Origin of the sequence: Vibrio sp. 10N.261.54.E10 (genome assembly GCF_002877735.2) — a bacterium.
GTDB classification, from domain to species: domain Bacteria; phylum Pseudomonadota; class Gammaproteobacteria; order Enterobacterales; family Vibrionaceae; genus Vibrio; species Vibrio crassostreae_C.
Map to the genome: position 1 here is coordinate 1,555,673 of NZ_MCXE02000001.1, position 57,671 is coordinate 1,613,343.

Annotated in this window: 36 protein-coding genes and 1 pseudogene (2 of these 37 running past the window's edge); 18 read left to right on the top strand and 19 right to left on the bottom strand. The window is 43.4% G+C overall.

Annotated features, from left to right (window positions below; translation table 11 throughout):
* The 3 genes from tnaA to BCU07_RS06905 all read right to left on the bottom strand — a co-directional run.
* Positions 1 to 57, bottom strand: partial view of a tryptophanase gene (tnaA, locus tag BCU07_RS06895; RefSeq protein WP_102428446.1) — the 5' portion only. 1,416 nt of this gene lie to the left of the window's left edge; only the first 57 of its 1,473 coding nucleotides appear in the window; it begins with the start codon at positions 55 to 57; its stop codon lies off the left edge, out of view.
* Between the two features lie 773 nt (positions 58 to 830).
* On the bottom strand, positions 831 to 2,507 hold the full coding sequence (locus tag BCU07_RS06900) for a GTPase family protein (RefSeq protein WP_102428445.1): 1,677 nt from the start codon (positions 2,505 to 2,507) through the stop codon (positions 831 to 833).
* Positions 2,494 to 3,591, bottom strand: a complete 1,098-nt coding sequence (locus tag BCU07_RS06905; protein ID WP_102428444.1) for a YcjF family protein — start codon at positions 3,589 to 3,591, stop codon at positions 2,494 to 2,496. Before BCU07_RS06905 ends, BCU07_RS06900 begins: the two co-directional genes overlap by 14 nt.
* Before the next feature lie 239 nt (positions 3,592 to 3,830).
* On the opposite strand from BCU07_RS06905, the gene BCU07_RS06910 reads away from it, so the two are divergent.
* Positions 3,831 to 4,343 carry a peptide-methionine (S)-S-oxide reductase gene (locus BCU07_RS06910; protein ID WP_017063632.1) on the top strand — a complete coding sequence of 171 codons (513 nt, stop codon included), beginning with the start codon at positions 3,831 to 3,833 and terminating at the stop codon, positions 4,341 to 4,343.
* A 166-nt stretch (positions 4,344 to 4,509) separates the two neighbouring features.
* Here the strand turns inward: BCU07_RS06910 and BCU07_RS06915 are convergent, their stop codons facing one another.
* Positions 4,510 to 6,126, bottom strand: coding sequence for a polysaccharide lyase 6 family protein (locus BCU07_RS06915; RefSeq protein WP_102428443.1), 1,617 nt, complete (start codon positions 6,124 to 6,126; stop codon positions 4,510 to 4,512).
* An 85-nt stretch (positions 6,127 to 6,211) separates the two neighbouring features.
* On the bottom strand, positions 6,212 to 7,984 hold the full coding sequence (locus tag BCU07_RS06920; protein WP_017063630.1) for a sodium:solute symporter family transporter: 1,773 nt from the start codon (positions 7,982 to 7,984) through the stop codon (positions 6,212 to 6,214).
* A gap of 509 nt (positions 7,985 to 8,493) precedes the next feature.
* Here BCU07_RS06920 and BCU07_RS06925 point away from each other — a divergent pair.
* The 3 genes from BCU07_RS06925 (at position 8,494) to BCU07_RS06935 (ending at position 12,063) form a co-directional block, all read left to right on the top strand.
* Positions 8,494 to 9,105 (top strand): toxin-antitoxin system YwqK family antitoxin, encoded by a 612-nt coding sequence (locus tag BCU07_RS06925; protein ID WP_017061462.1) that lies wholly within the window; start codon positions 8,494 to 8,496, stop codon positions 9,103 to 9,105.
* Positions 9,106 to 10,052: 947 nt separating this feature from the next.
* The gene (locus tag BCU07_RS06930; protein WP_102428442.1) at positions 10,053 to 11,312 is read left to right on the top strand and encodes an alginate lyase family protein; all 1,260 of its coding nucleotides are present in this window, start codon (positions 10,053 to 10,055) and stop codon (positions 11,310 to 11,312) included.
* Positions 11,313 to 11,388: 76 nt separating this feature from the next.
* Complete coding sequence (locus tag BCU07_RS06935) at positions 11,389 to 12,063, top strand: oligogalacturonate-specific porin KdgM family protein (protein ID WP_102428441.1); 675 nt, start codon at positions 11,389 to 11,391, stop codon at positions 12,061 to 12,063.
* A gap of 134 nt (positions 12,064 to 12,197) precedes the next feature.
* Here the strand turns inward: BCU07_RS06935 and BCU07_RS06940 are convergent, their stop codons facing one another.
* The 3 genes from BCU07_RS06940 to BCU07_RS06950 all read right to left on the bottom strand — a co-directional run bounded on the left by BCU07_RS06940 (position 12,198) and on the right by BCU07_RS06950 (position 15,772).
* Positions 12,198 to 12,914 carry a 3'-5' exonuclease gene (locus tag BCU07_RS06940; protein WP_017063627.1) on the bottom strand — a complete coding sequence of 239 codons (717 nt, stop codon included), beginning with the start codon at positions 12,912 to 12,914 and terminating at the stop codon, positions 12,198 to 12,200.
* Positions 12,914 to 14,776, bottom strand: a complete 1,863-nt coding sequence (locus BCU07_RS06945) for a DUF294 nucleotidyltransferase-like domain-containing protein (RefSeq protein WP_102428440.1) — start codon at positions 14,774 to 14,776, stop codon at positions 12,914 to 12,916. Before BCU07_RS06945 ends, BCU07_RS06940 begins: the two co-directional genes overlap by 1 nt.
* A 276-nt stretch (positions 14,777 to 15,052) precedes the next feature.
* Entirely contained in the window at positions 15,053 to 15,772 is a 720-nt protein-coding gene (locus BCU07_RS06950) for a FadR/GntR family transcriptional regulator (RefSeq protein WP_010438385.1), read from the bottom strand.
* Positions 15,773 to 16,114: 342 nt separating this feature from the next.
* Between BCU07_RS06950 and BCU07_RS06955 the strand changes: the two genes are divergently transcribed.
* From BCU07_RS06955 to BCU07_RS06965, 3 genes are all read left to right on the top strand, one after another.
* Positions 16,115 to 16,891, top strand: coding sequence for an SDR family NAD(P)-dependent oxidoreductase (locus BCU07_RS06955; protein ID WP_065584137.1), 777 nt, complete (start codon positions 16,115 to 16,117; stop codon positions 16,889 to 16,891).
* Between the two features lie 174 nt (positions 16,892 to 17,065).
* Positions 17,066 to 17,788 carry a FadR/GntR family transcriptional regulator gene (locus tag BCU07_RS06960; RefSeq protein ID WP_102428439.1) on the top strand — a complete coding sequence of 241 codons (723 nt, stop codon included), beginning with the start codon at positions 17,066 to 17,068 and terminating at the stop codon, positions 17,786 to 17,788.
* Positions 17,789 to 17,936: 148 nt separating this feature from the next.
* Entirely contained in the window at positions 17,937 to 19,304 is a 1,368-nt protein-coding gene (locus BCU07_RS06965; protein ID WP_081322222.1) for an MATE family efflux transporter, read from the top strand.
* Between the two features lie 258 nt (positions 19,305 to 19,562).
* Here the strand turns inward: BCU07_RS06965 and BCU07_RS06970 are convergent, their stop codons facing one another.
* Entirely contained in the window at positions 19,563 to 20,600 is a 1,038-nt protein-coding gene (locus tag BCU07_RS06970) for a polysaccharide lyase family 7 protein (protein ID WP_102428438.1), read from the bottom strand.
* Positions 20,601 to 21,138: 538 nt separating this feature from the next.
* Here BCU07_RS06970 and BCU07_RS06975 point away from each other — a divergent pair.
* Complete coding sequence (locus BCU07_RS06975; RefSeq protein WP_017061471.1) at positions 21,139 to 21,999, top strand: oligogalacturonate-specific porin KdgM family protein; 861 nt, start codon at positions 21,139 to 21,141, stop codon at positions 21,997 to 21,999.
* A gap of 192 nt (positions 22,000 to 22,191) precedes the next feature.
* Entirely contained in the window at positions 22,192 to 23,448 is a 1,257-nt protein-coding gene (locus tag BCU07_RS06980) for a hypothetical protein (RefSeq protein ID WP_102428437.1), read from the top strand.
* Between the two features lie 953 nt (positions 23,449 to 24,401).
* Here BCU07_RS06980 and BCU07_RS06985 read toward each other — a convergent pair.
* From BCU07_RS06985 to BCU07_RS07010, 6 genes and pseudogenes are all read right to left on the bottom strand, one after another.
* The gene (locus BCU07_RS06985; RefSeq protein WP_102428436.1) at positions 24,402 to 25,967 is read right to left on the bottom strand and encodes a polysaccharide lyase family 7 protein; all 1,566 of its coding nucleotides are present in this window, start codon (positions 25,965 to 25,967) and stop codon (positions 24,402 to 24,404) included.
* Between the two features lie 431 nt (positions 25,968 to 26,398).
* Positions 26,399 to 28,142, bottom strand: a pseudogene (locus tag BCU07_RS06990) (polysaccharide lyase family 7 protein).
* 237 nt (positions 28,143 to 28,379) lie between these two features.
* Positions 28,380 to 30,251 carry a methyl-accepting chemotaxis protein gene (locus tag BCU07_RS06995; protein ID WP_102428434.1) on the bottom strand — a complete coding sequence of 624 codons (1,872 nt, stop codon included), beginning with the start codon at positions 30,249 to 30,251 and terminating at the stop codon, positions 28,380 to 28,382.
* Between the two features lie 1,096 nt (positions 30,252 to 31,347).
* Positions 31,348 to 32,229: an NAD(P)-dependent oxidoreductase gene (locus BCU07_RS07000; RefSeq protein WP_004733521.1), complete on the bottom strand. Its 882-nt coding sequence runs from the start codon at positions 32,227 to 32,229 to the stop codon at positions 31,348 to 31,350.
* 541 nt (positions 32,230 to 32,770) lie between these two features.
* A complete protein-coding gene (locus BCU07_RS07005) occupies positions 32,771 to 34,849 on the bottom strand; it encodes a DUF4962 domain-containing protein (RefSeq protein WP_102394655.1) in 2,079 nt (692 codons plus the stop codon).
* Between the two features lie 218 nt (positions 34,850 to 35,067).
* Positions 35,068 to 36,846 carry a sodium:solute symporter family transporter gene (locus BCU07_RS07010; RefSeq protein ID WP_102332117.1) on the bottom strand — a complete coding sequence of 593 codons (1,779 nt, stop codon included), beginning with the start codon at positions 36,844 to 36,846 and terminating at the stop codon, positions 35,068 to 35,070.
* Between the two features lie 1,140 nt (positions 36,847 to 37,986).
* Here BCU07_RS07010 and BCU07_RS07015 point away from each other — a divergent pair.
* From BCU07_RS07015 to BCU07_RS07030, 4 genes are all read left to right on the top strand, one after another.
* Complete coding sequence (locus tag BCU07_RS07015; protein WP_016785024.1) at positions 37,987 to 38,457, top strand: hypothetical protein; 471 nt, start codon at positions 37,987 to 37,989, stop codon at positions 38,455 to 38,457.
* Positions 38,458 to 38,482: 25 nt separating this feature from the next.
* Positions 38,483 to 39,409, top strand: coding sequence for a tripartite tricarboxylate transporter substrate binding protein (locus BCU07_RS07020; protein WP_010438355.1), 927 nt, complete (start codon positions 38,483 to 38,485; stop codon positions 39,407 to 39,409).
* Between the two features lie 88 nt (positions 39,410 to 39,497).
* Positions 39,498 to 39,959, top strand: coding sequence for a tripartite tricarboxylate transporter TctB family protein (locus BCU07_RS07025; RefSeq protein ID WP_010438352.1), 462 nt, complete (start codon positions 39,498 to 39,500; stop codon positions 39,957 to 39,959).
* Between the two features lie 8 nt (positions 39,960 to 39,967).
* Positions 39,968 to 41,470 carry a tripartite tricarboxylate transporter permease gene (locus BCU07_RS07030; protein ID WP_102428433.1) on the top strand — a complete coding sequence of 501 codons (1,503 nt, stop codon included), beginning with the start codon at positions 39,968 to 39,970 and terminating at the stop codon, positions 41,468 to 41,470.
* Between the two features lie 210 nt (positions 41,471 to 41,680).
* Here the strand turns inward: BCU07_RS07030 and BCU07_RS07035 are convergent, their stop codons facing one another.
* From BCU07_RS07035 to BCU07_RS07045, 3 genes are all read right to left on the bottom strand, one after another.
* Entirely contained in the window at positions 41,681 to 42,397 is a 717-nt protein-coding gene (locus BCU07_RS07035; protein WP_010438348.1) for a FadR/GntR family transcriptional regulator, read from the bottom strand.
* Between the two features lie 525 nt (positions 42,398 to 42,922).
* Complete coding sequence (locus BCU07_RS07040) at positions 42,923 to 45,091, bottom strand: heparinase II/III domain-containing protein (RefSeq protein WP_102428432.1); 2,169 nt, start codon at positions 45,089 to 45,091, stop codon at positions 42,923 to 42,925.
* Positions 45,092 to 45,093: 2 nt separating this feature from the next.
* Positions 45,094 to 47,268, bottom strand: coding sequence for a heparinase II/III domain-containing protein (locus tag BCU07_RS07045; RefSeq protein ID WP_102428431.1), 2,175 nt, complete (start codon positions 47,266 to 47,268; stop codon positions 45,094 to 45,096).
* Positions 47,269 to 47,601: 333 nt separating this feature from the next.
* On the opposite strand from BCU07_RS07045, the gene BCU07_RS07050 reads away from it, so the two are divergent.
* The 5 genes from BCU07_RS07050 (at position 47,602) to BCU07_RS07070 (ending at position 53,284) form a co-directional block, all read left to right on the top strand.
* The gene (locus tag BCU07_RS07050) at positions 47,602 to 47,937 is read left to right on the top strand and encodes a cupin domain-containing protein (protein WP_009846518.1); all 336 of its coding nucleotides are present in this window, start codon (positions 47,602 to 47,604) and stop codon (positions 47,935 to 47,937) included.
* Between the two features lie 34 nt (positions 47,938 to 47,971).
* Positions 47,972 to 48,904: a sugar kinase gene (locus BCU07_RS07055; RefSeq protein ID WP_017061485.1), complete on the top strand. Its 933-nt coding sequence runs from the start codon at positions 47,972 to 47,974 to the stop codon at positions 48,902 to 48,904.
* A gap of 73 nt (positions 48,905 to 48,977) precedes the next feature.
* Entirely contained in the window at positions 48,978 to 49,604 is a 627-nt protein-coding gene (locus BCU07_RS07060) for a bifunctional 4-hydroxy-2-oxoglutarate aldolase/2-dehydro-3-deoxy-phosphogluconate aldolase (RefSeq protein WP_017069898.1), read from the top strand.
* A gap of 861 nt (positions 49,605 to 50,465) precedes the next feature.
* Positions 50,466 to 52,232 (top strand): sodium:solute symporter family protein, encoded by a 1,767-nt coding sequence (locus BCU07_RS07065; protein ID WP_102428430.1) that lies wholly within the window; start codon positions 50,466 to 50,468, stop codon positions 52,230 to 52,232.
* 287 nt (positions 52,233 to 52,519) lie between these two features.
* On the top strand, positions 52,520 to 53,284 hold the full coding sequence (locus BCU07_RS07070; RefSeq protein WP_017067326.1) for a transporter substrate-binding domain-containing protein: 765 nt from the start codon (positions 52,520 to 52,522) through the stop codon (positions 53,282 to 53,284).
* 75 nt (positions 53,285 to 53,359) lie between these two features.
* On the opposite strand, the gene BCU07_RS07075 is transcribed toward BCU07_RS07070, so the two are convergent.
* On the bottom strand, positions 53,360 to 57,671 hold the 3' end of the coding sequence (locus BCU07_RS07075; protein WP_413286085.1) for a retention module-containing protein. The gene runs 11,537 nt beyond the window's last position; 4,312 of the gene's 15,849 nt are visible here — the last part of the coding sequence; its start codon lies off the right edge, out of view — the gene reads right to left on this strand; its stop codon occupies positions 53,360 to 53,362.

The following is a 57,671-nucleotide window of genomic DNA, read 5'->3' on the forward strand; positions in this document are numbered from 1 at the left end:
TACTGGCTCTACAACACGAATACGAAACGGTTCTGGTAGATGTTTGAAGTTTTCCATAATAATACCTTTCAATACATTCCGATCAGGTCGAAATGTATTTTCTTTAGATGTCACGAGTCCTCACTATTAAATTAATAGTTCCGTATAAAGATACACAGAAAATTAACAGTGAAAATTAACAGTGAAAATAAACAAATTAAATAATGACTTATTAATCAAACCTAAACAGAGGCTAAGATAATTAGCGAGAACGACAAAAAACGAATACCCTACACGGAATAATAAGTGCGACATTCATACGTTCAAAGGTTATCAAAGCTGCTGATAGGTAAACAAAGCTCGCTGCTTTGCTGGCGCGTGACGCCTAGAGGGTACTACTCTGAAGAAAGGTGGAACGAGAGTTGGTGATCTAAGGTATACCAAGCTAACAAGGTTAGCCAAGTTGTTGATTGCCATTTCAGATACATGTTCACAATATATCCCTACGTTGAAATCAAGATGATCCGAAGTTTAAATATAGTGCAATTGTTTTATAAATACAGCTTAAAAAAGTATAAATGTGATCAATATTTAGAATGATGATTAAATACGATAGCGTGTTATATAAAATGTGAATCACAGCTGTTTATATACTATTAAACTAGTTCAGAGAGAACCTTAATAATATCAAATCCCTTTTGAAATCAACACTTCTCTAATAAGGGGCGAAGATAGCTGTTTTCTAAAAAATCCATCATCTAATAAAGCCAAGATCCAAAACTCGCCGATCTAGAAAAGATAAATTCTGATGAGGCTCAAACCTCACCAGAACCGTATTCGCAGTGAATGACTTACTTCTTCTTCACGGCTTGCTTGATGGCCATTTCAGCCAGTTTTGGTGTCGCCGCTTTCAATGCGCTGGGTGCCACCTTCTTACCCACTTTGACTGCTTTATTCAGTTGGCCTTTAACCGACGAGCCTCTTTTCATGGCTTCTAAACGTTGGCGGTTTCTCTGAACGTTATTTGCGTCAGCGATACGCTCTATCAACGTCTGCCTTAAAGTATCTAAACCAAACTGTACCTTTTCTGGCGCAATCGCCAGCGGTAACACGATATCGGTTTGCAGCAATATATGATGGTATTCGAGCGCTTGAGCAATGATCTTCGCTTTGGTCGATGTTGGATTCTCTAAGTCATACGGTGGCTGCCAATCGTCTACAGGCTTTAATCTGTCTACCTGATTCACAACCGACACCACAATCGGTTTCTTGCGTGAGATGTTGTTAGGATCGTCATAGAAAGCATCAAATCTATCTTTCAATTGCTTATCCAAATCACGTGCAGACTGATTGGCTTTAAGCACCCATAGCACCACATCCGCTTGGGTCATCTCTTTCAGCATTAAGGCTTCGGTTTTAGGATTGCCATCAAGCCCCTGAAGATCAACAACGCGAACATCATTGTCGTCGACAAATGCGTTGTATACGGTTGAAGTGTCGGTTGATGGCAGTACATCGACCTCGGCAACCAACTCTTGCTTAAGCGCATTGATAAGTGAAGATTTACCAGAACTGGTTTGCCCCACCAGCACGATTCGCACAGGCTCTAATTCAGGAGCAAACCGTTGTTCGTCGAGTTCAGAAACATCGGACGCTTTCAATGCTTCATCTTCAATGCTGAAACGTCCGCTATAGAGATCAATCGCCACCGCCGCAACTTCATCTAATAAGGCTTGTTTGGCGGCGTATTGCATGTCATCAACCACACCTCTTGTCATTGAAGATGTCGCTTGCTCTCTCCCTAAATCAGAAACAACTTTTAACGGGTTCAAATAGAGGTTTTTGAGGTGATTCCCCCAAATAGCGGCCTTAACGATCTTCTGCCCTAGCTCACCGTATTTATCGTAGGCTTCATAGCCCGCCTTAATGTAAGAAACCTTGAGATACTCAATGCCCGGTATATGCTCTCGCACTACCAGTTTGTAGCGTCGGCTTACCTCTTCGAACAGCTTTAGCCCTTCAGGAATCGAGAAATCGAGCGATTTCTTATCAAACTTTTTCGCAACAAATTCAAGTACCTCTAAACCGGTTTGGTCTAGGTTACCCCACTCTATGTCGACCATTAATTGTTGGCGTACATGGTGTTTTGAATCATTCCAGATCGACAGTTCTTTTTGAGACCAATCAGCCGAAGCCTTAACCAATGCATCGTTGATATCAGCTTTTTTATGCTGTGATTCAGCTTCAGCAGTATCCTCGCCAAGGCCGCCACTCTCTTTATTCGAGAAAGACTCTTTATTTGAAGAGCGGCTTGAAGAACGGCTAGAAATGAATAAAGGAATGGTGAACACCAAGGTACTCACGGCAATGGCAATCGACATTTCGAGTAGATAACCGTATTTGATCGCCAAGAAGACACCAAAACCCATCATGATAATGCTTGGGAAGATCGCCGAAATCAGGGCAATGCCCCAGCGTCCGCTCGATAGCACCGCCAGTAATCGAAATAGGTTTCTAATTTTCTTCATAACCCGACGCCGCCTTTCCTTTTTTCAGAGATTCTTTGTAGATCTTCTGCATCTCTTGTTCAGACACTTCTTCACCTTTGTTCTTATGATAGAAGTAAAAACAAGCCGCGCGACCTAAACCATAAGAGGTGCCGAAACTCATTGCCGCTGCAGCCACCGCACCTACCGTTTGACCATAAACTGGAATCAGCTTTATCAACTGTCGAGTGCCCAGCTTCATTCCGTATTGCAAAGTAAAGCTGCTTCCCAGAGTGCCTATCAACTCACTAAAGACTCTCTTATTCCATTCGACCCCATATTGATTGGCCAAGCTGTGAAGCATTTTGGCTTGAATCGCAGGTACCGACACCAAACCAACACCCGGAATCAGGTCACTCGCTGCGGCACTTCCTGCATACCAAAGCACTTCGTTTTCTACTTGATCAAAGTTGGCTTCTTCTTGCGTGGAATGTTCTTTGTCTTGCACCATCATGCCTATAACAGGAAGTATGCTGGTCAAGCGATCTAACAAGAATTCGAGGTTATAGACATCACCATTATCGGTTTCAAAATCGACCGCTACCGATTCAAACTCTTTACCCCAAGCCTTCTCTACTTGGTTGGTGTTGAACTGAATTTGCCTTGCTCGATCTGGTTCACTGGAAGACAACACCGCCGTATGAACCAGCAACAAGTGTTTAATCTTCTTCTGTTTCTTAATCTGTTTTAGAGCCGTAAGCACAGCGGATTGTTCAGGTTCGTCGGCTTTCATTACAACGACTAACGCATTACCTGCCTGACCAATCTCTTCCAAATCCTCTTTCGCATCGTAATTCGCTTCGCTGAGTCCTCTGGTATCAAGAAACCTCATCACGGGTTTGTCTTGCGGAAACTCATACGACATCGCCGTCATGGTACAAGGCGCAAAACCATTGCCCACTTCTACAGAAGAGTCGCCCGTGACCGCTTGAATAAACGATGACTTGCCCGCCCCCGTTTTGCCCAACAGCCACAATGTAGGAAGATGCTTGCGCTGATATTCATGAGCCTGAGTCAAGTCTGGGTTCTTGCTCGGATTAATGAAGTCTTTTATTTGATCAAACATGTTTAGAGTAACGCTCACTTGATGTTGAGATTCGAGTTGATGACAAAGCAATACTGACTTATATAATCACAAATCATATTAAACTTATGTTTGTTCAGTCGCACAGGTTTACAATGCCTAAACGCTTGTTTTTATTTGCGCGCTCATTTTTATAGACGCTTTTTTATACGTACGGGTATCATCGTATTGATTCGGGTACCTAACGAACATCAACAAACACAGAGAGCTCAAAGAGAAGTATGGAACAAATTTATTTAGCTGGCGGCTGCTTGTGGGGTGTACAAGAATTTATTAAGTACGTTCCTGGTGTTATCAGCACAGAAGCAGGCCGTGCTAATGGAAGCGCCCAGCCAACAGAGAACAAAACGACACAAAGCGACGGCACACAAAGCGATTACAATGGCTACGCGGAGTGCGTACAAATTGAATTTGATCCAAACATCACGTCAGTCACGATTTTGATGGAACACTTGTTTGAGATTATCGACCCTTACAGCTTGAATAAACAAGGTGTCGATGTCGGAGAGAAATACCGCACAGGTGTATACAGCACTAATGCAGAACACTTAACCGAAGCTAAGCACTATATTTCTTCAAGAGATGATGCCGACCGTATCGCTGTTGAGGTGTTGCCGTTGACCAATTATGTTGCCAGCGACGACATCCACCAGCATCACTTAAGTCACTTCCCTGAAGATCACCACTTATGTCATATCCCTTGGGATCTACTGCATAAGTATAAATCACAGTAGTCTCGACGTAAGATTGAGATGATCACGACCTAAGATCGATAAAGCCTCAACAGACATTATCTGTTGAGGCTTTTTAAGTGTTATGGTCAGGACAGCTATCGTGAATTGATTTGGTAGCTCAAGCCATTAACCTTTAGCCATTAGCCATTAGCCATTAACTAATAAATTACTTAGTCGTATTCTCAAGCACGTAGTCTGGACCCGCTGTTTCAGCTGTCACAACCGCAAGTTTAGACACGTCTGCGCCTTCACCTTGGTAAGCGTTAATGCCATTTTCTACAACGACTTTTGGTAGCTCAACCGAGTAGCCTTCGATCAGTTCAGAATCCGTTACTTGACCTACGTAAGTTTCGTCTGTGTAGGTTGCGCCAACTAATGGGAAGTCTTGCGTTGCACGGACACTTACAAATTCAGGTGACTGCGAGTTATCAACCACATTGTGTTTAAACGCCACATCAACACCCGCATAAATGCCTTCCACTTCTGCGTTGTTGAACAGGCTTACACGGTGACTTTGGTTGCCGTAAACAATGCCCCACTCAGTATCAACTAAAGAGTTATTCTCGATCGTGATGTTTTTCGGTGTCCACTGCTTATTAAGCTCTTTGCCTTTCACCGATTGATCTAGCTGCTCACCATTCGCTACGTCGATGATGCCCGTGTTAATAACAATGCCGCCACGTAGGTCAGCGTTGCCTTCAATCACACCATCACGACCACGAGTGTTGGCAATGTAGTTATTGCGAATCACATGATCTTCATCGTAGATACGAATGCCGCCCGTTAGGCGCTTTCCATTGCCAAGAATCATGTTGTTCTCAACTGTGTTGCCTTTACCGTGGCGCAGTGAAATAAGAGCTGCACTTTGGAAGATCGTGTTGCCTGAGATCGTGTTGTCGCCCGACTTAATCGAGATAAGCTCACGCTCACCATCCATATCGATCATTAGGTTGTTCACGAACTTAGAACTTGAATCCCACTGTGAAGATTTAGAATCACCAATACGGATCGCTTCCCAGCTGTTGCCGTTGTAACGAATCGCTTCTTTGATGTCGAATTCGTTGAACTGGTTAGGCTTTTGATCCATGAAGATGTTATTTGCGATCAGGTGGTTGTCAGCTGTGTCATCTTTTTGTACACCAATCAAAGTGCCGCGTTTTTGCTTACCTTCGAAACGGTTGTTGATGACTTTGCCGTCTTTACCCCATAGAGATACCCAAAGGTACTTTGGATACTCAGAACGACGCTCGTCTGGCTCGTACGTGTAATCGTGGTTGAAGTAGTAGAATGTTGAGTTTTGAAGCGTATTGCCATTACCCATCATACGAACTGCACCAAAGCGTTCTTTAGGGCCGCCTTCAGTAAATACCAAGCCATCAAGCGTGATGTCATCGCCTTTCAGTTCAAACTGAATCAACCCCGTGATCCACGCAGAACCTGCTTGCTCGGCCTTGATAGTGATGTCATTCGCCGTGATCGTCACTTGACCTAAGTTCGCGTATTTACCGGCAGGGATAACCACTTCGTCGCCATCTTTTAGGTTTTCAAATTGTGCTTTAAGCTCAGCCACTTGCTCTTCCGAAGCAACGGCTAAAGTGTCGCCATCTACCTCTGTTAAGCGGTCACTGCTCAATAGGTAACTACGGTCAATTTCGCTAACAGCAGGCGTAGCTTGTTCAGCGACACTGACTACGGGTGCTGTTTTTTCTTGTGTTGTACAGCCTGTTGCAAAAGCGAGTGTGAACGCGCTAATAATGCTTACCGATAATAGTTTTTTGTTCATCGTACATCTCACATTAAAGTTTGGATTATAAAAATGACGACCACCCGTTCAGGTGGCCGTGATGTTATTTAGGATGCGTATTAAATTAGCCTTCGGCTGGAGTCACTTCGTCTTGTTGCTCGACTTTGTCATCGACTGCTTTAACAAGTAACAGACCAACAGAGAACACAATCAAGCCACACAGAACGAATACCATGCGTCCCCACATTGGGTTTGGCAGTACGAACATAGTCATTACGCCCACACCCGCTACCGCGATAAGTGAACCCAACATACGACGTTGCTTGTTATCCAGTTTCTTCTGTTCATTACTTTCAGCAACTAGTGGCGTCGCTAGGTTGTTGAAGAACTTGTCTACGTCTTTCTCACGGTGCTCAGCAAGAGGCTTGTAGAACAGTGTTGAAAGAATAAAGAAGCCAGCAGTAAATATGATGTGCCCGATAAGGCCGATAGCCACTTTCAGGTCAGCCCACTCACGGCCAGTTAGTTCATTTAGACCGAACCAGTTTTGAATCATGTCCGCAGTGATAACGAAACCAACGAAGTAAGAAACCACACCACCTACAACTAGCGTGCCCCAACCTGCCCAATCCGGTGTTTTACGGATGAAGAAGCCACAGAATGCTGGAATCGTCATTGGGAAGCCGATCAATGCGCCCACGTACATCATGGTGTCGAAAAGGCTCAGACCTTTAAGAGAGTTGATGAACAGAGCAACCAAGATGATCGCGATGCCGAAGAAAGTAGACGTTAGTTTAGAAACAACCATTAGCTCTTTCTCTGTCGCTTTAGGACGAAGAATCGGCTCATAGAAGTTCTTAACGAAGATACCTGAGTTACGGTTTAGACCTGAGTCCATTGAAGACATTGTTGCTGCGAACATAGCGGCAATCAGAAGGCCAACCATACCTGCAGGCATGTATTCTTGAACGAAGTAAAGGTAAGCGAAGTCAGCGGCTTTGCTGCCAGCTTCTGGGTAAGCTGCTGCTAAATCAACACCTTGACCTGCCATGAACCAAGAAGGCATGAACCAGATGATTGGACCAAGCGTCATTAGTACACAAGCAAGTAGAGCTGCTTTACGTGCGTTATTTGAATCTTTCGCAGCAAGGTAGCGGTAAGAGTTAAGCATGTTGTTGGTGATGCTGAACTGCTTTAAGAAGATGAACACAGCCCAGATGCTGAAGATGCTCATGTAGTTCAGGTTATCACCCGTAATGAATGAATCTGTTGGGAAGTCGTTAACGATCTGCGTAACGCCGCCACCGTGGTAAATCGCAACCACAGCACACGTCACCGTTACCGCCATGATGATAACCATCTGCATAAAGTCAGATGCGATTACCGCCCAAGAGCCGCCTGTTACTGACATTACTAGTACAACCAGACCCGTTAGGACAATCGTCGTTGTCATATCAAAGCCGAAGATACCCGATGCGATGATTGCTAGACCATTCAACCAAATACCTGCAGAGATAACGCTGTTTGGCATACCAGACCAAGTAAATACTTGCTCATTCACCTTACCAAAACGCATACGAATCGCTTCAATTACCGTCACAACACGCAGTTGACGGAACTTCGGAGCGAAGTAAAGGTAGTTCATTAGGTAACCGAATGCGTTCGCGATGAAGATAATCGCTACGGCAAAGCCATCGGTAAAGGCTTTACCTGCTGCACCAGTAAATGTCCAAGCACTGAACTGGGTCATAAATGCGGTTGCACCTACCATCCACCACAGCATATTACCTCCCCCACGGAAGTAATCACTTGTCGTACTTGTAAACGTTCGAAACATCCACCCTATCGCAATTAAGAATAGGAAGTAGATGCCAACTATCAGGGTATTGAGTTCCATCGTTAGACCTTTTATTTATGTTTTTTTGTTGAGGTCACTATAAATAAATGGCAAGTATATTTGTACTACAATAATCCAAATGCGTGACAATGATCTTACAGTCTGACACTCAATTAATCATACAAGTGATCGAGTTCAAAGTTGCACCACCTATGAGCGCAATTCCTCAAGTCAGTGCAGTTATCCGCACTAAATTTCGACCAAAACCCCGAAAAACATGAACAAAGTCTCTAAAAATCGAAGATTCATCGTTAAAAACTATTATTCTTGACGATCAAAGCTTAAAGAAGAGCAGCAAAAATATCGTTAGATATAATTTATAAAAATGAATTAAACCAATATATTTGTAGTACAAATAAGATCGATAATTTGCTTTTAAAAGTTCCCTATATTAGGCAGCCAATAATGAAAACTTGAAAACCACTATTAGATACTGACAGGGATACACGGAAGTGAAATGCTTTTAACACACCCGTTACACTTTCCCCGTCCAATAAAAAGGTGTCATTATGAAGAAATACGTTCCAATCTTAATTGCTCTTAGTACGGTATCTTCTATGAGCTATGCAGCAACACCGCGTGAAGATGCTGTTGACTACTTACAGATGCGTAAAGGCGTGGCTTACCAAGTAAACCATTCAAAACCTTTCACTGGTCAATTTGAAGAGAAGTTCGATAACGGCCAAGTCGCGACCCAAGCTCAGTTTGCCGATGGCTTAGAACTTGGGCTAGAAACTAACTGGTATCCGAATGGCCAAGTCGCTTCTAAAGTGAATTACGTAAAAGGTGAACTGCAAGGCAAAGCTGAAACCTGGTATCCAAACGGACAGAAAAAAGCAGAACTCAATTATAAAGACAATGAACTATCAGGCACCGCGTCTCGCTGGTATCCCAATGGGGAACAAAGCTTGACAGCTGAATACAGCGACGGACAAAAAGATGGATTGGTAACGGACTACTACCCGAACGGTAATAAGGCCAGCCAAGCGAAGTTTGATGAAGGTGAAGTCGCGAACGGAAAACTTACTCGCTGGAATACTAACGGTGACAAAGTTGAAGAACTGACCTTTAAAGATCACAAAGTCACCTCTAAACAGGTGTGGATGCCTACAGAAAGCTAAGCCTCAAGAACAGCTCTCACGGAGCTCTTTGATATAACTAAACGCCTGCTGTTAAAGTTTGCAGCTACACGTCTGCAACTAAGAGACAAGAGAAGAGAAGAGAAGGGAAACGAACATTCATGTGATTAAGCGTGAATGTTCGTGGCTTTGATGCTGTAACAGACTCACTTGAACGCGCTGTCATCAACCTAAAAGCTTAGCTCTTAAGCCGGGCTTACACGTTTTTGCTTATCAAACTATTCTCTACTCAAATTTCAGATAAAAAAACGCTCATGTTGCCTGTATCAACATGAGCGCAAGGGTAGATCTTCGACTACCATCTCCTACCTTTCTAAAGGAAAGCAGAAGTTATAATTAGAATAGTTGGGAGCAATAATCAAAATGCTTTCGCAAGCACTTCAACGATTTCTTCTTTGTCGCTGATGAGAACAACGGGTAACGATTCGAACCCAGTTCATTCCTATCAAGTTCATACTTATATAGCAGGCTATGTCACTACCTTGCCTACTACATTTCAAACCTTCTCTGATTGAGCTTTAAATCACCTCAAGTAAATGTCTCATGTTCTTAAAGCGGTGGATTTAATCCATTTAGCTTCAAGACCACTCTTACTTATTCGGCTTCACACCGTCTGTTCATGCAATCAACACAGCAAAGTTATGTGTTGCTACAGAAAGTTAGTAAATAATAATGTATTACAAATAAAAATAACATCTAAAGATTCAATTTTTTGCTGTAGCGCACATTTATTGATGAACAAAACTCTTCAAAACCATGATCAACAGCCAAACAAAACACTAAAAATCATAAACTTACCAATACAAACTGACTTTGTAACCCTTTGTAAATAGTGGTTTGTCCTCACAACACGATCCAATTCACAGATCATGCGCCTTCAAATCGTTAGCATATTTGTATTATCTTAACTCAAAATAAAAGGCGTAAATATGAAAGCCCCTCGACTCCTACATCTTGCTGCTTGTATTGGTGCTATCGCCTTTGGTTCTCAGGCTATAGCCGCTGAATTCGTTTTCTTAGACGAAGCAACATTAGAAGCGAACCGTACTCTTCTTCAATCAGACAATGCTTCTGAATCAATGAAAGACGCGTACACAAAGCTTATTGAAGAAGCCGACCTAGCAATGAACGATGGTCCTTTTAGCGTTGCTGATAAAGGAATGGTTCCGCCAAGTGGCAGCAAGAACGATTACATGAGCATTAGCCCATACTGGTGGCCTGATGAATCAAAAGAAGATGGGCTTCCATGGATTCGCCATGACGGAAAAACAAACCCAGCATCAAAAACTGACGAAACTGACTCAAAACGTATTGGCCACTTCACCCGTTCTGTTCGTGCATTAGCGGTCGCCTACTATTTTAGCCAAGACGAAAAATATGCTCAGCAAGGTATCGAATACATAAGAACTTGGTTCTTCAACGAAGACACCAAGATGAACCCGAACGTGAACTACGGACAAGGTGTTCCTGGTGTAGCAGAAGGTCGCCGCGGTGGAATCATCGATACTAGAACGCTGACTGATCGCATGTTAGATTCAATCGCTATTTTGTCTCAATCACCTACCTGGTCAGAGTCTGACGAAACACAAATCACCCAATGGTACAGCGAATACTTGGATTGGTTGATCATCGATGATTTATCTGGCGGTCCTAAAGGCGAAGCTTACGCAGAAAACAACCACGGTACTTGGTACGACTATCAAGTTGCAGGTGTTTCTTACTTTATTGGTAACGAAACGCTTGCTAAGCAAATGGTTCAAAAAGGCAAGATGCGTATCGACACTCAATTCGAAAAAGACGGCTCTCAGCCTCATGAAATCGAGCGCACGCGTGCTTACCACTACCACTATTTCAGCCTAGATCCATTGATCGGTATGGCTCAGATCGGTGACAAGGTCGGTATCGATCTTTGGAACTACACCAATAAGAAAGGCGGTTCTTTAGACACAGGTATTCAGCTAATGGCTGATTACAACGACCTATCGAAAGAGTGGCCATACACACAGAAAGACGAACGTCGTCGCGTTGAACGTATGACTCCGCTTTACCTGAAAGCTGGCGTAGCTATGGAAAACCCTGAATGGGTAAAACTAGCAACAGAGACCGATTTCAGCGAATTCACAGTCAAGAAGCAGCTAGCTGAAGTGTGGGCTCAACGAGACGTAGAACTACTTTACCCAAAACTATAATCCCAAATACAACAAAGGGCTCAACGTTGGTCCTTTAGTAACCCCTTTTTATTTAGATACAGTGGAAACAATAACAATGATAAAAACGAATAAAGTAACACTTGCAGTATTAGCGACTCTTTTCGCAGGCAGCGTGTCTGCCGCATCACTCGACGCGCGCCAAGAGTACAAACATGGCTCAGAAGACTGGGCAAGTCGTATCAAGATGAGCGGTTCTGTCGATAACCACTTCTTCGGCGCTGAAATAAAGCAAAAAGGTAAGCCTTTCTCTGGTTGGGAAGCGGCAGACAACGAGTTCGAATACGGTTACAAATTCAAGCTTAACGAGCACTGGTTAATTCAACCAAGTATGCCAGTAACGTTTGGTTCTGATAGCGTAACCTACAAACCGCAAGTACGTGTTCAATACTCTTTCGAATCAGGCCTAAAGGCGAAACTTCGCTACCGTCACGAGTTCCGTGACTACACATCTGACTCTTCAAACGAGAATAAGAACCGCAGTAAAGTTACAGGTAACATCGATTACAACTGGAATGCATGGCAGTTCGGCTTTGAAGCTAACTACGCAGAAGACTTCATTGACAATGAGTGGACTGGCGGCGGTGGTGCTGACAACGAGTGGGATTACAACTTTAAAGTGGGCTACAAAGAGGCTGACTGGAGCTGGCGTCCATACGTTGAGTTAGGTAACGTTCAAGACAGCCGTGACCGTCAATTACGTAGCCGTGTAGGTATTACTTACAGCTTCTAATCGATAGCTATATAGATAATCTAAGATAATTACTGTCCTAATTTTCTAAGACCTAAACAAAAGCCAGCTTAATCGCTGGCTTTTTTTCCTTTAAAATCAGTAAAATAAGAGCCGCGCACTTGCAGCTCTTTTTCCTAGTGACTAATCCGATAGAGAAAGGCAACGGTCACATTATCGTTAGGCACAACTCGCTTCTGCTGAGCCAAAAACAATTCCGCTGTCGAAACGGCATCGGCTAATGCATTGTGGCTGTTGTACTCAGGAAGCCCGTACCTTTCGCGAGTCCCTGCCAAAGTTAAATCTACCTCTTCATGATTACTGATCGCTTTCTCCATAGATTTTTCAATACACAATGTATCTAACCAAAGCAAAGGCACCGTTCTCAATCCGTAACATCGAAGTAGATATTGACTAATGAACTTCTCTTCTACAACACAAGCGTGCGCAACAATGATTTTACCTTTTGCGGCTTCAAAAAAGGTCAGCATGGCATCATGAATTGACGCGCCCTCTTCCAACATTTGCGGCGTAATGTGATTAATAACCGCGGTTTCTGCGTTGATCTGAGAGTCGTTGTTAAGATAGATGTGTTTGGCAGATGCCAAATCAATTCGCCCCTTAACCACATCAACCCACCCCATCGATAAAATCAGATCTTGTTCACTGTCTAAGCCCGTCGTTTCAAGATCTAACACAATATACTCACTATCTTTAGCCAAATCCGCCATCTCTGGACACGGCTGTTCAACAAGATCGTGTAATGCTTCAGGCAGTTTAACCGTATTTAGGTATTGCTTTCGCTTGCGCTTGACTCGCTCAAGCGGATGAAAATAATTTAACAATGCTCTCATTAGCGCGCTCCAAAACGAATTTTCGCCGCTTCTTGAAGGTCAGCAATGATCCTAAAGGCATCTTTCAAGTGTTTACGCTCAAAGCTACCAAAGCTATCTGGGTTGATGTTGTTGTCAGGCACATCCCCGTTCTTCAGCGCTTCAAGTTGATGGCCAAAACGGAAAGAGAGAATGAACTGGTAAGCACCCAGAATGTTCTTGAATGCATCGTCGCTCAGCATGCCTTTTTCATTGGCAGCAGCGAAACGTTCGTCAGTCGCCGACAAATCGCACTCCACAGCAAGGCCATAAATACGCGCTAAGTCGATAATCAAGTTGATCGCGTACTTCTTCACGTTCAACGTTTTCTTATTCTCACCTGACTTCTCTAGCACTAAGCTATTGAAGATGCCAAGTGGCGGGTTGGTATTGACCGCGTCTTTCACTAGCGTGCTTAAAAACTCACGGTTACCGCGAATATTGCTATGCAGCTCATCGCGCAGAATACCTTCGAACTCACTGTTGCCGTAGATAGTACGAATTTCTAGGAACACACTGATATTAAGCAAGCGTTCGTACTCTGGGTTAGCCACCCACTTCTTGTAGTAGTGCTTCCATACACTGAGGGGCTGACACCATTTTGGCGTCGCAGCCATGAATTTACCTGGACATAATGGGTAGTGACAGCTTGCTAAGCCGTTGGTCACCATCATCGCTAAGTGTTTGAAGTAAATACGGTCACTGTCGGTTGCATCGTCAGCAAGAACAATCGCGCTGTCTTGGTCCGACAACATGTGCACTTCATTACGTGCGTGCGATCCGGCTACGATCCAAGAGAAATCACACGGTGGTGGGCCTAACTTATCAATCGCTATTTGAATCAATCGACGGGTGTAGGCGTCCATAATCATGGTCATTACCTTGCCGACGGTTTCAGGCGCCACTTTACCTTCCACCAGCGCTTCAAAAATAGCTTGTCGCTCTGAGGTGAACGAAGACATGGTTTTCACGCTGCCCGCGTATTTGATTTTCTCGATCAAGAATATCGCTTGAACACGGTGGTTTTGAACCAAATGAGACGTAGTAAGAAGACCAACGACCTTATTCTCTTTCACAACGGGCAAGTTACGGATATTAAATTGCATCATGATAGAGGCCGCATGCAGCACCAGATCATCCGGTTTTACAGTAAGTGGAGAGTGCGTCATTACCTCTGAGATCAGGCTATCAGTACTCACGCCGTGGGCAATCACTCGCTTAGTCATGTCTCGGTCGGTGATCAAACCAACAATGGTTTCACCTTCATAGATCACGGCACACGGTGAGCGTTGATGAAGCATTTCAACCGCAACCGACTGGATGGTTTGCTCAGACTTAACAATTGCCACCTGTCCGCTTGCGACTTCTTCAACCTTACGAATGAACAAGCCTTTCTCTTTGTTTGACCAAACCACATCCAGTGCCGATTTCAAACGAACTTGGGCCTGTGAAGCAAAATGCTCAGCACAACTTGGAAAAGCTTTGAAAAGTGTTTGAAGCGCCGAGTGTGGAATAACATAAAGTAAGGTGTTTTCAATTGCGACAGCTCTATAGCCTTTATCATCATTAACTTCAGAATCTAAGAACGTGAAGCCGAACAGATCTTCACTGCCTAACCGTGCACGAAGCACACCGTCCGATTTTCTTTGCTCCATAGATCCTGTTCGAATGATATAGAGCGACTTTTCTTTTCCTGACTCGCATAGATCGACGACATCCCCTTTGGCTAGATAGGTAATCTGAACATTAAAAGCGAGGTCACGAAGCGCTTCTTTAGGGATCTTATCGAAAGGGTCTATCTGACCGATGAACTGAAGAATATTTGGCAATAGAGACTGAGGCATATAATCACACTCGCATTAATTTGATTAGTATTATTATATAACTAACAATGCTGGTTACTAGCGGTTTTAGCAAAACAACGCACATAAGACTAAATATTGGACATCGGTCAAGTTTTCATCAATTTTGGATGTAAAAAAAGCACGTATTAAACGTGCTTTCAATAGATAACTGTCTGTAGTAACAGCAATTTTAGGTTGACTCCACTAGGTATCCAGAGCAACGCTCGATAGAAACGGCTAAGACCTTAGAGTTGAAACCTCACCCAAAACACTAAGCTAGCTTGCTACTGGCAATCTGTGGTTAGTATCTAATAGATGACTTGCAGAAGCTTGGCGTGCTTTATCACTGTTACCCGCCATGATTGCTTCATAAATTTGACGGTGTTCATTAATACACGTACTTCCCTCTTCTGAAGAATGAGAAATAAAGTTAACAAACATTGTCGTTAAGATATTGCCAAATGGAAGGTAAAAGTCATTACCTGTTGCATTGAAGATGAGGCTATGGAATTTCATATCAATATCTAGCCAACTGTCTTGGTTAAACTCTTCAGCACCTGATATTTCTACCATCTGTTGGAAAATGCCCGACAGTTCAATGCGTTGTTCAGCGCTCGCGAACTGAGCAGCCAATGCACATGCTTCTGGTTCAATCGCGCGACGTAAGCCCAAAAACTGATGACAGAATTGGTCTGTATCTGCCAAACCATCCATCCATTCGATCAATTGCGGGTCTAAAAAGTTCCAGAACGCACGGTCAACAACGCGAGTACCGATCTTTGGTCGAGATTCTAGTAGGCCTTTTGAAGTAAGAAGCTTAACCGCTTCTCTTAATGCAGTCCTACTAATTCCAAATTGCTCACACAGAGCCATTTCACCAGGAATGATAGAGCCTTGAGGCAAATTGCCCGACAAAATACCACGTGCGATTTCACGTGCAACTTGCACATGAAGGCTTCGCTTAGAGCCTGAAATCGAATTGAAAGAGCCAGCCATGTGTCTACTTACTTATTAGATATGTATTATTTAACTCGGACTATAGCACTGATTTATATCTGCACCAACTAAGTATAAGAATAACGTGAGGTCACGAATGATATAGGCTAGCGAAGATTTTATGAATATTATAAGTATTTAGTTCATCAAACTAATTAAAAACATTTATTCATACAAATGGTTCTTATTTACACCGTTTTTTGTATGCGCAAACTCACAAAACGACTCTTACTCTCACTATTTATGTCGTTGATGATCAGTTTTGAGATGACTATCCTTGAATACTGCAAGTGTTATTGTATGATTTATTAACGCGAATGATCTACAATATAGGCGACTGTGATGTTTAACGATTTAAAAGGCAAACGCATTCTAATTACTGGCTCTACTGCAGGTATGGGCTTAGCTACAGCACGTATTTTCGCAAAGTATGGTGCAAAAATTGGTATCAATAGTCGTGCTTCTAGCCCAAAAGTTGATGACGTTCTATCTGAACTTACCGCACTGGGTGGCGATGTTGCCTTTTTTCCTGCAAACCTAATGGACACATTAGAGTGCGAAAGGTTAGTCAAAGAGTTCACTGATCATTTTGGTGGCATGGACGTGTTGATTAACAACGCCGGTGGCCTTGGTGGTCGCGCCAATCTAGAAAATATCGATGATGAGTTTTATGAACGAGTAATGAACCTAAATGTTCGTTCTGCGTTAATGACAACCAAATTCTCTATTCCTCACTTACGTGCGTCTGCCGCAGAGTCTGGCCAAACATCGTGTGTTATTAGCACGGGTTCGATTGCCGCTCGTGAAGGTGGTGGTGTGGGTGCTGGTGTATATGCCGCATCGAAAGCTTGGTTACACGATATCCATCGGAACTGGGTAAAAGAATTTGCTAAAGACAATATCCGTTTCAACATAGTTTCACCAGGCACTATCGATACCGCATTTCATGACGGCAAAAGCGATGAGCTAAAGTCGACCATTGCTAGCAATATCCCTATGGGTCGCTTTGGCAGTATTGAAGAAGTAGCACCTACTTTTGCTTTCTTTGCCTCACATGCTTGCAGCGGTTACATCACAGGTCAAATCCTAGATGTTAACGGCGGACAAATAACGCCCTAGTTAGCTGGTTTATATAAGCTCACTCAGCGATTTAAGTTCGCCACACTATATAAGGTTAACAGACCCGAGTAGATGAGGGAAAACCTCACACTAAATTCGACGTATACACTGACACTAAACACCAGATTCGTCTGGCTTTTAGTGTTTTCAAAGTTTCAATTTCAGGTGGTTTAAATGTCAATATTTACATTGGTGGAAGATTCAAGCCGCCGAATTCATGTTCAAGTGGCGAGACAAATTGCTCGCAAGATCTTGTCAGGCGAGTTAGAAGAAAATCAAAAGTTACCCAGCGAAATGGAGCTGTGCGAAATCTTTGGAGTGAGCAGAACTGCCCTTCGAGAATCAACTAAGCTACTTTCGGCAAAAGGTTTAATCGAGTCGAAGCCAAAAGTGGGCACTCGTATCAAACCGAGAACACAGTGGCACTTCTTGGACCCGCAATTGCTGTACTGGATCCAAGATTTAGAAGATACTAAACCCTTCTTGTCTCAATTTTTAGGCTTAAGAAAAGCGATTGACCCGGAAGCGTGTGCATTGGCGGCAACCAACGCAACCGTCGAGCAGCGTAAAGAACTCTCTATTCTTTTCCAAAAAATGACTCTAGCGGCTAACGCCTATGACTATGAAGAGTGGACAACGCACGACCACCTATTTCACCAGACGATCTTCTTATCGACTGGCAACCAGTTTTACATCCCGTTCGCAAACATCTTGTCGACAATCTTCAAACAGTTTATCGACCATTCAGCAGAAGGTGGTCGCTTCTGTTTAGAAGAGCATAAAGCAATATACGATGCGATCATGTCTGGCGATGCCAAGCAAGCTCGAATTGCTTCTCAAGTCCTGCTAGACGATGAGAACCAAAAGCTCTCTAGGGTTGAATTAGCCATCGCATAACCGAGATTAACCAAACTGACTTGTTTTTCAAAGACACAAGTCAGTCTTGTTTTAGCACCCATTTTTTAACCATCAACTACCGTAGTGTTTTCTTCTTTAAACGCTCTACTCCGCCACCTCAGAGAAAGCTTACGGTTATACACATAAGGTGTTGTTTGTGTCTTCACAATCGTACGTAAGGAAAAATTTCTCTCTCGCCTGGCCCCTCGCCTTAAACGGTATCTTGATGCAGTCGATGTTGATGATCGACACACTGCTTGTCTCTCCTCTTGGTGAAATCCCTTTAGCTGCAATGGGGATTGCGACGACTATCGTTGCCTTTGTACTGGGAATTCAAATGGCGCTGGCAAACGGTACTCAGTTAGTATTAAGCCGCGCAGTGGGCTCTGGCATCGCCGCATCATTATCTAAAGCATTTTGGGCAGGGTTATTTATCAACCTTGGCGTAGCAACACTATTTTGGCTTCTACTTACTTTTTTCGAACAACCCTTGATTCAAGCTTTAACAGATGACGCTTCCCTTCACTTAGAAATCAGCCGCTATCTAGACATCTCGAAATACATCGTTATTTTTACCGCGTTAACGCAGGTGATCATTGCTTTATTTAATGCGCTAGGCAGAACTAAAGTCCCATTCAAAGGTTACTTAATTGAACTGCCTATCAATGCTGTACTCTCATATGTGCTGATTCATGGTTTTTCTAATTTTGAAGGGATTGGAGTACAAGGCGCTGCATTAGGCAGCATTATTGCAATAACGATCCGCTTGCTGTATTTGGTTTTGTGCGTGCATTTAAGCTCAGCGATTTCACTCAAATTAGACGCTCAGCGCTCTGAATTCTTTACCAACGTTCGCCGTCACTTTATCGAAATATTCCCTGTAGCAGCGAACGTGACCATGCTTTTGATTGGCGCAACGATATATCAATTGTTGTATTCGCAACTTAACATCAACGCTTACGTAGCGATTACTTTGGTGATGCCTTGGATCAGGGCTGTCTCTCAATTTATTACCGCTTGGGCTCACTCTTCCGCGATTACTATCAGCCAAGCGATTGGCTCCAAAAAGATGGATGACCTAGTCAAAAACGTCGATACCAGTATCGATATTGCAGTCGTCATTTCTTTCGTTTGTGCACTCTTATTCGCAGGATTAAGTCTGGTCATTGGTGACATTTACCCGAACTTGGATGAATCTACCTATCAAGCATTGGCCGTTATCGCCCCACTCTACATATTCTTGCCAATTGTTCGTGGCTACAACACGGTTCATGGGAATGTACTAAGAGCACTAGGAAAAACGACCGCAGTCTTCAAAATCAACTTTACTGGTCAATGGGTAATTTCAATTCCATTGTGTGCATTGATCATCTTTGGTTTAGATGGCTCTATCTTTTGGGCCTTTGCTATCCAACCATTCGAAGAAGTCGTTAAAGCTTTCCCATTCCGTCATTTGGCTCGAAAGTCTCTTAAAGAGTTTGATGCCGACAAAGCTAAAGAGTTGATGTATGACTAAACTCCGTATCGAGTTGCCGTCCTAAAATCTTCCCACGCGTTCTGAATACAACCTTGTCTTTTGACAAGGTTGTATTGTTTTAGCTGTACCATTCATTGGTAGGCTTCAGCACACCCTCATTGATACCAAGGTCACATTAATACCAAGGTCATCTTAAAACTCATATAAAACAAAAAGACCACTCAACATTCGGTTAAGTGGTCTTCGAAAATATTCCTTAAGGACTGCGTCTAGCTAGCCTATTGGTTATGCTATGTGCTATTTACCGTTCAACTTAAGCGCTGAGAAAGTCACACTGTTGTAATCGCCATTCTTTTTATCGACAGCGAAATCGCCAGTACCGCCACAACCTGGCCCCCATACAGGGTGAGAATCGCTCACGCTACATTGGCCGTATGCGCCCGCTTTGTAATAGAAATCATCTTCAGCATAACCCGTTGGTGAATCAAGCTCATCAATACCCTTGCTCAGATCGATTTCATACTTAACCGTATCGTGACGTTCTGTTTCAAACGTTAGGTACATCATGGTGCCTTTCACTTCCACTTTGTAGCTAAACTCTTCACCAAGAGCAATGCCTGCTTCACCCGGTTCCGCTGGGTTTTCCCAAGTGTTACCCCACACTGGATAAGCGATATCGGCACGGTTAGGATCTTTTTTCTCTAGGTTACGCTCATAGTTCCAAAATACTGAACCCATTTCTTGGCCAGGAAACTTCTTATAGAAGATCTTTAGTGGTTCATTACCATGCCCGTAACCAGTTCCAGCTTTGATTAACTCATTATGTTTTTTAGCGTGAATCTGACCAACAACCACCGAGTGAGCTGGGTACTTTTCTGGGAACTTAGCGTTAACTGAGACGTGATTAACTTTTAATGTCGCTTCTAATGTTCCGCCAACAGCACTGTATTCACTAGCCGCTGGGTGACTCGACAGTGCCCACTGGTTTCCTTTATCAGCCGTATCGATAGAGAAATCTGCGCCTCTTGGCATTTGTCGTAATTCAGAACGCGCATTCTTCGAGTTTTTCGTCGTAATCGCTTGGTTCTGCACTTCAAATACAAGGTTGCCGTCTTTATCAAGATGGAAGAAATCACTATGTGAGTAGCTCATCATGGCTACCCCTTCTATTTCATCAACACGACCATCTTCATTAATATCTGAAGGTATGGTTATTTTCCAATTATGCATATCGAATTTATCGGCAGGTACGGGGTAAGAAACACCGTTATTTGCGAAAGTAACCATTGGTACAGTCGCTAATAGCGCCACTGCTAATATGTTTTTCTTAAACATGACTCATCCTTTATTGTTAACAGATACCGAGTACACACTCAGTACAGAAACCACTTTTGAACACGAATTAGTACTAAATATTTTCTCTTCGACTTAAATAAGCCAACCGATAAATAGAATTTACATTTAGCCATTTTGTAACTTTTATTAAACATCTGGCTATGGTTTATATTTATGCCTCTCAACATGCTCCCTATGTTTAAGCCACGATGGTTAAAATCATCATTATTAACATATAGAAACACTTAATATTTGTATTATTTTAACACATGCAAAAAAGTGAGTTTCTAAGGTTTGTGAATATGAGAAGTACGTCATGATTGATTTAATACACAAGCCCTAAATTGAGATATTCATAACATTTAGCTATATATTTGGGCCATTAGTCAGAACTTTTTGATAGATCTCACAGAAATCTGACTCAATAATAAATACCATATTTGTCATACATTAATTTAATACCATGTAAGGTATTGGTTTGTGAGCCACGGGTACATTGGATGTATCCAGAATAAAAAAATAATAGTGAGACAAAGGTATGAATTCTGTTACAAAAATTTCTGCAGCTGTTGCATGTACTCTTTTAGCGGGCACAGCTACTGGTGCATCTCTTGATTATCGTTACGAGTATCGTGCTGCGACGGATTATACAAAAACAAATGGCGACACGGCTCACGTAGACGCTCGCCATCAACACCGAGTGAAGCTAGGTGAAAGCTTTAAACTGTCAGATAAGTGGAAGCACTCAACGGGCCTTGAAGTTAAATTCCATACTGACGATTCTTACTACGACGCAGATTCTGGCGAAGTTAAATCAGCGAACAGCCAGAGTTTTTACGGTGGCAATTGGTACATCTATGGTATGGAAATCGATAACACTGCGACATACAAAATAGATAACAATTGGTATCTACAAGTGGGTATGCCTATTGCTTGGGATTGGGATGAGCCTAATTCTAACGATGGTGACTGGAAAATGAAAAAAGTCACTTACAAACCACAATTCCGCGTTGGTTATAATGCGGATATGGGATTAACGACTGCCATTCGTTACCGTCACGAGTATGCTGATTTCCGCAACCACACTCAATTTGGTGACAAAGATTCAGAGACTGGTGAGCGTTTAGAGTCAGCACAGAAATCAAAAGTCACACTAACGGGTTCTTACAAAATTCAATCTCTACCTAAACTTGGCCTTTCTTACGAAGCTAACTATGTAAAATCGCTAGATAACGTACTTCTATATAATAGTGATGATTGGGAGTGGGACGCAGGTTTAAAAGTAAACTACAAGTTTGGTTCATGGAAACCTTTTGCAGAAATCTGGTCATCTGATATCAGCTCGTCTTCTAAAGATCGTGAAGCTAAATACCGCGTTGGTGTTGCTTACTCATTCTAATAATAAAATAGTCAGAATATAAAATAGCCCTCTCCTCTTGTAATTTATTTGGGCATATTTTAATTACTTTATTTTAAATAATAGGATGTTCTAATCAGAATTAGCTTCATCCTAATAAATATTTAACGACTATTCATTATCTATTTCTTATGTGATTTACATATGGATTTAATATCATAAAGAGAATATTTTATGCAAATTTCTAAAGTCGCTACAGCTGTCGCTCTTTCGACAGGTTTATTATTTGGTTGTAACAGTGATGGTTTACCTATTCCAACAGATCCAGGCGGAACAGACCCTGTTGAACCTGTTGAACCTGTTGAACCTGTTGAACCTGTTGAAGTTTACTCTATAGAAAACGTCTATTGGGATCTGACAGGTGGTGCTGTTGCTGCACAGTCACTCAGCGGAACTTCACCATATCGCTTTGATAATAATGAGGAAGGTACTCGTACTCTAAGCATTTACAGTGGAGACGTAGCTAATGGCTTCACTTTTGAGAGTTCAATATATACTGCTGAAGAAGAAGGTGTTGTTTCCTTTGAAGGTAAGGACTGTACTTACACAGTGACTGAACAACAGCTAGATATGACCTGTGAAAAAGATGACGTAGAAACAGCTTACTCAGCAACAGAGATTACAGATGAATCTGTTATAACTGCATTAGAAAATGCCGATGATGGAAAACCTAAATCAGTCGATGATGTGAACGCTGCGATTGCATCAGCAGAAGATGGCGCGACTATTGATTTATCATCTGAAGGTACGTTTGATACCGGTGTTATTGAGCTAAATAAAGCTGTCACAATTGATGGTGCTGGTTTAGCAACCATTACCGGAGATGCTTGTATTGATGTCACTGCACCCGGTGCAGGTATCAAAAACATGACTTTTGCTAACGACAATTTGGCCGGGTGTTTTGGTAGGGAGTCAGCTGGTACTTCAGATAATGAAACTGGTGCGATCGTTATTGGTAAAATTGGTAAAGATTCAGATCCTGTAGCACTTGAAAACCTAAAGTTCGATGCAAACGGCATTACCGAAGATGATCTAGGTACTAAAAAAGCAAGTTGGTTATTCTCTCGAGGTTACTTTACATTAGACAATAGCGAATTTGTCGGTTTAAGTGGCAGTTTCCAAAATAATGCAATTCGTATTAACTGTAGTAGTGACAACGGGCGATTTGGTTCACAAATCACAAATAATACATTCACTATTAACTCTGGTGGTAGTGATGTGGGCGGAATTAAAGTTGGTGATTCTAGCAGTGCCGTCATAAAGAATAGTGATGATAACCTTGGTTGTAATGTCACTATCGAAAGCAATACGTTCAATGGTTACAAAACCCTACTTTCAGCTGACAACGGTAATGATATAAGAAATACAGCCATCTACGCACAACCATCTGCAGTGAACACTGCGGCAGGTAAAGAAAATATCTTGAACTAAGACTAAGAATATCAAAACAGACAAGTTGACTTGCTGTTTGCTTACCTTAGAACCTGACTTATTCAAAGCCATAGCAACTGCTATGGCTTTTTTTATTTTTAAAACACAGAGCTTATGACACGATTAAATTTAACAAACCAAATATCTATTTTATTAACTCTAATTAAAAACCAAAATAACTCTAGTGCTAATTGTCATTCTGTCTTTCTACTGATCTAGCCCTCTCAAAGCCTGTATCGATCATAGATAGACAAAGTCTCTCAGTTCTATACTAATCCTACAAATTATTATTCAGCGTCACCGTACAACTACAATCAGGGCATTTACGGCCTGCAAGTAACTAACGCTAAAGCGCATAACCTTGAGCTGTTAGAGTCGTTTGATCATCGACTTGAGCCCGCCTAGTATTTCATAAAGCATTGGAACCAATAGAATGGCTAACCCTACCCTTCTAATTATGAAAGAGTTAGAGCACTATTTATGGCTGTTGCTAGGAGCCTCACTAAACAACCCAAGAGTGACGGTTTCAAGAACAGTATGGGTAGTCAGCCGAGCTAACGCTTATTAGTAAACCACGCACATAATACGTTCGTGCATTGGCAAAGCCTTGAGAACAAGGTCAAAGTTTTCGAGCTATGGTGATTCCGATAAACATCACGACATTATTTGGGTTTGAATCCGCGACAGGCTAGCCTATTGGTAACTGAGATTAATCATGAGCTAGGTTAATTGTGATCGGCGCTTGGGGGGTAATAGTGACTGATAATGACTAAAGTTAATACTGAATGAGCTTAATGATAATGTCTTAAACTCTGTGCAACTGATAACTACCCCTCTCCTACTCAATTAAATCATACGCTTAAGCCCAACCAACAGCAGGCACAAAAAAGCCTCCAAACCCTAAGGCTGGAGGCTATTGCGATAGCTTTAATATTAAGTGTTATTCGGTTAGATTACTTTTGGTATTGATCGTGCGATACATCTAGCTGGTAGAAAGTCGCTTGTGAGTAATCGTCTAGGTCGCCGCTGATGTTTTGGTTGTAAACACCTGCTTTGAAGTACATGTACTTGCCGCCAACATCGTAACCGCTGTTACTCATATCAACCACTTGTTGTACGTCGTCATGACCTTCACGCATTAGCGTTACGATCAGATCGTGGCCTTTCACTTCGATGCGGTAGCTGAATACCTCACCAAGTGCGATACCATCCTCACCCACTTCTGCTGTCATGCCACCAACAAGTGGGTAGAAGTTCTCTTTAGTACCGTTTTGACCTTCGTGTGCAAAGTAAACCGCACCAGTCGCTTGGTTTGGCAATTTACGGTAGTACAAACGAATTGGCTCATCGTCTTTGTCGTGAATTTGACCAATGATAAAGCGACCTACTTCATTCGCGTTACCCGTTGTGGTTGCATGGTCAATCTTCAATGTTGCTTCCATTACGCCATCAATGCCAGCCGCCGCTTTTAGGTCAGCTTCTGGTGCCGTTGAGAATACCCAGTTGTTCTTGTTAACACCTTGGGTTTTGATCGACTGGTCACCACGACGCATCATTTCACGTAGCTCAGTACGAGCATACTTAGTGTTTGCAGACGTACGCACACCTTTTACGTAAGATTTGAATACCATGCCGCCATCATCAGCAGTGTAGAAGATCTCTGGGTGCTGGTAACCGTTTGCAAGGTTCCACTCAGAAACGTCATCTGGCTTGCCATTTTTGTCATGATCGAATGGTTGAGATAGGTACCAGTGAGTCAAGTCAAAGTTTTCGCTTGGTGCATTACCTGCAAGCGGTGTTTCAGGTAGGTTAGTCGGTGCTGGCATCGCAGTACGTGTTTGGCACTCTACGGTTGTATCACAAGGGTAAACCGCTGGTGCACCAAAGTTACCGGTACGCAAATCTTTGCGCGCTTCTTTAGCGGCTTTTTCTGCTGCTTTCATTTCAGCGATCATTGTTTGCTCAGCGGCAACCACTGCTGGCGTGATGATATGGCTTGTTGGACAAGCGTTAACATTACAGTTAACCGCCGCCAACTCAGTCAAGCTGTTCCAACCGTTTTTAGTGTTACCGTGACCCACGTATCTCACGTAGCGCGCTTGTACTGCTGGCTCGAATTGGAAACGCTCTAGGCCGATCGCTTTACCTGAGCTCAGTTGGTTTTCAAGTACGGTTGTCCAGGTTTCACCATCGACACTTACTTGAATATCAAATTTAGACTGACGCTCATTACCTTTACTGAAAGCGGCCTGAACTGCGTCAAACTCTTGTACAGAGCCGTAGTCTAGCATTGCCCACTCGCCGTCACCCGCTGAAGACCAACGCGTTGTAAGATCTTGGTCAAGAAGAAAATCTGGGCCGTTACCATCGTGGCTGCTTGCAGTAGCTGCAACTGGCATCAGTAGAGCTTCACCCGTTTCTTTGTTGTTCGGAAACTCAACCGTTGGTGTTGTGCTTGTACAACCCACCGCTAGTAGGACAGAAGAGGCAAGTAAGCTTTTTAGAATCGTTTGTTTCATATTAAACCCATTATTATATTACAAAGGCAGCGCTTGTAAGTGAAATCAAAGTCCGCGAACTCCTGTTATTAAGTGATTTATATTTGGATGTTTGCGAGAACATAAAAATCTTACGTAATCTTATAATACAAATAAAACGTTTCATTGAATAAATGAGACTGGGGACACTTTCTGCTTTATCCATATATTAACTGGATCACATTTCTTATTGACAAAATAGAGAGTAGATAAATTTTGGATCAGCATCTCGTCTAAGCGACGATAATTTTTGGTGGCTATTCACCGGGAAGTTGATCTCGTTATTTAAATTAAAGTCACCTAACCCATTACATTTGAGCACAAAAAAAAGACCACATTGTTAACAACTGATGTGGTCTTTTAATTACGGTTTTTATTTGTTAAACCAGCGCGAGTGTTAAAGCAGCGCGAGCTTAATAATGGGCCGCTCTCACAGAGCTAAAACTCACATCAAATATCTCACCGGCGTACTCGCTGTCTGGCTTAAATTGTGGGTAGATACCCGCTTTGAAGTAGAAAGCGATGTCGTTAGAGGCCCAATCTTGAGTTAAAGAAACGGTTTTGCCATCTTTATCTTGGTAATCCTCTCCCCAACCGATTGAGTGCGAAACCGTGTTGGTGCCATCTAAATCGTGGGTCGCAAGGTAAATACCATCTTGGTCGGCACGAATCGTATAGCGCCACTCTTCACTGGCGGTGTAAGTTCCAAGCTCAACGCTGAATGGCTCACAGTGGCCGCAACTTTGATTGTTGCGTTCAAAATCGTCATTCAGTATCACTCGTAACCGGCTTACCCTCACCTTCCCAAAGCAATTTGACCAATGCTTGATTGATCTTCCAGCCATGGATCTGACCGAGCACTACTTTTGGGTCTTGGCCGTTGATGTTCGGGTAATCTTCAATTCGCAAGCTTGCCGTTAACTCGTGACTGGTTGTGTTGGTTCTGGTGTCGTCCAAATACCAACTGGTATCTTCATCACTGGTGCTGCAATCTGGCTGGTCGTTGCTCTGGTACAGCTCTCTTAATTCGGAGCGGATGTAGTTAGAATTCACTGTCGAGGTGCCATTGCCCATATCGGCTCTAAAGTGCATTCTTCCTTGATCGGTATCGAAATAGGAAAGGCCGATACTGCTGTCGTATACATCACTGTCGTTTGAGAGTAGATCTTTACTCGATTCGCAGCGCGCAGGCTCTAACTCAGCTGCACTAGTGCCGCCACTGCCATACCAAGTATCTTTGCTGGCAGGAATCGTTAACTTCCAGTCATTGATATCCCAGTCGTTAGCGCCATCCATTTGAGTCGTCGTATACCTCAACGCCTGAAAGTAAGCGGTCGCTTCACCATTTTCAAACTGGTTGTAGATCCCGGCTTTGAAGTAACTCAATAGGTGCTGCCAATAGGCGATATCTTGAGCTACTTTGACTTCATCATTCACTTTTATTGACAGTGTATTTTCATAAACGCTCAAATCAAACTTCGTAAAGCTATCAAGATCGGCTTCGCCTAAATCGTAACGATTATAAGAGGTGTTGTAACAGTCTGAAGAGTCGTCAGCGCTACTACAATCAATAGCATTGTTCTTCATTACTGCCCAATAGTGGCCCGTAATACCGTTTCGCTCTTGCTCCCAAACGACACGCAACAGTGGATGAGGGATGTAGCCTGTGCCGCTCTCATCGGTGCCTTTATTGTGTATCTGTAGCAGCGTCACTTCATCATGATCGGCAGGAGAGCTAGCCATTGCATGCTCAATGTCGGGCAAGCTGATCTCGGCATACAGGCTTCGCCTTACACCCGCTTCGTTGATATCAAAATTTTCACCTTCACGGACTTCTGAGCGCATCTTATAGTTCGTCATTTTGAAGATAAGATTTTCCGTCTCTTCATCAGCATAAAAATAATCACTGACATAACCATCGAAGTTACCATCTTTGACTTCAGAGGTTTTATTGCCCTCCTCTCCATTAGGATCAGAGACCTGAAGATCTGAGCTGGAAAGGATGTTTTGATACTTGGTAATATCATAGGGAGCAACAACACCAGCGGGCATTCCTGGGTTATTGGTATCGGAAGGATCACTGCTGTCACTGGAGCTGCTTCCACCGCAGCCATACGTAAGCGAAGCGAGTACTACAACGAAGATTGGCTTATTCACATTTATCTCACTTATCCATAAGAATAGAGTGACAATGTATATTTGTACTATTTTATGTCAATTATATATTTATCAGAATGTGAGATGCGGCAAATGAAGTGGGATGAATGAGTATTGCGTAGAGTTAGACTCAAGAAAAACGCAGAAAGGCCACTCTAAACTCGCAAGCTATTGAGTGGCTCTCAGATCAACAACTAAACTTAGTATGTTGATTTTTAAATATAAATATTAGAAAAGTTAAACCTTAAAGCTGCTCATCAAGTCACTAACGCTGCCGTTAAGTGTTTTGATTTCTGCTGATTCAATCAACTGATCTTGGCTTAGCTTATTAAGCTCCTCAACAAAGCTTTCAATCTTATGCATGTTCTTAGCAATGCTCTGAATAAGGGCGTTCTGCTCAACAGACGAACCCGAAATATCGTTATTAAAACGACTTACCGTTTCCATCTGTTCCGTTAGCTTGGCCAACATATTTACCGCTTGAACCACTTGGGCACGCGTCATTTCACAGTTACTTTTGGTCAACTCAATCGATTTAACCAAACCATCTGATTTAGACTGCAAGCCAGACAGCGCTTCATCAATTTCAGAAGTACTGATTTGAGTTCGGTTGGCTAACGCACGGACTTCATCAGCAACCACCGCGAAACCTCGGCCATGCTCACCCGCTCTCGCCGCTTCAATTGACGCATTCAATGCCAGCAAATTAGTTTGTTCCGCAATTCCTCCAATCACAGACACGATAGACTGGATGCTCTGCGTTTCATTCGCCATTGAGCGAATATCATCAGAGGTGGTGCAGACTTGCTTCTCAAGATCACTGATATAGGTTTCCGTCACGGTGTTAATTTGTTTCGTCTCATCACTGAACACAGCGGCCTCTCTTGCTGCTTCTGCCGCCGACTGAGAACTCTTCTCGACTTCGTTTGATGCTTCAGATAAGCCGTTAATTGCAGAGACCACTTGAACCGTTTCATCAGTGTGAACTTTCAGTACATCGCTGGTTTCTTTACAACCTTCACGAATACTCAGTACCTTAGTATCGAGATCCGAGTTCTTAAATTTGACGTCCTTAACCATCTCTTGCAGACCAATGATGAACAAGTTGATGTCTTTGGCGATATGCCCTAAGTCATCATTCCCCTTCTCAACAAGCCTTTGAGTCAGGTCTCCGTTACCTTGAGATAGATCGTGGACGATTTTTCTCAGTGACACGATTGGGCGGTAGAAGCGATTCAGCAGTAAAATCATCAATATCACCGAGCCAAGCACACATGCCACGATAAGGATACGCGCACTCGACATCACGCCATTCAACTGATTGAGCGCGAGTTCAGGATCGATACTAGATATCATGTACCATTCTTTCTGGCTGCCAATATCCACTTTCTTGGCCATCAAAATTCTCTGGTTGCCATCAATCACACCCTCAATGAATTGGTCAGGCTGTTCAATGGCACTATTGAGTCTCATCTGAGTATCTGCAGAAGATATATTGCTTTGCGGAAGTACGTTTTCGACTGTTGAAGCGACCACCATCCCTTTCTCGTCGATAATAATGCCTTTGGCTTCGTAGATACTGTCCAGCTGTTTAAGCTGAGTTTCCAAATCGTCAAAACGTATGTCGGCCATGATGACACGATCTTGGTATGAGTAGGTCACACCGATCATAGGCACTTGAGTACTCTTAGTGAAAAACAGATCACTAAAAGATAAGCCTGATTTCAATTTGGCTTGTTGATACCAAGGTCGAACGGTTGGATTGTATTTTTCTTTTATCCCTACACCGTTAGGAAAAGACTCTGAAGGACGAGAGGTATAAGAACGGCCGTCGTCAAAACCCACCACAATCTTGTCAATGCCACCCAGCTTTGCAGCATAATGCATGAGTGCTTCATTCGGCACTTGGTATGGGGATTTCATGAACTCTTGTGCAACAGAGTTAACGGTATCGATGGTGCGCTGAACGGTATTTTCTATTTGATTAATTTCTATCGTTAACGAGTGATCAATCTCGTTATAAATCGTTTGGTTTACTTGATCAGTCGCCAAGTTAAGCGTGAACCAGTTCGTAAATGCCAAGGCACTGGAACTGACGATCGCCACCATTAAAATCAATTTTCCTTTAAACCCTAGAGACAATTTTGAATTCATAAAACTCATAATCCATATCAACCTATGTCTATTATTTTTATCCGAATGAAATGGTCATTTTTTAGATATTCGAAGATACGGGAAGCAAAACTTGTTCATGCCGTTCCATCGTCACAACCATCAATTTAATTAATATTGTATGTTTAATTTACTGCACTTTCTGTGAGCAATCTTGACATATTAAAACTGGCTAAAATAGCCCTGTGACATAGTTATCATTTATGCGTTTTGACTTTCATCTCATTGAATAAAATCACTATAAATTTGTAAAACGTCCAATTTCATAGTGAAAAGTCATATTTCTGTCGATAATTATCATCACCAGATTTTACTGTCCCACGCTACCTAATAGTATGCAAAAATGAGTCTTAACTCACACTTCTACCAACTAACCATTCACTAAAGGCATTCAATCTTAAAATTTATTTGTAATACAATAAGCCTTAAGTTATGGTGTATTTGAATCATAACTTAAGTTCTTTCTGGATGCTTTTGTTCAGTTCAAAGTGATAATTGAAGCAGCCGCTTTAAGGTCATTGAACTCGTTTAACGTAGAAACTGTCGGGGGATCTCGTTATTCGTTTTTTCACTTTCTATTGATCATTTGTTTTTCCAGACGGCTCGTCCGAACATGCCCATACAGTCACCAGCTGTGTGGGTTTTTTTTACTTTCTTTTCAGACCCGATATACGAGCGGTGTTAAGCCATCGCCAACAATCAATTAAGTGCACTGGTTTAAGCTTGCGAGGAAAAGTGAGTGAGTTGGTGCTAGAAGGCTTTGAATTTACAAATAGATATAGATATAGATATAGATATAGATATAGATATAGATATAGATATAGATATAGAAACAAAAATAGGAATTGAGGCAGTAACAAAGTTGAACAGAGTTTTGAGTAGGTGTAGCTGAGGAAGTAGAAGTAGAAGTAGAAGTAGAAGTAGAAGAGTTTAACGAGGGAACAAAGGGTTGGGTATGGCAGATAAAAACGAACCTCGCTGAGGTATCGCCGCCTAAAAAGACAGGCAATACCCTAGCGAGGTCGTACGTCGATTACTTCTCTAGTTTAGCGAAGTAGTCGAAGATTACTGGTACGTCGTTGTTACCCATTCCTGCGTCAACAGCAGCTTGTAGGCTAGTTGCAGTACCTTGAGCAATTAGAGACTCAGTACCTAGCTCTTCACAAAGAGCAAGGAAGTAACCAAGATCTTTGTTAGCGTTAGCAACAGAGAAACCTAGCTTCTCTTCGCCGTCTACTGCGTAGAACTTACAGAATTGCATGAATGGTGAGTTAGATGGACCTGCAGACATGATGTCAAACAGTTGTTGGCCATCAACACCAGCGCGTTGAGCAACAGCGAAAGCTTGAGACATAGTCGCAACAGTCGTCATACCCATGAAGTTGTTTACAAGCTTAGTCACGTGACCAGAACCTAGAGCGCCTAGGTGGAATACGTTTTCGCCTTGCTCTTCAAGAACAGGTTTAACTTTGTTGAAAGTTTCCATGTCGCCAGCAGCCATGATGTTCAGAAGACCATCTTTAGCGTGTGCAGGAGTACGGCCTAGAGGTGCGTCGATCATGCCCGCGCCTTTTTCAGCTAGAGCTGCGCCGATTTTCTTAGTAGAAGCAGGGATAGAAGTACCGAAGTCTACTAATACTGCGCCTTCTTTGATGCCAGCTAGAACGCCGTCTTCGCCGTAAACGATTTTTTCAACAACAGCAGAAGTTGTAAGACAAAACTGAACGATATCACTTGCAGCCGCTAGTTCTTTAGCAGAAGTGAATGCAGTTGCGTTGCCGCGATCTGTAACGCGAGCAACAGCTTCAGCGCTTAGATCCATTACGTTTACGTGGTAGCCGCGCTTTTGCAGGTTTTCAACCATGTTGCCGCCCATAAGACCTAGGCCAATGAAACCGATTACAGGTTTAGTCATGTTCAAACTCCAAATATAGTATTGTATGATTATATGGTCATTATAATAACGACGTCTTTTCCGTTACGCAATAGTTTTAGGGTAATCCTTCAATGCTTAGACGCAAGTTGTGACGGGGATTCACTTTACGAGAAAATATGGTCACGCTTTGTACTTACAAGAGCGATATCCCAATCAAAAAATAACCTATTGATGAAATAATGCACTCTAAATGTCATACGATTAATGAGAATAAGCCACTCCAATAACGATTATTAATCTGCCGTCCCTTTTTTCAGACAAGATTAAGGCTGCCCACTGTCAGTAGTTGACAAATTATTGGAAGACAGTCACTGCCCTAGCCTTAGTAAGGTTTACTGAACACGGGTTTTAAACCAAGTTTTGTCGCCACTTACTAAGCCTGGCACTCTTGCTACTTAGCCTCTAACTAACCAACGCAACCTCTTCCCACCTCGTAGGCTACTGCCTGTTCTGTGCAAACAAAAAAACTCCGAGCTTTCACTCGGAGTTTTTAGTATCTAGCTTCTGTTGCTTCAGCGAATTACAGTTCGATTGAAACCGTTTCACCATCAACATTTAGCATTAGCGTGTTGCCTTCAAGCTTGTGAGACACTTCAACTTGCTCGCCTTCGTTCTTATTAGGAACAAGAAGCGTAAGGATGTTGTGCTCTTTTGATGGCTTGAATTCCACTTCAACGTGACGGTGGATTTCAAGATCTTTGAACTCGTATGGGTCAACTTCGCCAAAACCTTCAACATTCTTAACTGACGTGATGTTATCAGCAGACTCGTTGATGAAGTTTACGTCTAGGTGCGCAACTTCGCCACGGATAGTGAAAGACTTGTCTGCCACGTCGTTTGCGAAAGTTGTATGCATTAGCCAAGTCATGTCTTTCTCTTCAGAAAGCGTTGCCTTGTCTTGCATTACGAATACTTTACCTTGAACAAACCAGACCTTACGCTTGTAAGATTCAATTTCAGGAACGAAGTACTTGTAAGATGCCGTTGCATCACCCTCAACCATCTTCACATCAGATTCAGTGTCGAAATCAGAGATGTTGCCGCCCGCTTCGATACAGAAGCGATCTTGGTGGTTTTCGTAGCCCGTGTTCTTGTTCTCGCCGTACTGACCTTTACCGCCAAATAGTGGAAGGTTCTTAGAGAACGTTTGACGACGCCATTTAGTGTGCATATCAACACCGAAACCACCGTAGTAGCCAGTGATTGACGCTAGCGTTTCACCGAATGCATGCAACGTGAATGCGTTTTGGTCACCGTGAGAGTGGCTGATTGAGCCAAACGGAGAACATTTGAATACCATGTGAATATGGTTATCACGCTCAGTCATCTTGTTGTGGAATGCAGCCCAACCCGTGATTGGGAATACTTTCAACAGTGGGTCATTCGATGGTGCTTTCTCTTCAGGTGCATCCCAAAGGAAGTTAAAGCGAAGATCATCGTAACCGAAGTCCCACCAACCGAAGTTGTAGAATTTGGTGTGTGCTTCAGTATCACGGCCTTTCAGTTGGTTGTAGTACCAAACATACTCAGGCTTCTGGTTAACACCTGCGTAATGCTTGATGTTGTAAGCCAGTTTTAGACCTGGGAAATCACCGATTGAAGACTGGTCACAGAAGCTCGCGCGCTTAGAGTGAACAGGCATGCAGTAAAGCGGGAAATCACCTGTGTTTTCGTAGAATGTTTTGTTGAACATGTCTACGCCACAGTATGCTTTCAATAGATCGAATGCTTCGCCTAGGAATGCAGTTTGTGTGTTCCAGTAGTCCGGACCTTCAGCCCAACCGCCGTCTACACCGCCCCATGGTGGGTAGTGTACTGCGTAGTATTCTAGAGCGTATGCAATGTACTCGCCTGCTTTCGGGTGATCGTGGTAAAGCGCGATACACGTTGGGATGATAGCAGAAGAGATAGAACGAACACCGTGGCTGTTCAGTGGGTTGTTCAATAGATCAACCGTCACTTTCAGGTGGTGCATGATTTCGTCTAGACGCTCAATCAAAGCATCTTGAACTTGCTGACGTTCTTCATCTGTAAAGTAACCGTGTAGCCAGTCGTAACCCCAAGCCATAGCCGCGATAACACGGAAAGCTGCTTCATCGTTATAGCCACGAGAAGTCACGCCTTCTGGATCGTACGTAGACAGTTTTAGAGTCCAAGCTTTTGCTTTAGCAATTAGCGCTTCGTCTTCTTTCACAACACCAGCAATTGCTAGGTTACGTGTCGCGTTCAGTGCCATTTGGCAATCAACGTACATTTGACGCCAGTAAGGACGCCATAGAGAAGCTTTACCTACCGTCTCAGCTGGGTACGCTTGAGGCTCTTCGAAAGGAGCAGTCTCAAGGAACTTAACTGTCGAGTTGTTATAGAAATCATCAAACATGCAGTGAGCTTCATCAGCTTTCACTTTCGCTTTGAATTCTTCTAACTGATCTGCTTGAACAAGAAGACGTGGACGTGCTTCGCTCAAGTTGTCTAGGAATGATAGGTCGAAGTCACGTGTTTGGACTTCGATAGGGAGTAGGTCTACAAGATTACCTGCTGAAGTATCATTCTCCAGCTTCATCTTCCTGATTGCATCAAGAGATTTTTGGTCGCTCATTCTAACTCACTTATTTTTCAAGTTGATTGAAAGGAATTAGCAATAATATACGTCTTATTGTAGGACAATTGAATCTATTTCGGTTCGATTGAACCATTTTGTACAGTTTTCGTGATTTAGGTCAGATATCTTCCACCTGACAGTTTTTCCGTTTCGCAGAACAAAAAATGCGACGCCCTTTCGAGTCGTCGCATTCTATTATAAACGTTTTCTCTATATTAGCTTTCGGTTACTGCTTTCGCTTGCTTGCCGCCGTCATCGACCGCTTTAACCAATAGCACACCAACACCACCAACAATCACACCACAAAGGATAAAGACTAGACGTCCCCACATTGGGTTAGTAAGTAGAGCCATTAGCATGATACCGACACCCGCTACCGCAATCAGTTTACCAAGCATTTCACGCTGTTTGTTATCCAGTACTTTCTGTTCTGCTGACTCCGCAACCAATGGAGTAGACAGATTGCCGAAGAACTTATCAACGTCTGCTTGACGCTTCTCAGTTAATGGCTTGTAGAACAGAGTTGATAGGATGAAGAAACCACCTGTCAGCGTAATGTGAGCAATCAGACCGATAGCTACCTTAACATCAGACCATTCACGGCTTGTTAGCTCTTCTAGACCGAAGATTGAAGACACCATTTCAGCGTTAACAACGAAACCCACGTAGTAAGAAACAAAACCACCAACCACTAGCGTACCCCAACCAGCCCAGTCCGGAGTCTTCTTAATAAAGAAGCCAAGGAATGCAGGAATTGTCATTGGGAAGCCGATCAGTGCGCCTACATACATCATGGTATCGAACAGGCTCAAACCTTTAAGCGAGTTGATGAACTGTGCAATAAGGATGATAGCAATACCAAACACGGCAGAAGTAATCTTAGAAACCGTCACTAGTTCTTTTTCGCTAGCCGTACCTTTACGAACGATTGGTTCATAGAAGTTCTTAACAAAGATACCCGAGTTACGGTTTAGACCAGAATCCATTGAAGACATTGTCGCTGCAAACATCGCCGCAACTAGAAGGCCAACCATACCTGCTGGCATGTACTCTTGTACGAAGTATAGGTAGGCAAAGTCACCCGCTTTCTTACCTGCATCTGGGTAAGCTGCTGCTAGGTCGACACCTTGACCTGCAATGTACCAAGAAGGCATGAACCAGATAAATACACCACAAAGCATTAGCACACACGCTAGTAGCGCCGCTTTCTTCGCGTTCTTTGAATCTTTAGCCGCTAGGTAACGGTAAGAGTTAAGCATGTTGTTAGTAATAGAGAACTGCTTCACGAAGATGAAGAATGCCCAAATGCTGAAGATGCTTAAGTAGTTAATGTTGTTACCAGAAAGGAAAGAACCGCCTTCCGCTACAGGGAAGTTATTCACGATTTCACCAACACCGCCACCTTGAACAACAGCAACAACAGCACATGTCACGGTTACTGCCATGATGATAACCATCTGCATAAAGTCAGATGCAATTACCGCCCATGAACCACCCGTTACAGACATTGCCAATACAACCAAACCGGTAATCCAGATAGTTGCTGTCATGTCGAAACCGAAGATACCAGAAGCGATGATTGCTAGTGCGTTTAACCATACACCGGCAGAAACAACACTGTTTGGCATTGAAGACCAAGTGAACACTTGTTCGTTAGTCGCACCGAAACGCATACGAATTGCTTCGATTACCGTTACTACACGTAGTTGACGGAACTTTGGAGCAAAATATGCGAAGTTCATGAAGTAACCAAATGCGTTGGCTACGAAGATGACCGCTACTGCAAAACCATCGTTATACGCTTTACCTGCCGCACCGGTGAATGTCCATGCACTAAACTGGGTCATAAAGGCGGTTGCACCAACCATCCACCACAACATGTTACCGCCCCCGCGGAAGTAGTCACTGGTGGTACTTGTAAATGTTCTAAACATCCAACCTATCGCAATCAAGAATAGGAAATAAATGCCGACAATAATCGTGTTGAGTTCCATCGTGTATCCTTTGTCCGTTGTATTTTGTTACGAGGACTATAGGAAATCTCAAACTTTATTTGTAGTACAATAATCTAAATAAGTGATGGCGATCTTATTTTGATTGATTAAGTTAATTATATATATGACATAGGATGGAATATGGCCAATCCATTAAGGAAATTACTGGTGTTTGAGATGAAAACTCAAAAAACCAAGACCAAAGAACATCATACCCATTAAAATCAAAGACTTATAAAAAAGCGAGACTTTGCACACTTATTAACAAATACAACCAAACACATATAGATATAAAATTCTCAAAAATAATAAAAGCCAAATCAGAGCTGAATCACCCTCATTTATCACACAATAAACCAGTGTTTTATATCAATTGAGAGTAGCTAATTCTATTAGAATTCTACGTAAGTTACTCAATATAGAAGCCACATATCTTGTTGAGATGATGATGGATTCAAAAGATAAAAAATGAAAAATCATGGATGGTGCATAATTATTTGAGGAGAGATCGAGTGTCTAAAACACAAATCTCGCCGCAATATTCTCTTAATTACGATGGTAAAAAGAACTACCGCTAAACGTATACAAGAAAAATTGCCTTAAGAAAGAGTTAATCGGGAGTGAACCAAAACCGTGCTACACATGGTGCAACACACTTCTTAAAAACAAAAAAAGCATTCACTTGGTATACCTTTTTGACTGGTTTTGATGAACCTATAAATGGTTCATCGGGACGTTTAAGTGGTTCACATAATAGTTGAAACACCCGTTTAGCTTAACGGTGGTTAGCGTCTTGCAGGTGAGCCGCTGACATGTTCGCATATAACTCGTTGTGTTATAGGACGCTCGATTATCAAGCCAAAATTTTCTCCCATATGAATTAACAGAACGGCGAGCATATGGTGGTGAGTTTATATCTAGGAAATCAGCCAAAATAAAACTGGATCTGTGTCCATTTACACCCAGCTCAAAAAAAGACCAGAATCACACTATTTCCGCCAGAATATGGTCAAAACAAGATCGAAGTCTTGTTAGAAGACTTTCACTTGTGATCGCTCCCCGCTTCCAAGTCATCGTTAATTGAAGAATTATTGTCATACAATATTCTATATTCATCTACCAAACGTAAGGACATATGGAATGCGATCAATGAAAGATATCACTCAAGACGCTATCGATATCGTTAAACCCTCTATCGACAAGCTGTTTGAAAGAACGAATAGAAAAGAACTGCATATTGTCGTTATGAATCCACACCTCAAGCCTTGGGAAGCCTCTTTTGAAGACGCCATTCTATATGAAGAGTCGTTAGGAGCTCCTGACAACTGGACAATCAAGTTTGATCACCTTGCCCGTAAGAAAGCACAACAAGCGTGGCGAGAATCGACAAGCAATCTAACACTGCACTCCCAACACCCATCTTCACTACGTGACGAAGACTTACTGTTTTATGGTTCGTTTGTTTACGGAAACGTGGTTGTTGCCTGCAGTGGTGTACAACAATGGTATGACATGCTGATCAGTGGCTGGATAGCGGTAGCTATTGAACAGTTAGCAATGCACGAATACCAAACAGAAAAAGCAGAAAACCCTACAAAAACATATCGCTAATAATTAGAAACAGAAGGTACTTATTATGAGTAAACTATTAAAATCCATTATGCTAGCAGCCGGTATACTTGTTTCTGCAACGTCAATTGCAGCTGACTATCCAAGCAAAAACATTCGCTTAGTTGTGCCATTTGGCGCGGGCGGCGGCACCGATGCCGTTGGTCGTACTCTTGCAAATAGCGCGAAAGACATTCTTGGGCAAAATATTTCAATCATGAACCGTACTGGTGGCGCAGGCGCAGTTGGGATGAGCTTTGGTGCTCAGCAGCGTGCGGATGGTTACACATTAACAGTAGTAACACGTGAAATCGCTTCACTTCCTCAAATGGGTTTGATGCGTCATACCGCTGACGACTTTAAACTCATTCGTTTAGTTAACTTAGATCCTGCGGTCGTATTGGTTGCAGCAGATAGCCCATACAACACGATTAACGACCTGATTAAGGAAGCCAAAGAAAAACCAGGCAGCGTAAAATTCGCTTCAACCGCTGCGCCAAACTTCTACCTAATGTCTCTTGAAAAAGATCAAGGCATTAAATTAAACGCTATCCCTTACAACGGTGCATCAGAAGCAATTCCTGCTGTACTAGGCCATCACACAGACGTCACTATGGTTACTCCTGGTGAAGCTATCGCTCAACTTCGTTCAGGCCAACTAAAAGCATTAGGTGTCATGTCTGAAGAACGTATTCAGTACATTCCAGATGTTCCTACTTTGAAAGAGCAAGGCATTGATGTAGTAACAGGTACATGGCGCGGTATTGGTGCTCCAAAAGATACACCTGATGCAGTAATCGAGAAGTTGGGGGCTGCATTTGATGAAGCAATGGCAAGTGAAGAGTTCAAAACTTTCATGGCGAAAGGTGCAATGACGATTCACAATCTTGATGACAAAGCCTTCACTGAGTTTGTTGCAGAAGATACAAAATCATTGACTCAATTAATTCAATAACCTTTGTTCAGAGGCACAGCTTTTATCAGTTGTGCCTCTGTTACTAGTTTGTACCTTTCCCTTGCTTTACTTTTTAGGGGTAAACTCCATGTCTAACTCTCACTCTTACTTAAACCGAAACGTCGTTTTCCCTTCTATCATCATTATCCTTAGCGCAATCGCGTTCGCGCTGATCACTCAATTTGATCGTCCGATGTACCAAGATGCAAGTGTCGATGCAAAATTCTTCCCGATGATGATTGTGATTGCCCAAATTGCTATCTGTATTGTTCTCATCGTTCAACACAAATTAAAAGGTGCCTCTGAACAACAAGAAGCGATGATAAGCAAGATGTCGATTTTCGGCGTTGCTTTTCTTATTGGCTACGCATTACTCATCAGTGTAGTTGGCTACCTTTATGCTAGTTTGATTGCATTTATGTTCTACCTCGTTTACTTCAAAGTGAAGAAGCCAATCTATTACGTTGTCGCCGTTGTCTTTGTGTTCGCGGTTTACTATCTATTTGGCGAGGTGTTCTACATCGCGCTTCCTGAAGCAACGTGGTCTTAGGAGGTCATATGTTTGAATATCTAATCGATGGTCTCGCAACTGCAGTTAGCTTTGCAGTGCTTCCTGTCCTTGTTTTTGGCGTACTGGGCGGCGTTATTTTAGGCGCACTACCCGGACTTACAGCGACAATGGGCGTGGCAATTCTCCTTCCATTTACCTTTGGCATGGAACCGACTTCAGCCCTTGTGATGTTAATTGGTGTATACATTGGTGGGATTTACGGTGGCTCAATTGCCGCAATTTTACTTAAAACCCCAGGAACACCGGCTTCTGCAGCAAGTGTACTCGACGGTCACACTATGGCTGTTAGAGGACAAGCAGCAAGAGCATTAAGTATTTCTGCTGTTGCATCATTTATTGGCGGGCTGTTAAGTACTATCGTCCTCATCGCGATTGCGCCTAAATTAGCGACCTTTGCACTGCGTTTTAATGCGCCAGAATATTTTGCACTCGCTCTGTTTGGTTTAACGATTATTGCGAGTGTTTCTTCGAACAACATTTTTAAAGGGTTACTTGCGGGAACCATTGGATTATTGGTTTCAACTGTTGGACTCGACCCAATCAGCAGTGTGCCAAGATTTACTTTTGACATCATGGATCTTTACAGCGGAATCAATGTCATCCCTGTCTTAATTGGTTTATTCGCTCTATCTGAGGCATTAAACCAACTAGAGAAGCTGTTCTCTGAAAAGAAAGTCGTTGCACCGAAATTTGACCACAAACTATTAAGTAAAAGTGATCTCAAAGAAATGCTACCAACGGCCATAAAAAGTGGTTTGATGGGAACAACTATCGGCTCGGTACCGGGTGCTGGTGCTGATATATCTGCATTTGTTTGTTACAACGAAGCAAAACGTTCGTCTAAGAACCCAGAAGAGTTTGGTAAAGGCTCGGTTCGTGGCCTTGCAGCCGCTGAATCTGGAAACAACGGCGTAACGGGTGGCTCGCTAGTTCCGTTATTAACACTAGGTGTTCCTGGAGATGCCGTGGCAGCGGTTCTTCTTGGTGCACTTATAGTACAAGGACTCACACCAGGCCCACTGCTATTCGCCCAAAACCCCGAAGTGGTTTATGGCGTGTTCAGCTCAATGTTGGTCGCTAACCTTGTGATGTTAGTGATTGGTTTACTGGGTATTCGCTTCTTCTGTCGAATCATTGAAGTACCGAAGATCATCATGATTCCAATCATTGTCTTCCTTTCAATTGTCGGCGCTTACGCAATTAACAACTCGATGTTTGATGTGGGTATTGCAATCGGTTTCGGTCTACTTGGCTTTATCTTAACTAAACTGGATATCCCTTCTTCACCGATTCTGCTTGCGACCATCTTAGGGCCAATGGCAGAAACAAACCTTAGAAAATCACTGCTGATGTACGATGGCAGTTGGTCTTTCCTTTATGAGCGTCCTATTGCTCTCGCGTTTATCGTGTTAGCTGTATTCTCGGTTTATTCAACGTTAAAAATGAAGAAAAAGCAGAAACAAAAGCAAACTTACGAACATCATGATTAGCCGCTTGTTTAAGCTAGAATATTGAAACAACTCAAAGCCAGAGACAACAGTCTCTGGCTTTTTTCATACATGAAAGCAGCCAATTTTCGTAAACGGTAGACAACAAAAAAGGTATGCACTTGGCATACCCTTTTAAGTCGTTTATCCGAGCGTAATGCTGTTCATCTCTATATGAGGTGACTCATCTACCTACGCTCTAGATTATTTCTATTACGCCGTCGCCAGACGGTGGTTGGCATCTTGCAAGTGTGCAGCAGACACAACTCGTGCCTTATCACTATCACCAGCCATGATTGCTTCATAGATTCTACGGTGTTCATTGATACACGTGCTTCCTTCTTCAGAAGAGTGCACGATGAAGTTCACGAACATCGTAGTCAAGATATTGCCGAATGGCAGGTAGAAGTCATTACCTGTCGCATTAAAGATCAAGCTATGAAAACGAGTATCAATATCTGTCCAACGCTCTTGATCAAATACTTCAGCCTCATCCACTTCTACCATTTTTTGGAAGATTTCTGAAAGTTCAATGCGTTGTTCAGCCGTTGCAAATTTAGCCGCCAGTGCGCACGCTTCAGGTTCAATCGCACGGCGAAGGCCTAAAAACTGAGAACAGAATTGATCTATGTCGGTTAGACCATCCATCCATTCAATCAGCTGAGGATCAAGAAAGTTCCAATATGCGCGGTCGACTACACGAGTACCGATTTTCGGGCGGGACTCTAACAAACCTTTAGAAGTTAATAGTTTAACTGCTTCACGTAGTGCCGTTCGGCTAATACCAAACTGTTCACATAACGCCATTTCACCAGGAATAATAGAACCTTGCGGCAGATCGCCAGACAAGATTCCACGAGCGATTTCACGCGCTACTTGCACGTGCAGGCTACGCTTCGAGCCCGAAATTGAATTAAAAGTGCTAACCATAAGTTCACTTATTTTATATGTTATGTTTATGTATTATTTAAAGATTACTATAACAGTATTTCAACCTACAGCCAATTGAGTAAAATCCAAACGAATCACAACCTGCAAATTTTTATAATCAGAGATTTAAAAAACATCCTGTGAGAAACGTTATCTTAAATCACTCATAAATCCGTACTCAAAACTAACCCTCTTTGTATCGGTATGAAAACCACCAGCACAGCCTCGAAAAACCATGGGAAAAAGGTACACCTTTAGAAGCGCAATTCATTAACCGCCAGAGATTATTAAATGAGATCCCCTTCCCAAATTACATCAGCCTCTGTCCTACACGCATAAAAAAACCGAGCAACTCACAACGAGTTACTCGGTTTGACTTATTTCCGATATTCTTTGTCATCGACATTAATTTCGTTCAGTTACTTAGATGCGAACACCCTTACAATCGAACATGATATGGCGCTTCGTTCCCGCAAAGCACCACATCAGCACACACCATCGTTAAACGGTATGTGTGTTGACCATTTACAGTTGAGCAAATGACCCTTCCCACGAGTATGTCTCACCCGCGAACTCAACAGCGTGAGTTGCTTGCTGCGTGTCTTCAGCTTGGTTTGAAATACCGTAGTGGTAAGTGTTACCAGAAGTAGTCTGAATGCGAACAACAGTCCCGACACTGTTATGGCCCACAACAGATACTGATTTAACCAGACCACGAGCGCCTACAGAGGCTTCGATAGACTCGTTAAAGTAACCATGCGTTTCTAGTACAGAAGCAAACACGTGGTTTTGACCAGACTGACGTAAGATGAACGCAGGCTCACTCTTAAGGTTGAAGTCTGGATCGTTAGCACCAGTGCGAGCAAAAATCACTTCGCTGCCCGCATTCGCGCTGGTTACTAGGCTGTAGTAGCTGCTGTCATGTAGCCAGCTTACTAGAGAACCTTCTTCGTTCACTTTGCCTGAAGCAACGTTCCATAAATGTTGGTAACCGTTGTCTTCACCTAATGGCTTAAGCGTTGTTTCCATGTTGTAATCGAAGTCAGTGCGAATGATTTGACCCGAGTGGTGAACTGGTAAGTCGTACTGGTGCTCAGCGTCAGCTTCGATGCGGTACACATCAATTACTAGCGGTTTTTCGAACTCAGGTAGTTCAGCAAGAATCACGCTGCGTTGCATGTCTACGCCAGTGTAGTACTCAGAAATTGTGCCGCTCATGCCTTGTAGAGACTGGTCGTCTGCTACGAAGAAGTGCTTCTGACCAAACTTAGACTCAGCCAGTGCTGTGTTGAAGTTGTTCTGCGTTTTCTGATCAACCGTTACTGTGTTGTGAGCAACCGTCTGCTTACAGTAAGACTTGTTCTCTGGGATGTAACGACCGCCAAACTTAGGCTCCACGTTTACCCAACGACCGAAGCCGTAATCGTGCAGCACTTCGTGGCCACGGTTGAATACGCTTAGGTGTAAGCCATCGTAGTGACCGTGGTCTAGCGCAGAGTGATACTGGTGGTCAGAACCGTGCTGACCAAACCAGATCAACGCCATGGTATCTGCGGTCTTAGGGTCGTCGTCTTTCTCGTCACGGTGACGAAGAATGCTAACGCCGCCTTTCTCGCCTTCAGGGCCGTCCGTTACAAACAGGCTACCCCAGTTAAATGCTTTGATATCGTCTGCTGCATCAACCGCGTCAGACAGTGTTTTACCTGAAGCATGAACCCAAACGTTTTGTTGGTGATCAGCCATACCAAGCAGAGTTTCAGTCTGCTCGTAACGGTGGTAACACACAGACGTCGCCATGATCACGCCTTCATCGTTGATAGAGATCGTCTTCGATGAATCATTTAGAGCTGGCAATGTACCGTCTGGGAATGCGGTTTTGAATACAGAGTACGACGTTGTCTTAATCACTGAATCGTTGAATTCATAGATACCAACTTCAGGCTGACGACGTTCAATTGCTTCAGCGAACAGGTAGATTGGACGTAGCGAGAAACGGTGGTAGTAAGGACCTTCCATGTAGTAGCCGTCTGGCGAAAACAGTTGGTCAAGTTGCGCTAGGAAACCGCCGCTTACTTTGTCCAATTTCAGGCCGTAAAGTGCTTTATCTACAGACTCTTGATCGTTGATCGCGTAACCACAGATACCTACCGCCGCCACTGCCCATAAGCCGTGGTTGTGTACGATATCGAAGTCGTGTGCGTAAGTAACAACGAACATTTCGATCATTTGCTTCAGAAGATCGTCTTCGATAAGACGCTTCTGCTCTTCAGAGATAGTGTGGTAAATGCAGCTGTACGCACAAGAAGCGTAAAGCATCCACATGTTCTCGTTCAACGTTTGGTGGAACAGCTTACCCGGAGGGTTAGTGTCACGGCTTACGTTGCTTTCCAATGTTGGGTATACCGTCGCGTACGCAGTTAGCATATCAACGATGTAATCACGGTACTTTGTTTCCTCTGTGATCAGGAACAAACGACCCGCTAGATCCATATGGATGTAGTTTTGCTTGTGACGATTGTGCTCGTAACCGCCACCTTCGCCATGACCTGGAACTTCGATGCCAACTTCAGCCATGTAAGCGTCAGTTTGTTTAATGTCACGAGTTAGTGCGTTACCTAATAGGCTATCCTTGCCAAGTTCTTTACGAAGCTCTGCTGCTTCTTCAAAGTTAAGTAAAAGTGGTTGATAGCTCATTATTATTTCCCCTGCTCTAAAGTCGTTTCTACTGAGTAGAAGCCTGTCCAGCTGTATACTTTGCCGTTCAGTTCTACTTTGTGTTCAGTGCTGTCAGTTGCGCCAAGTTGGTTACTGATCATCACTGTCACGTTTGATTTCTCTGTCGTAATTTCTACTACTGAACCTACATTCGTGTGAGCAACCACATTGATGTTTTTCACAACACCACGAGCGTTTACTGATTGCTCGAATTCTTCGTTAAAGTAACCGTGCGTTTCTAGCACAGAAGCAAACAATGTTGTTTCGCCTTTGCTACGTAGAATGAATGCAGGCTCTGAACGTAAATTAAAGCTTGGATCGTTAGCACCAGTGCGAGTGAAGATGATTTCTCCGTTCTCGTTCGAACTTGTACCCAACCAAGTATAGTACGTGTCGTTCTGTAACCAGCTAACTAACGCAGTACCATTCACTTCACCACTCGCTACATTCCATAGGTGTTGGTAACCGAAGTCACTTCCTAGTGTGTTTAGCTCTTTGTTTGCTTGGTATTCGAAGTTAGTGCGAATAATTTGACCTTGATATTGATGAGAGTAATCAAACTGGTGGTCGCCTTCGCCGCCTTTTGTCGAACCTAAGCGGTACAAGTCTAACAATAGCGGAGACTCAAGCTCTTCAAGGTTTAGCATGAACACACTGCGTTGCATGTCAAAACCTTCGTAATGGTCGTTAGCAAATGCGCTCATACCGTTAATTTGCTCATCTGCCACTTTGAAGAAGTGAGGCAAACCGTGTACTGCGTCAGCACGCTCAACGTCAAAGTTGTTCTGACATTTCTCATCAATCGTTACTGCATTATGTGCAATCGTTTGACGAGCGTAAGATTTATTTTCATCTAGGTAGCGACCGCCAAATTTTGGCTCAACGTTAACCCAACGACAGAAACCGTATTCACGCAACACTTCTTGACCGCGGTTAAAGAAAGAAATACCCAGCGTATCGAAGTTGCCGTGACCCATGCCGTGTTGACCGTAGTTCATAACAAGTTGAGAAACGTCACCTTTATTATCCTGCATACGGATAAAGCCTTGTGCACCATTGTGGCCTTCAGGACCCTCGCTCAATTCAACACTTGGCCAGAAAGGCATGCCGATTTCTTGTTTAGCTGAAGCCTCTTCGTAGGCTTTAGATAGCTCAAGACCACATGGGTGCATCCATACTGCGTCTTGAATCTTCGCCATACCAAGAATGTTTTGGTCTACGCCGTTTTCAGAAGAGTAATGCTTGCTGTAAACACTTACTGCAACCTGAACACCCATGTCTGTAATACCCATAGTACGAGAAGCATCATTCAGAGCCGGGAACTCACCGTTCGGGTAAGCCGTCGCCAGCATCGCTTGTACTGTGTTACCAATCACGCCGCCTTTGTAGTTGTAGATATCCACTTCAGGCATATGACGGTGAATCACTTCAGCGAACACACACGTTGGACGAATCGCATAACGGTGGTAGTAAGGACCTTCCATGTAGTAGCCAGACGGTGCAAACAGCTGAGAAACTTGCGCTAGGAAGCCGCCAGTGTCGTTACGGTCAATGCCGTACACCGACATTTCAAGGTACTCACGCTTGCCAAGAGCAAGACCACAAATACCGACAGCGGCTACAGCCCAAATACCGTGGTTGTGAATTCGGTCGAAGTCGTGTGCGTATTTAACTGTGAACATTTCTAGCATTGGTTCGAAAATACGAGACTCAATATTGTCGCGTTGTTCTTGTGTCAGGGTTGAAGCAACACAAGAGTAAGCTAAGCTTGAGAACATTAACCAGCAGTGTTCGTTCAGGATTTGGTGGAACAAACGACCTGTAGGGTTAGTGTTTTTCTGTACGTGGTAATCAAACGTTAGGTATTTGTCTGCGTACTCTTCTAGTAATTCAGTAACAAAGTCAGCGTATTTTTGCTCTTTAGTGATCAAGAACATGCGACCAGCTAGATTCATGTACGTGTAATTTTGCTTATGGCGGTTATGTTCGTAACCCCCAGCTTCACCATGACCTGGGACATCAATAGGTAAACGCATGAATGCTTCTAGATCTTTCGCGTTCGCTGCAATGGTTTTGCCCATTAAGCTAGAACGGCCCACTTCAAGATGAAGCTGCTCGATTTCTGCTTCAGTCAACAATACTGGTTTAGTCGTCATATTCTTTGTCACCCTCAATAAAGAGTTTATCTGCTTAAACTTTGATTAAATTTTCAAACTCCATATAAAGTAATACAATATGAGCTTTAATTATACCTATTCGTCGCTAAATGATGAGTAGAGTCACATAATTAGCCATAAGTCATTGATGTAGCTGGCTAATGGTAAATATTAGCCATTTATTAAGTTGTTGATTTATTTACGCTATATAAAGTATCGCTTGATCGATATCACACAAATTTAGATATATTGTATTACAATTAGGCTCATTCCCTTATGATGGATGCAAGTTAAGTAACACTTAAAAGATTTAAACAGATTAGGAGATACACAATGAACTCTTTCTTTATCCTAGATGAAAACCCATGGGAAGAACTTGGTGGCGGCATTAAGCGTAAAATCGTTGCTTACACTGACGATCTAATGGCAGTACACCTATGTTTTGATAAGGGCGCGATTGGCCACCCTCATACTCACGAAATCCATGACCAAATCGGTTACGTAGTTCGTGGTAGCTTCGAAGCTGAGATTGAAGGCGAAAAGAAAGTCCTTAAAGAAGGCGATGCTTACTTCGCTCGTAAACACATGATGCACGGTGCAGTTGCACTAGAGCAAGACAGCATCCTTCTTGATATCTTCAACCCTGCGCGTGAAGATTTCCTAAAATAATAAACAGCGCAACCTCAGTTGCTAAGGTAAGCATATGAAATCATTAAACATCGCGGTCATTGGCGAGTGCATGGTTGAGCTACAAAAGAAACAAGACGGGCTTAAGCAAAGTTTCGGTGGCGATACACTAAATACTGCACTTTACTTGTCTCGCTTAACAAAAGAGCAAGATATCAACACGAGCTACGTAACAGCGCTAGGCACTGACCCATTCAGTACCGACATGTTAGAAAAGTGGCAAGCGGAAGGTATCGACACTAGCTTAATTGCTCAGCTTGATCACAAACAACCAGGGCTTTACTACATCGAGACCGATGAAACTGGTGAACGCAGTTTCCACTACTGGCGTAATGATGCTGCAGCAAAGTTCATGTTTGACCAGGAAGACACGCCTGCTCTACTTGATAAGTTATTCTCTTTTGATGCGGTTTACCTAAGTGGTATTACGCTTGCTATCTTGACAGAGAATGGACGCACGCAGCTATTCAACTTCTTAGACAAATTTAAAGCGCAAGGCGGCCAAGTATTCTTCGACAATAACTTCCGTCCAAAACTTTGGGAAAGTCAACAAGAAGCGATTTCTTGGTACTTGAAGATGCTTAAGTACACTGACACGGCTCTACTGACGTTCGATGACGAGCAAGAGTTGTACGGCGACGAAAGCATTGAACAGTGTATTGCACGTACGTCTGAATCTGGTGTGAAAGAGATCATCATTAAACGTGGTGCTAAAGACTGCTTAGTAGTTGAAAGCCAAAGCGCTCAGTACGTTGCTCCAAACCCAGTAGACAACATTGTTGATACTACAGCGGCTGGCGACTCGTTCAGCGCGGGCTTCCTAGCTAAGCGCTTAAGCGGTGGCAATGCACGTGATGCAGCGTTAGCAGGTCATATTGTGGCAGGGACTGTGATTCAGCATCCAGGTGCTATCATTCCTCTAGAAGCGACGCCTGATCTGTCTCTATAATTACGCACTTTAACTATTAATCAAGGGTTTGCTTAGTTGAAAGCAAGCCCACATTTAACGTGAGAAAGAATTCATGACGACATTAAATGAACAACTAGCAAACCTAAAAGTAATTCCTGTAATCGCTATCAACCGTGCTGAAGACGCTATCCCTCTAGGTAAAGCACTTGTTGAAAACGGCATGCCATGTGCAGAAATCACGCTACGTACAGAATGTGCAATCGAAGCGATTCGCATCATGCGTAAAGAATTCCCAGACATGCTAATTGGTTCAGGTACTGTACTGACTAACGAGCAAGTTGATGCATCTATCGAAGCTGGCGTTGATTTCATCGTAAGCCCAGGTTTCAACCCGCGCACTGTTCAATACTGTATCGATAAGGGTGTTGCAATCGTACCGGGTGTTAACAACCCAAGCCTAGTGGAACAAGCAATGGAAATGGGCCTTCGCACGTTGAAGTTCTTCCCTGCTGAGCCTTCTGGTGGTACTGGCATGCTTAAAGCACTAACAGCGGTTTACCCTGTTAAATTTATGCCTACTGGTGGCGTAAGCTTGAAGAATGTTGATGAATACCTATCGATCCCTTCTGTACTTGCGTGTGGCGGTACTTGGATGGTTCCAACTAACCTTATCGACGAAGGTAAGTGGGACGAACTAGGCAAGCTGGTTCGTGACGCAGTTGATCACGTTAACGCTTAATCTATTTTAGATTGAGTGATGAAGCCTCACCTCGGTGGGGCTTTTTGTTATCTGGCGTTTATTGCGCTGACTAACCGTAAAACACGCTCAATCAACATTATGTTTCCCCCACACCTTATCGCCTTTCTCTCTATGGGCTCGTCCAGCTCCGCGACTAAGACAGGCAATAACAAGTAATGTAAGCTTTCAATCGACTTCAGCACGCATCTAACGAAGCGTTACTGGTGCCCCCTATCGCCTATCCAGCTTCTTATCCAGCCCCTTACCCAGCAATGTTCCTTTTCGATACGTCATCAAGCATCTCTCATGGCATGCACTGAAGACCACAATAGACAAAGTGCACCGCAAAATGTGTCCCGTCCGTCCAGTTTAACGCCCACTCAGTGACAAAAATTCCAAATATGCACCTCTATGGCACGAAAAAATGAATAAATAGCATAGAAAGGCTACAGAGCCGCAGACAAATACAAAATAGCGAAGTGAAAACAATGAGCTACACTTGAAATCCCAATACAGAATTTTTCAGTATAGAGTTCCAAATTAACGTGAATGTCGTCGCACAACACACCAATTTGTAGCACATTTGTTACGGTTATAATTAAAATCTTATAGATACGGCAAAGTAAGCGCTTTTGTTTATATTGTAATACATATAAACATTTAACCCTCAATTTATTTTAGATCTCAAACAAAATACACTCACATTTAAATTCAATTAAAACAAATACTTATATAACCACGTGTTAGAGGCCGAAAAATCAATGCGACCTAGATCATACTAAAGACATATTGTAGTACAAATAAACCTTGAGACGCGTTAATCTAAGCCCAGTTAATTATGATATTTAAAAGGCTGAAAAGATGACTATTGATACTTTTGTTGTTCTCGCCTACTTCTTCTTTTTAATCGCGATTGGTTGGATGTTCCGTAAGTTCACCACCTCTACAAGTGATTACTTCAGAGGGGGCGGCAAAATGTTGTGGTGGATGGTTGGTGCAACTGCCTTCATGACACAATTTTCAGCATGGACGTTTACAGGTGCCGCAGGACGCGCATTCAATGACGGTTTCGTTATTGTAATCCTATTCTTAGCCAATGCTTTTGGCTACTTCATGAACTATATGTACTTCGCTCCAAAGTTCCGCCAACTTCGTGTGGTAACGGCGATCGAAGCTATTCGTCAGCGCTTTGGTAAAACGTCTGAACAGTTCTTCACATGGGCAGGTATGCCGGACAGCCTTATCTCTGCAGGTATCTGGCTAAACGGTCTAGCTATCTTTGTAGCAGCGGTATTCAACATCCCAATGGAAGCTACCATTGTGGTAACGGGTATGGTTCTAGTATTGATGGCAGTAACCGGCGGCTCTTGGGCGGTTGTTGCTTCTGACTTCATGCAAATGCTTGTAATCATGGCCGTGACAATCACTTGTGCGGTAGCAGCTTACTTCCACGGTGGCGGCTTAACTAACATTGTTGCTAACTTCGACGGCGACTTCATGTTAGGTAACAACCTAAACTACATGAGCATCTTCATCCTTTGGGTTGTATTCATCTTCGTGAAGCAGTTCGGTGTAATGAACAACAGCATCAACGCATACCGTTACCTATGTGCAAAAGACAGTGAAAACGCACGTAAAGCGGCAGGCCTAGCATGTATCCTTATGGTTATTGGTCCACTAATTTGGTTCCTACCACCTTGGTACGTTAGTGCATTCATGCCTGAGTTCGCTGAGCAATACACATCAATGGGCGACAAAGCCGGTGATGCTGCTTACCTAGCATTCGTACAAAACGTAATGCCAGCAGGTATGGTTGGTCTTCTTATGTCAGCAATGTTCGCTGCAACGATGTCTTCTATGGATTCAGGTTTGAACCGTAACGCTGGTATCTTTGTAATGAACTTCTACAGCCCGATTCTTCGTAAAAATGCGACTCAGAAAGAGCTGGTTATTGTAAGTAAGATAACGACTATCATGATGGGTATTTTCATCATTGCGATTGGTCTATTCATTAACTCTCTGCGTCACTTAAGCTTGTTCGATATCGTAATGAACGTAGGTGCGTTGATTGGCTTCCCAATGCTTATCCCTGTCCTACTAGGTATGTGGATTCGTAAGACACCTGACTGGGCTGGTTGGTCTACTCTAGTGGTTGGTGGTTTCGTTTCTTACATCTTCGGTATCTCTCTGCAAGCAGAAGACATCGAGAACCTATTTGGTCTAGAAACAGCGCTTACAGGCCGTGAATGGAGCGACTTGAAAGTAGGTCTTAGCTTAGCTGCTCACGTAGTGTTCACAGGTGGTTACTTCATCATGACTTCTCGCTTCTACAAAGGCCTATCGCCAGAGCGTGAGAAAGAAGTTGACCAACTATTCACTAACTGGAACACGCCGCTTGTAGCGGAAGGTGAAGAGCAACAAAACCTAGATACTAAACAGCGTTCAATGCTTGGTAAGCTTATCAGCACAGCAGGTTTCGGTATCCTAGCAATGGCTCTGATTCCAAACGAACCAACAGGACGCTTGTTGTTCCTACTATGTGGTTCAATGGTACTGACCGTTGGTATCCTATTGGTTAACGCATCTAAAGCTCCGGCTAAGATGAACAACGAGTCAGTTGCCAAATAGCTAAACAGCTAAACAGCTAAACAGCTAAACAGCTAAACAGCTAAATAAGCAGCTAACAAGTTAAACCAAAATGAAGCCCATGTTATTCGATAACATGGGCTTTTTGTTTGTCTTCGGTTTATCAAAACGGAATATGAAACGCACCTCGATCAATGCTCACAAACCATAGAAATACCTATCTCCTGCCCTCGTTTCATCTTCTTTTCCAACCTTTCCAATGGTTTGATCTCTTTCTCTGATTGTTTCTGTTACTTTGAATGACAACACAAACACAACAGACAATTACAATGAAAAAAACATCACTATTACTTGCTTCCATTGCTCTGGCACTTTCTGGTGTCGCACACGCTGACCAGCTAGAAGACATTCAAAAATCAGGTACTCTGCGTGTGGGCACCACAGGTGACTACAAGCCTTTCTCTTACTTCGATGGTAAAAGCTACTCTGGCTACGATATCGACGTTGCACAGCACATCGCGGAACAATTAGGCGTTGAATTGAAGATTGTTCGTACCACATGGAAAGATCTACTGGCCGATCTAGACGACGATAAGTACGACATCGCAATGGGCGGCATTACACGTAAAATGCAGCGTCAGTTAAACGCGGAACAAACTCAAGGCTACATGACCTTTGGTAAGTGTTTCTTGGTTGCAAAAGGCACCGCAGAACAGTACGACAGCATTGAGAAAGTGAACCTCTCTTCTGTTCGTGTGGGCGTGAACATTGGCGGTACTAACGAGATCTTTGCCGACGCGAACTTGCAGAATGCAAGCTTCACACGCTACGAGAACAATCTCGACGTACCGAAAGCAGTAGCAGAAGGCAAAGTTGATGTGATGGTAACAGAAACGCCTGAAGGTCTGTTCTATCAGGTAACTGACGAACGTCTTGAAGCGGCACGCTGCGAAACTCCATTCACCAACAGTCAGTTCGGCTATCTGATTCCTAAAGGTGAACAACGTTTGTTGAACACGGTGAACTTCATTATGGATGAGATGAAATTGAAAGGTGTTGAAGAAGAGTTCCTGATCCACAACTCCCTTAAGTAACTCTTTTCAATTTATACCGTAACAAAAAAGAGGCCAGCAATGCTGGCCTCTTTCGTTATGGTTTAATGGTTCGCTTTAACCGTGAGTTATCACATTCTGCTGTACCAATGCATCCAGAATGTCCGAAGGCATGGTGCTACTTAAGGTTAGCTGTGGCGCAAGGTCTTCAACCACAATCACCTGTTCCGTAGTACCTAAGCCATCCGGGTTGATCGTAAGCTCAATATCATCCCCGTCCACTTTCGCGTCTATTTGTTGTAGCAACGCGGTCATGTCTGGAGATGTATTTTTAAGCTCCGGCAACACTTCTCTCAAGTCAATGCTGTCCCCTTCCGATAAATCAAAGTCGGTAATCGTATCTTCAACACCATCTTCGATGTTAAGCCATACGAACGAGTCCATACCATCACCACCAGTCAGAATGTCTGAGCCTCCGCCGCCAATCAGGGTGTCGTTACCGTCACCGCCAACAAGCGTATCGTCACCTGCGCCACCTTCAAGTCGATCATTCCCTGAACCACCCGTTAAGTCAGTCGCATTAGCACCAGCCAGTAACTGAACATCATCGGTTTCCGAAGCCAAGTTAATATCAACTGCGTTAGACACAATGTTCAAGTTAAGGTCAATCGATGCAGAGGTTGCTGTATCGTTGTTGTCAGTCTCTTCAGAAACCGCCTCGACTTTCAGTGTGTAGTTACCTGGAGTTTGAGAAAGCCCAACCGCTTGCAAGCTTTCAATTGCATCTGCCGTTGCTACCCAAACACCACCGCCAAGATCCGTCACAGAACCCGCAGCACTGGTGATTTGAGCGCCAGCAGGTACATCACTGATATGCAGCGTTAGCTCTTCTGTAATGTCCGTTAAGGCTGCGATAATCCCAACTAAAGGAATGCCACTCGCACTCACAGACTGACTCGCAGTAATGTTTCTCACGTAGTTAGTCGCACTATCGATAGACAGGGTTGGTGCATTCGCCACTGGCGTCACCGCGATGTTGTAAACCACAGGTGCTGTCTCTATCGCAATACCTGAAGGGTTGCCGCTGTCTTTGGCAACAACTTCTAATCCAATGCTATTGGTTGGAGACAGGCTCGCATCAAGGAAAACACCATTTGGACTGGTTGGCGTATCAATCAACGCATTCAGGTCACTCAATGTCCCCACTAAGATGACTGAACCCGTGTTGTTGCCGTTAACAACAACCGTCGTCACTGCTGGAAGTGATACATTCAATGTACCGTAATCCACCGTCAGCGTGACGGTCATCAGATCATCAGAAAATGTATCTACATAATCAGGGTCACTGACATTGATACCACTCAACAGTTGACCAGCATCCTCGTCAATAACCGTAGTGACACTGTCACCATTAACGACCGGTGTATCGTTCACTCCATCGACAATCGCGGTGATCTCCGCTGTATCCGTTAGGAAGTCATTAGCGCCGTTGGTTGTACCATCATCCTCTACGGTATAGGTAAACTTAACGTTGCCGTTGTATTCATCAGCTGCCGTAAATACCCAGTATGGGCCAGTGATCGTAGCATCATCAGCACCACCTACGTTCTCGAAGCGTTGTAGTTGACCTTGGCCTTCATCGAGCGCCAGATTAGTCACGGTAATCGTGTCGTTTTCCGGATCGCTCGTCGCAGCAATTAAATCGCCCTCTTTGATGATCAACTGACCTTCTTCAAGGATGTTGCCTAAGTCGATGTCCGTTGCTACAGGAGCGTCATTCACTTCCGTTACTTCAAGACTAATTTCAGCACTGTCGGTTAGGAAGTCATCCGCGCCATTAGTTGTACCGTCATCAGTAATTGAGTAATTGAATTTAACGTCACCGTTAAAGTCGTTGTCCGCTACAAATAGCCAGAATGGTCCGGTAATCGCCGCGTCATCGGCGCCACCTGCATTTTCAAAGCGGGTTAGTTGGCCTTGTCCCTGAGTCAGAGTTACACCAGTTACTGTTAAGTTGTGGTTTTCTGGGTCAGAGCTTGCTGCAATTAAATCCCCTTCAACAATGACGATTTGACCATCTTCTGCAATCGAACCTAAATCAACGTCTGTCGCGACAGGTGCATCATTCACTTCCGTTACGATGAGGCTAATTTCAGCGCTATCGGTCAAGAAATCATCCACACCATTGGTTGTGCCATCATCGATAATGGAATAGTTGAATTTCACATCACCGTTGAAATCATTATCTGCAACGAACAGCCAGAATGGTCCGGTAATCGCCGCGTTATCGGCGCCACCTGCGTTTTCAAAGCGCGTTAATTGGCCTTGTCCTTGAGTCAGGGTTACACCCGTAACCGTCAGGTTATGGTTTTCAATGTCAGAACTTACTGAAATCAAGTCTCCTTCCACAATCACTATTTGACCATCTTCAGCAATCGAACCTAAATCAACATCAGTTGCCACAGGAGCGTCATTCACTTCCGTTACTTTAATGGTGAAAGTAGTTTGGTTGGTCTGTGCTGTATTCGGATCACCCGCATCAATCAAGCCATTATTACCGCCGTCATCGAGTGTTGCATTAATCGTGACTAAACCACTCTGGTTGAGATAGTTCTGGTCTGGGTCTGGTTTGAAAGTCACGGCTCCATTAGTCAATGCGGTATTGATGTCGGCTTCTTTACCGGTAATCACCAATGAGCCACCAGGTTGCAATACAAACGTCACGTCAGGTGAGCTCGTAAACTCAAACACACCTTGCGCTCCCGGAAGTGTTTGATCGACTTGCAACGTAAGAACATACGGAGCGTCTGGATTATCAAAGTTAGCATCAACGTCGTAGATACTAAAGTTGTCGATAGCAACACTAATGTCTTCCGATGTTTCAATATTCGTTACGTTCACAAAGATCGGTTGATCGTTAATAGGATCAATCACCAGATCAACATCGAAGCTGGTTGGCGTCCCCAAATATTCGGTGTTATCAGCGTCAGTATCCACAGAGCGAACGGTAATCTGCAGCGGGCCATTAATGCCTAATACATTACCCGTATCGCTATTGTGTTCACCTGAATTGAATACGATCTTATCGAGCGACTGTGCAGGAACATCAAGTGTCCAAAGCTGCGTAACTGGATCATAACTAGCCAAGGTTGTGCCGTCTGGATAATAGATAGAGGCATCTTGAGGAACGCCCGCAACTTCTACTCGAAGTGTCTCTGGTGCATTCTCGGTATAAGTGCCGTTGCCCGTTGCAGATAGCTCTTTATCCAAAATCGTCGCATTGATTTCGATATCAATGTTTTGACCTTCGTTACCTGTCACAGAATCTGTTGGATTAGTATCAACATCATCACCCACAGGTACCACATGCAGCTTAAAGCTTGGCAGATTTGATGCTGCAGTAGGCACACCCAACAAAGATTCTTGAGTAAATACGGCAACACCAAATTCAGCCGTACCACTGAAGTCCTTAGGCGGTAAAATCGAAATCTCACTCAAGTCGAACGATAACCCTGATGCTTGAGGTAGTTGAACACTCCACTCACCACCACCATTATTCTTCACCGTGTATGCCGAACCAGCATCTGCACGCATCTGGAAGCCATCAGGTACATCTGTAAACTTAATCGACACAAACTGTTCTGAGCCATCAAGGTCAGTCAGTGCAATCGATACAGGCCCTGTGCCCGACAAAGAAATCAGCTGGTCCTCAGTACCCGTAATCTCGATAACATCAGGATCGCTACCCGGGCCAGTGACAGACACGTCATCCACCACAGGAACGACTTCAAAACTGACATTGGTAGAGAAAGTATCGGTATCAGTCGCGCTGCCAGTTGGCGAAGCTGCATCATTGTATGTAGCAGTATCGGTAATCGTCCCGCTGACATTCACTTGCACCTGATTTACGTCATTATCTGTTGGGTAATTTAACGCCGGTCGGAATAGGACATTATCCAACGCGCCTGCATTAATCTCAGCTTCATTAAAGGTCACCGATGTGCCAAGCGATACCCCTGCGCTGGTATAGAAAGCCCCAACACTCGTGTCATTTAACGTCAGTGTGATAGAGGTGAATTTTTCGTCACCACCTTCAACTCCGCTTACTTGGTCATCAATGGTCGAGCTGAAATCAAGTTGGATATAGGTATCTTCGTAGCCGACTGGATCTTGCCCTGCTTGACCGTCGGTATCGACAGGGTTAAACGAATCGTCAAGCGAACCAACGACAGTAACGTCAATATCTGGGTTACCTTCAACATCAGGAGCAACTTTAATGACTACTTCTGTCACTAGAGTTTTCTCATCCCCCGACAATACGTCTTTAGTTACTATCGTCAACGGCAACCTAAAGTCGCCGGAGTAGTCGGCTGGTAAGTTAAGCAGTAGTCCAGAGAGGTCGGTCGAGACCCCTTGATCGACGGTAGTC

Coding starts and splice junctions, on each gene's coding strand:
- BCU07_RS06900 (WP_102428445.1), bottom strand. CDS start 2,507: ATGAAGAAAATTAGAAACCTATTTCGATTACTGGCGGTGCTATCGAGC.
- BCU07_RS06905 (WP_102428444.1), bottom strand. CDS start 3,591: ATGTTTGATCAAATAAAAGACTTCATTAATCCGAGCAAGAACCCAGAC.
- BCU07_RS06910 (WP_017063632.1), top strand. CDS start 3,831: ATGGAACAAATTTATTTAGCTGGCGGCTGCTTGTGGGGTGTACAAGAA.
- BCU07_RS06915 (WP_102428443.1), bottom strand. CDS start 6,126: ATGAACAAAAAACTATTATCGGTAAGCATTATTAGCGCGTTCACACTC.
- BCU07_RS06920 (WP_017063630.1), bottom strand. CDS start 7,984: ATGGAACTCAATACCCTGATAGTTGGCATCTACTTCCTATTCTTAATT.
- BCU07_RS06925 (WP_017061462.1), top strand. CDS start 8,494: ATGAAGAAATACGTTCCAATCTTAATTGCTCTTAGTACGGTATCTTCT.
- BCU07_RS06930 (WP_102428442.1), top strand. CDS start 10,053: ATGAAAGCCCCTCGACTCCTACATCTTGCTGCTTGTATTGGTGCTATC.
- BCU07_RS06935 (WP_102428441.1), top strand. CDS start 11,389: ATGATAAAAACGAATAAAGTAACACTTGCAGTATTAGCGACTCTTTTC.
- BCU07_RS06940 (WP_017063627.1), bottom strand. CDS start 12,914: ATGAGAGCATTGTTAAATTATTTTCATCCGCTTGAGCGAGTCAAGCGC.
- BCU07_RS06945 (WP_102428440.1), bottom strand. CDS start 14,776: ATGCCTCAGTCTCTATTGCCAAATATTCTTCAGTTCATCGGTCAGATA.
- BCU07_RS06950 (WP_010438385.1), bottom strand. CDS start 15,772: ATGGCTGGCTCTTTCAATTCGATTTCAGGCTCTAAGCGAAGCCTTCAT.
- BCU07_RS06955 (WP_065584137.1), top strand. CDS start 16,115: ATGTTTAACGATTTAAAAGGCAAACGCATTCTAATTACTGGCTCTACT.
- BCU07_RS06960 (WP_102428439.1), top strand. CDS start 17,066: ATGTCAATATTTACATTGGTGGAAGATTCAAGCCGCCGAATTCATGTT.
- BCU07_RS06970 (WP_102428438.1), bottom strand. CDS start 20,600: ATGTTTAAGAAAAACATATTAGCAGTGGCGCTATTAGCGACTGTACCA.
- BCU07_RS06975 (WP_017061471.1), top strand. CDS start 21,139: ATGAATTCTGTTACAAAAATTTCTGCAGCTGTTGCATGTACTCTTTTA.
- BCU07_RS06980 (WP_102428437.1), top strand. CDS start 22,192: ATGCAAATTTCTAAAGTCGCTACAGCTGTCGCTCTTTCGACAGGTTTA.
- BCU07_RS06985 (WP_102428436.1), bottom strand. CDS start 25,967: ATGAAACAAACGATTCTAAAAAGCTTACTTGCCTCTTCTGTCCTACTA.
- BCU07_RS06995 (WP_102428434.1), bottom strand. CDS start 30,251: ATGGTGGCGATCGTCAGTTCCAGTGCCTTGGCATTTACGAACTGGTTC.
- BCU07_RS07000 (WP_004733521.1), bottom strand. CDS start 32,229: ATGACTAAACCTGTAATCGGTTTCATTGGCCTAGGTCTTATGGGCGGC.
- BCU07_RS07005 (WP_102394655.1), bottom strand. CDS start 34,849: ATGAGCGACCAAAAATCTCTTGATGCAATCAGGAAGATGAAGCTGGAG.
- BCU07_RS07010 (WP_102332117.1), bottom strand. CDS start 36,846: ATGGAACTCAACACGATTATTGTCGGCATTTATTTCCTATTCTTGATT.
- BCU07_RS07015 (WP_016785024.1), top strand. CDS start 37,987: ATGCGATCAATGAAAGATATCACTCAAGACGCTATCGATATCGTTAAA.
- BCU07_RS07020 (WP_010438355.1), top strand. CDS start 38,483: ATGAGTAAACTATTAAAATCCATTATGCTAGCAGCCGGTATACTTGTT.
- BCU07_RS07025 (WP_010438352.1), top strand. CDS start 39,498: ATGTCTAACTCTCACTCTTACTTAAACCGAAACGTCGTTTTCCCTTCT.
- BCU07_RS07030 (WP_102428433.1), top strand. CDS start 39,968: ATGTTTGAATATCTAATCGATGGTCTCGCAACTGCAGTTAGCTTTGCA.
- BCU07_RS07035 (WP_010438348.1), bottom strand. CDS start 42,397: ATGGTTAGCACTTTTAATTCAATTTCGGGCTCGAAGCGTAGCCTGCAC.
- BCU07_RS07040 (WP_102428432.1), bottom strand. CDS start 45,091: ATGAGCTATCAACCACTTTTACTTAACTTTGAAGAAGCAGCAGAGCTT.
- BCU07_RS07045 (WP_102428431.1), bottom strand. CDS start 47,268: ATGACGACTAAACCAGTATTGTTGACTGAAGCAGAAATCGAGCAGCTT.
- BCU07_RS07050 (WP_009846518.1), top strand. CDS start 47,602: ATGAACTCTTTCTTTATCCTAGATGAAAACCCATGGGAAGAACTTGGT.
- BCU07_RS07055 (WP_017061485.1), top strand. CDS start 47,972: ATGAAATCATTAAACATCGCGGTCATTGGCGAGTGCATGGTTGAGCTA.
- BCU07_RS07060 (WP_017069898.1), top strand. CDS start 48,978: ATGACGACATTAAATGAACAACTAGCAAACCTAAAAGTAATTCCTGTA.
- BCU07_RS07065 (WP_102428430.1), top strand. CDS start 50,466: ATGACTATTGATACTTTTGTTGTTCTCGCCTACTTCTTCTTTTTAATC.
- BCU07_RS07070 (WP_017067326.1), top strand. CDS start 52,520: ATGAAAAAAACATCACTATTACTTGCTTCCATTGCTCTGGCACTTTCT.